The sequence below is a fragment of the Rhizobium sp. WYCCWR10014 genome, from assembly GCF_001657485.1.
Taxonomy (GTDB): domain Bacteria; phylum Pseudomonadota; class Alphaproteobacteria; order Rhizobiales; family Rhizobiaceae; genus Rhizobium.
The window spans coordinates 169753-216865 of record NZ_LXFU01000031.1 but is presented as its reverse complement, the minus strand read 5'-3'; the positions used below and the strand labels follow the sequence as shown (position 1 = coordinate 216865).

Below are 47113 nucleotides of genomic sequence, written 5' to 3'. Positions count from 1 at the left end.
GTCATGACCTTCGGAAGAGTACACATACTGGTAGATCGTTTCGTGGCACAGCCTTGCAGGCCCCTCAGAAATTCTCAGGCGTCCGGCAATCTGTTCGGGCGACCAGCCTTCCTTCAGTTGCTCGATGACGGCCGAGCACAGCAAAGGATCGCGCCGTAACTTGCGATAACTTCGACGACGCGCGGAAGCCATATCGTGCGCCGTCACATGCCAGTAACCCTCAGCTGCTGGAAACTCCCGGTCATGCCAGAAATTCCGGCGCAGCTCACGACAGATCGTTGAGCGGTCACGCCGAAGGCTGCGAGCAATCTCCGCCTGGCTGATCTTCTTCTCATGCATCCGTGCGATGACGCGACGTTCGTCCATACTCAACTGCACAAAAGAGCGGGCCATTCCATCCTCCTGAAACTATGGCCGTTATTCTCCTCGTTGCATTTGAAAATGGAATCTGCCCCCCTTACACAAATTTGCGGCGTAACGGATATTATGGAACTTAAGAGTACTCCTGTCTCGAAGCGAGACTTCGTTGATTGAACCAGCCGACGACGCTGGTCGAACGTCGTAGCAAGCCTGAAATGAAGGATTGGCCTGGCGTGGGTGAATTCGCAGTCTACATAGCCGAATGGCCAGCGTTGTCACATTTTGTTGCATTGCAAGATGCCCTCGGCAGGACTAACTAAAGGCCTCAATGGTTGCGAAGAATCCGCCGTTTTGACTAGCAAGCCTCTGAAATGACTGAGTATACGATTACTCTGAAGCCATCGTGCATTACTGAAACTTAATCTGCCCTGTGCAGCTCGATGGCCTTTTCTGTGTTATTTGTTAGCAGTTGCAGCATTTGAGGAAAAGCGCCCCGTGAGTACTATTCCGACAGAGAAAACCGTGCTGGTGTTTCAGGGCGGTGGTGCTTTGGGTGCCTACCAGGCCGGCGCTTACGAAGCTTTGCATGAGGCTGGCATCCGCCCCGACTGGCTGGCCGGGATATCTATCGGTTCGATCAACTCAGCCATCATTGCTGGAAGCCCCGTCGATGAGCGTGTCGATAACCTAAGGACCTTCTGGCATCGGGTCTCGTCTGGACTGTCCGGCCATTTTCTCGGCAATGGCAATGCGATGCGCAAATGGTTCAACGAATCCTCCGCTTTTCTGGGGTCTTTGACCGGCGTTCCCGGCTTTTTCACGCCGCGCGTCTTTGCGCCATGGAACATCCCGGGCGATCCGATGGCCGCGATCAGCCTTTACGACACCGCGCCGTTGCAGGAGACCCTCGCCGGTCTCGTCGATTTCGACCTGATCAATTCCGGTGCCATCCGTCTCAGCCTCGGCGCTGTCGATGTTGTTAGCGGCAACTTCAATTATTTCGACAACCGCGATTGTGCTTTTTCACCCAAACACGTGGCCGCCTCCGGGGCGTTGCCGCCGGGTTTTGCGCCCGTCGAGATCGACGGCCGCTATTATTGGGATGGAGGTATCGTTTCCAACACGCCGCTGCAGCGCATTCTCGGTGGTAGCGAGTTGGAGACGGATCTCTGCATCTTCCAGGTCGATTTGTTCAGCGCCAAGGGCGTGCTGCCGAAGGATGTCTTTGACGTCGATGCCCGCGAGAAGGAAATCCGTTTTTCCAGCCGCACGCGGCTCAACACCGACCAGTTCCGCAAGCTTCAGTCGGTGCGCATGGCGGCCAAGAGGCTGACTGAAAAGCTGCCGCCTGAGCTGAAGGACGATCCCGATGCGAGGCTCCTTGAAAAGATCGGCAATGATTGCGCCGTGACCATGGTGCACCTGATCTATCGGCATGCCGCCTATGAAACCGGGTCCAAGGACTATGAGTTTTCGCGGCTCTCCGTGGAGGAACACTGGAAGGCCGGCCATGACGATGTGGTCGAGACGCTGAACCATCCAGATTGGCTCGACCGAACGCGTCCGACCAATGGGATACGGATTTTCGACCTTGCCGAGCAACGCCTGCATGGGAAAAAACCATGAAAATTGAAGATGTCGTTCGCAATGCCTTTGCCATGCCGCTGACCAGTCCATCCTACCCGCCAGGGCCTTACCGGTTCGTCAATCGCGAATATATGATCATCACCTATCGCACCGATCCGGAGGCCCTGCGCCGGGTCGTGCCCGAACCGCTGCAGTTCGATGAGCCTCTGGTGAAATACGAATTCATCCGCATGCCGGACTCGACCGGCTTTGGCGACTATACCGAATCCGGCCAGGTCATCCCGGTGACCTATCAGGGGGTACATGGCGGTTACGTGCATTCCATGTATCTCAACGACGACGCGCCGATCGCCGGCGGACGCGAAATCTGGGGCTTTCCGAAGAAACTGGCCGAGCCATCGCTGACATCCGTCAAGGATGCGCTGGTCGGCACGCTCGACTATGGCGGTCAGCGCGTCGCCACCGCAACGATGGGCTTCAAGCATCGGTCACTCGACGAGGCGAAAATCCTCGAAAGCCTGAAGCAGCCGAATTTCATGCTGAAGATTATTCCACATGTCGATTGTACACCGCGCATCTGCGAACTGGTGCGCTACTATCTGGAGGATCTGACGGTGAAGGGCGCGTGGGAAGGACCGGGCGCCCTGGCGCTGTTTCCGCACGCGCTGGCGCCGGTCGCCGACCTGCCGGTGCTTGAGGTCAAATCCGCCGTCCATATTCTCTCGGACCTGACGCTGGGCCTCGGCGAAGTGGTCCATGATTATCTTGCAAAATAAGGAGTCGAACCATGAAGCTCAGGGACAAGGTCTGCATCGTCACCGGCTCGGCCAGCGGTATCGGGCTGGCGATCGCCAAAAAATACGTTTCGGAAGGTGCCAAGGTCGTCATCGCCGACCTGAAGCTCGAGGCGGCGGAAGCGGCGGCCAAGGACCTGACGGCTGCGGGCCCGGGCGAGGCGATCGGTCTTGCGATGGACGTCACCAGCGAGGAAGCCGTGAATGCCGGCGTCGCCGCCGTTGTAACCAAGTGGGGCCGGGTGGACGTGCTCGTCTCCAATGCCGGCATCCAGATCGTCAACAAGATCGAGGACTACGCCTTTTCCGACTGGAAGAAGATGCTCGCCATCCATCTCGATGGGGCGTTCCTCACCACCAAGGCTTGCGTACCACATATGAAGGCGCAGAAGGGCGGCGCGATCATCTATATGGGCTCGGTGCATTCGCATGAGGCTTCGCCGCTGAAATCGGCCTACGTCACCGCCAAGCACGGCTTGCTCGGCCTTGCTCGCGTGGTCGCCAAGGAAGGCGGACCGGATGGCGTGCGCGCCAACGTCATCTGTCCCGGCTTCGTCCGGACGCCGCTCGTCGACAAGCAAATTCCGGAACAGGCAAAAGAACTCGGAATTTCCGAAGACGAGGTCATCAAGAAGGTAATGCTCGGCGGCACTGTGGATGCACAGTTTACCACGGTTGACGATGTCGCCGAAGTGGCGCTGCTGTTTGCCGGTTTCGAGACCAATGCTCTCACCGGCCAGTCACTGGTTGTCAGCCATGGCTGGTACATGCAGTAACGGTCGTGACCGCGGCCTACTCTGCCGCCGGCCCGTAGAGGCCAAGCTGATCGAGAAGCGCCCGCTGCCGGCCGGCATTTTCGGCCAGCAGACCGGTATAGCGATCGATGATCCGGTCGCGGTGGCTCGGATCGGAGACAACGGAGAGCGCGCCGACGATCGCCGCGACCTTTTCCGAGGTCCGCCGCAATTCGTCCAGCAGTTCCGAATTGCCGCTGATCTCGCTAACCACCCGCTTCGTCACACGGCCGATTCCGGCAGGTGTGCGGCCGCCTGCCGAGACATACCCTTCCGGCAGATCACCCTTCAAATTGGTGACCGACTTGAAGCGGATGACATCGAAGATCTGATCGACCGCCTGCTTGGCGCCGGTCACCCGAGAAGGATGGTCGGTATCGGCGGCGGCGTGCGGCAGCAGTTCCAGCTTGCCCTTATGGCGCTCTTCGAGCGGCAGATAGGGAACCATCGGTCCGCTGAGCTTGCCGGTCGCTGCATCCTTGAAGAGATCGGCGTCGATTGCCGCATGGGCAATCTTTCCTGATGACAGCGCCCGGTCGAGCGCCGCCGCATCGACGACCTCGCCCCGGTCGTAATTGACCAGCACCGCACCATCGTTCATCGCGTCGAGGACCTGCGTGTCGACAACACCTGCGTTGGAGTATGCGCCGGTCGCAGCATCCAGCCGGCCGAGACCGATATGGACGGAGAGTACGTCAGCGCCGGTCGCCGCTTCAACCGGACTTGCGGCGTAATCGAAGCCTTCCGACTCGATCCAGTGCTGGTGATGCTGGCGCGCGTAGATCACCACCTTCATGCCGAAAGCCTTGGCGAGCTTGGCGACTTCGCGGCCGATATTGCCGTAGCCTAGAATGGCGATTTTCCGGCCCTCCAGCTTGGCGGTCGGGAAATCCTTGAGCTGGCGCCCGGTATCAAAGTCGCCGTTGGCGACCATTTGGTGCAGCCTGTCGACGGGCAGGTCGGGAACAACCTTGAGGATCGCCTTCATCGCCATCTGGGCGGTCGCCCGGCTGTTGATGCCGGGCGTGTTCATCAAAGGCGCCTCGCCGCCCTCGCCGTTGCCGCCGCCCCAGGAGGCCGAGCCCATATTGCCGGTGCCCGCGCCGATGCGCACGCCGCCGAACGGGAATACGGAAGCCTTTGGGATGAAGGTCGCCGCCGCGATCAGCGCGTCATACTGGCCCTTGTCCGTCTGCGGCAGGATTTCGGCCTCGGTGCTGAGATTTGGCTGGTAGAAGAAATGGATGCGGCCCTTTTCCAGCACCGCCCTGTCACCGATCGGGCCGGCATGGAAGACGCCGCCCTTTTCCTCGACATAGGTCCTGATTTCGCTGTCGTCGGGCTGTCCATTTGCGCCAATGCGCAGGCCGACCAGATCGGCGATCAGCACCGTATAGGCGTGTTCGGGATCGTCCTTGCGGATCATCGCGCCGGCTTTCACAGGCGACGCGAACGTGACGCCCTGCTTTGCCAGTTCCTCCTCGATCACGACGATCTTGGCGCGCAGATAGGCATATTGCAGGTTCTCCAGCAACGCGACGATATCGGCCGGCTCGCGGATGCCCCCGACCCAGGCGCGGTAGTCGCCGGGCGTTCCCGGGAATGCGTTGACGTAGCGCGCCGCATCGAGGCCGGGCTCGAACTCGCCGTTCGGATGGGTAAAGCCCTCATAGCCGAGCAGTTGCTTTGAACGAGCGATAATGCGGGCATGGATCGCAGGATCGGTGATGCCGGCGTCCTCCACCTTTAGCAGCGTCACTGCCGCGCCGCGCCGCTCGGCATCGGTGACGGTGAGCGAAAACAGCGGGTGCGACTCGACCCAGCCGTCGATCACCGCCCGATTGGCCGCAGACCGCTTGTTGAGCTCGACCATCGAGCCGACCCGCGCCTCGGACTGCAGGAGGCCGAAGGTGGTTTCGGCAAAGGCAAGCGCGCTGTAGGTGTTGATGACGCCGCCGAGCATGCGGTCTTCCGCGGCATCGTAAAACGGCCCGGCATCCACGGATCGCTTGGCGGAAAGCGGCTGCCGCGCGTCGATCGGCGGCGCGATCTTGAGCTGGCGCGGGATCGCCCAGGACGGATCCTGCTGGTTTTTCTCCACGAGCGTCAGGGCATGCGGCGTGAAGGAGGCGACGAAATACCCCGATATCCCGCCGATCGCCTTCTGAAACGGCATGAACAAGCAGCATTTCGCCATCACGGCATCGACCAGCTCGGGCTCCCAAGGCATGGCGCCCAGCATCGACGTCGCGTCGAACACCGCATGGCGGTTTGCCGGATCGCCATCGATCCAGGTCAGCAGCTCGTGGATCTCACGGCTGGTATAGGCATTGGCGCCGGTCGTCTCGTGGCCGACGCCGACGAAGATCGACACGCCGAGAGCGGAAAGCTCGGCGGCCGTCGGGATCACACCCTCGGAGGCGGCAAAATGAATGCGGCTCTCGCAGCCCTTTTCGGCAAAGCGCTGCATCTCGATCAGCTGCGTGGCCCAGGACTGACGGAAGAAGCCTGCCGCGCGGGCCGGATCGCTTTCCGGGCGCGGCGTATCGACGTAGACGCGCTGGGACGCGTCGTTGGCGTTCATCAGGTGCTGGACGCAGACGGTATAGCCGCTGTGACCGCCGCCGAGTCCCACAGCCATCCGGTTCGCCTTCGGGAAGTGGAAATAGCGATGGATCGCCCGCATCATGTCGGTCAGAATTTTATCTGCCGGGTAGCCGCGGTGCATGCTGCGGGAAATTTCGGCGGTGGTGAAGCCGCCGATATCGTTGCCCCTGTCGTCGAACTTGCGATAGGTCTTCTCGATCCATGTATCGAAAGCGATGCGCCGCAGGCGGCTATCCACTTCGTCGGTGGTCGCATCGGTGATCGGACCGACGCCGAAAAACGGATTGGACGGCAGCTTCGGTGCTCCCGACTTCGTCAGTCGGAGCGCTTCAAGTCGCTGGTCCTGCATCTGCTCGATATGTGTCATGATCTGCCTATCTGCTTGAAGGGAAGGTGGCCAAGACATCTTAGGAGCGGTCTTGCCCGGAAGAAGAACTCAAAGCGCCCCGTCCGGCGCCAATCGCGACGTTCTGGATAGCGCGACCGACCAGCGCTTTGGCTACGGCAGGTCCAGGCCAGCCCTGAATCACCGATTATGACAAACGCACCCGATACTTGCGTCCAATCAAACTATCTGGAAACCGTGCGCCAGCGGATCGCGGTCATCGACGAATATCGTGTTGTGCCCGATGATTCTTGCCCAGCCGCCGACGCTTGGCTTGATGCCCTTGCACGGGCCAAACGATACTGTAGCACTTTGAATTGCTGCATAATTTTGTCCTTAAATCGATTCCGATTTACGGAATTATACAGTAGTCTGCAACTCTCTCCGCCGGGCAGTTCAGCCGCAGGCTCATGACATTCGAAACGAGCGAGAGCTGTATTTTCATGACCACTCACCGCCTCATCCCGACGAGCTTTCACAATGTCATCGGCTCTCTTTCGCCGGCCCTGCACATCGCCGACGGCGATACGGTCGTCACCGAGACGCTCGACGCCGCCGGGCATGACAAGGACGGCATTAAGCAGGCATCCGGCGGCAATCCGATGAACGGTCCGATCTTCGTGGAAGGTGCCGAGCCCGGGGATGCGCTGAGGGTCGAGATCATCAGCATGATCCCGACCAGGGACACGGGTTTTACCCGCAGCGTCGTCGCGGCCAATGTGGTCGATCCTGAAACGGTTCGTGACCTGCCGCCGCGCGATATCGCCATTTGGACCATCGACCGCGAAGCCCTGACCGTCCGGCTTTCCGAGCCGGTTGCAGGCCTTGAAAATTTCGTTCTGCCTCTCGCTCCGATGATCGGCTGTTTCGGCGTGGCGCCGAGCCTCGGCCAGGCGATATCGACCGCCACCAGCGGCGAATATGGCGGCAACATGGATTATCGGCTGTTCGGCCCCGGGACCACGGTCCGCTTGCCCGTAGCAGCTGCCGGCGCCCTGTTCTTTCTCGGCGACTGCCATGCCGTGCAAGGGGATGGCGAGATCGTCGGAACCGGCGTCGAGACGACGTTCGAGGTCACGGTGCGGCTGACGGTGGAAAAGAAGGCCGGATTGGTCTGGCCGCGCGGAGAAACGGCCGAAGACATCTTCACCATCGGCAATGCCCGGCCCCTCGATCAGGCGCTCCAGCATGCGACCAGCGAAATGTTGAATTGGCTGGCATCGGATTACGGCCTGGACAGGACGGCTGCCAGCCATCTGCTCGGTCAGGTGGTGCGCTATGATGTCGGCAATGTCTTCGATCCGGCCTATACGATGGCTTGCCGTGTTGCCAAGAAATGGCTGGTTCGCCGATAGGGTCCCGGCAGGACTCCTCCCCATGCGGGATTGAGGCTATCGCGACACAGCCTGCCGAACGTCAGGACGAAATGGTTCAAGGGCAGCGGAAAGCCCCGTGCGGCCACGGCGGATTTCACCGACACCGGCTTCCGCGCCGATCAGACCTTTGTTGTGCGCATCGCTGAGCCTGATGATCAGATCGGCGTAACTTTCCGAAAGTCCTGCGCGGATTAGCGTTGCCGGCCACTCGGCACGCGGCAGTTCGTGTGCGACGACGCGCCGGGTCAACAAGCTCCCCAAGGCCGCAGCGATCTCAAGCGCCGTGTATTCGCGCGGCCCCTCGCCATGGACGATCCGCGGCGAAGGGCTATGATCCTCGTCAGCCAGCAGAAGGTCGGCGGCCATATCGCCGATGTCGGCGGCTGAGACGGTCGGGAAAGGTCGCGACATTGGTAGGTGCATGCTCGGCATTATGCCGGTCTCGCCGGCGATCTTCAGGTAGCGTGCCCAGTTTTCCATATGTTCGGCCGAACGCAGGAAGACCATCCGGGTGCTGCACTGCCGGAACCGCTCCTCCATCGCACGGAACAGGCTGGTAATGCCGGTATCGATCGTCAGATGTGCGCCGTAATCCGAGATCGCCAGGACGCGCGGCGGCCGGGCGGCATCGATCGCCTCCACCATCCGCTCGATCGACTGCAGCATCTGGCGGCTAGCATCGGCGGTGCGAGGGTCGATCGGGCAGATGAGCTGTACAGCCGTCGCATCTCTCATCGCGACGGCCATGGCATCGGCATCGCCGACCTCGGCCATGGCGATCTCGCATCCGAGCGCCGCAAGGGATACAGCCTTGGCAGGATCGCGGAGCACCGCCCTGACGGGAGTGCCCTTGGCGCGAAGCCTTGTTATCGTTGCCTTACCGACTTTGCCGGTGGCGCCGAAGACGACAAACATGATCATTCCTTCCTCTGTTCGCAGTCGAAGGAAGATGTACTGCCGCCAGGGGCATTGCCTGCGCATTCAGCCGATCCGTTGCAGGATCGGCCAATTTTTTTAATTGCGCGAGCGGGTGATGGTGCCGGGGCTGATGCCAAGCAGCCGCTTCATGCTGTTTGCCATATGGCTTTGATGCGCAAAGCCGGCCTCAAGCGCGATCTGGCTCAAGGGCAGGTCGGAACTCCGGATCAGCACCTCGGCGCGAGCCACCCGGCGGTGCAGCACATACTGATGCGGCGGCATGCCGAAACTGTTTCGAAACTGCGTCTTCAGATGCGAGAGGCTCAGCCCGCCAAGAGCCGCCAATTCGGCAAGGGAAAGCGGCATATCAAGATTGTCTTCGATGTAGTCGGTGAGCATTCGTTTCTGACGGGGCGAGAGCGCTCTGCTGTTATCCACCGGGTGAGAGGTATCGCCGCCGGCCTCGATCAGGCGGAGCGCGAGGGCCGTCGCCAGCGTATCGGCATAGAGGTTGTCGGACGGTACACCCGCTTCGAGTTCCGCTTTCAAGGCCCAAGCGATTGCCTCGAGCCGCGGATCACGGAGCTGAAATTTCGGGGCGATCGCCGCCGCTGGATCGCGGCCGAGGCCGATGGCAGCCTGATGGAAAAGATCCTTGCTGATCTTCAAGCGCAGGATCATGCATTCGCGGTCGTCCTCCCAAACGCCATCAAGGCCGGCTGGCACCACATCGATATCGCCATGCTTCTGCAGGCGGCGATACTCCCGCCCGTCACAGCGGCATTGCGCCCGCACCGGCCGGCCGACATGGATTCCGAGGCGATGATAGGGCGTGCCTGAGATATGCGTGCGACCAGGCGGAATGCGCAGCAGCTCAGCCTCCAGACCGCGCCAGCCGCGTCCCCTGCTCGTTGCAAGGACTGTGGCGCTTCCTGCCTGCGGATGGTCGTTCATCGGTCCGTTCCACTCGTTCTCGAATGGGACCAAGACTATCCCAAGCGTCACCTCCGCGGCAAGAAACGGTATTGTCGGCGTGGACGAGTTTTATTAATCGTGCCGCGACAGGAAACCGGAAACGGTCGCCAGGCAAAGCTGCTTTTCCTCGACATGCGGCATGTGGCTGGAATTTTCGAAGAGCACCCATTCGCAGCCGGGAACGCGTTCGAGATAGGGCCTTACCACCAGGGGCGTCGCCTCGTCATATTTTCCCGAGATCAGCAGCGTCGGGGCCTCGATGCGGTCCAGCCTGTTCTCGATCGTCCAGTCTTTCATCGTGCCGATGACGTGAAATTCGGTCGGGCCGTTCATGTTGCGGTAGACGGTGTTGTCTTCGTCCATGATCGCAAAGGTCCGCGCCACTTCAGGCGGCCACGGCACCACCCTGCAGACATGGCGGTCATAGAAGACGCGCGAGGCAGCGATATAGTCCGGATCGGTGAGGCTTCCCGCCAGTTCATGCTTCAGCAGCGTGTCCTGCACCTCTTTTGGCAGTTCCTGCCTCAGCCGGTTCGCCTCCGAAACCCAGGTATGCATGTTGGCCGGCGAGTTGGCGATGACAAGCGCCTTCAGGCCTTGCGGTCGGCGCACCGCGTGTTCGGCGCCGAGCATGCCGCCCCAGGATTGGCCGAGGAAGGCATAACGATCCCGAATGCCGAGATGGGAAAGCAGTGCGTCCAGCTCCTCGAGAAACAGGCCGACCGTCCAGAAATCCGGGCCCTTTTCCGGAAGTCGCGTGGAATTGCCATTGCCGAGCTGGTCGTAATGGATGACCGGACGGCCGTCGAGGGCGGCGATATCCTTGAAGGAATCCACATAATCATGGGTGCAGCCAGGCCCGCCATGCGCGACGACCAAGGGCAGCTTGCCGCTCTCCAGCGAGCCGGTGACGCGATACCAGGTGCGATAGTCGCGAAAGGGCAGATAGGCTTCTTTGGTCGTGACTTCGCCCACGGGTGTCTCCATCTTTTAGCATTGATGAAAAACATAACGCGGCGGCGACGGTGAAGGCAGCTATCACAAGTTATAGGGTGGCCAATTATGGGTCGGCCGGTCTTCGAGCAGGCGGTAGTGGGTGGCGCGCACCACGGCCTGGGTGCGGTTGCGGGCGCCGAGTTTCTTTGTTGCGGCGTTCAGATGCATCACGACAGTCGGCACGGAACGATCGATGATGCGGGAAATTTCCTTGGCGGAGTAACCTTCCGCCGAATGGCGCAGGCATTCGCGTTCCCGCTCGGTCAGGCGGATCGTGCCGACGCTCTTCGCCCGCGTGTCGAAAAGCGAATAGGCGGTCTCATGGAAAACATGGGCAAGCAGGTTGAAGTCGGCGATATAGCGCAGTGCGTGCCGTTCGAAATCTTTGTTCCGGCCGAAGCGGATACCGGTGACGGTCGCATAGTCGCCGCGTGGCATATGAACCGGGACTGTGACGCCGGTCGACATATCGCGTTCGCTCAAATAGCGCGTCACCGGCGCGGTGTCATCGTTCATGAAACGATTGATCAGCGTGTCGGCGTCCGGGTCGTAGTTCCAGAAGAAGGGCGCGGAGGTGCGCAGCGCCACCTGCTGCACCGGATCGATACGGAAATAGCCGCGATTGAACCAGTAGTCGTGCATGTCGTCGGAGATATTCCGCAGTTTCAGCAGCGATGGTATCATGATCGCGCCGTCGAGATCGTAGGGCACCGGCGTATAGTCGTAGATCAGCGCCTCGAAGCCGATCTGCTTCATCGCCTCGAAGGCCTGGTCGATCCGGCCGTCCAGCGTTTCGTGCGCGGTGAACTGCCGTCTGATCGTTCCGATGTCGTCAAGAATGGGGTCGTCAAGCATGGGCTGCTCCCGGGGTTCGGCATCGCGGCCCACCCTATCACTTCTTATAGCTGGCACTGAATGCGGTTTAAGGTAAAAATTTAGCCGTGCCCAAATATTGAGCAAGCGAAATCTTCTGCCGGAGCGATCAATGTGGCGTGAAATACGGCCGGACGAGCGATTCGAGATCGATGTCGATGGCTATCGCGTCGTTGCCTATAGTTTCGGGACCGGCAGCGAGACGGTTTTCTGCCTGAACGGCGGCCCGGGTCTGCCCTGCGATTACCTGCGCGAGGCGCATTCCTGCCTGATCGACAAGGGCTATCGTGTCGTCGCCTTCGATCAACTCGGCACCGGCGCTTCCGACCGTCCGGATGATCTCTCGCTTTGGACGATCGGCCGTTATGTCGAGGAGACCGAGACGGTGCGTAAAGCACTGGGGCTCGGCAAGATCCATATGCTCGGCCATTCCTGGGGCGGCTGGCTGGCGATCGATTACGCTCTGACCTATCCCGAGAACCTTAAGACACTGATCCTCGAGGATACCGTCGCCGACATGCCGCATCTGATCTTGGAACTGGAACGGCTGCGCGCAGCGCTCGGCCCGGAAACGGTCTCGATGATGCAGAAGCACGAGGCGCAGGGCACCTACAATCATCCGGAATATCTCGCTGCCGTCACCATCCTCAACTATCGCCATGTCTGTCGTCTGCCCGAATGGCCGGCGCCGGTGCGCCGCTCGCTCGACGATTGGAACATGGCGCCCTATGAGACGATGCAGGGGCCGAACGAGTTTCTCTATATCGGCAACCTCAAGGACTGGAACCGCATCCCCGACCTGCCGCGGCTGACGCTGCCGGTGCTCATCACGACGGGAGAGCATGACGAGCTGACGCCGGCCTGTGCGCTCAGGATGAAGCTTGCCCTGCCAAATGCCGAGCTGAAGGTATTTGCCAATGCCAGCCACATGCCGTTCTATGAGAACCCGCAGGATTATTATCCAGCACTTCTCGATTTTCTCGCCCGGCACGAGGCAGGCTGATGCAACAGGAAGCGGACCGAACCCGACGAAGACAAAGGGGCGATCGCCGTCATGCATCGCTATAAATTCGTTCTGACGCGACCGCTGCAGTTCCTGCCCGTCATCTTCGGCATCAGCGTCATCACTTTCATTCTGGTCCGGCTGATCCCCGGCGATCCGGCGCGCAACATCCTCGGCACGCGCGCGACGCCGGCGGCTCTCGCCAGCATCCGCGCCCAGTACGGTCTCGACCAGCCGATGTGGCTGCAATATGTCTATTTCCTCAAGAACCTCGCCAATGGCGAAATGGGCAAGTCGATCCTCTACAAGATCGACGTGCTGAAGCTGATCGTCACCCGCATCGAGCCAACACTCGCGCTCGTCGTATCCAGCGTGGTGCTTTCGGTCCTGATCGCGGTGCCGATGTCGGCAATCGCCGCACGCAATGCCGGCCGGGCGCCGGATCATGCGGTGCGCATCGTCTCGACCTTCGGCATCGGCTTTCCGCCCTTCTGGCTGGGGCTGATGCTGATTATCCTGTTCAGCGTCGATCTCGGTATCCTGCCGGTCTCGGGCTATGGCGCGACGGTCGGCGAAAAGCTGTCGCATCTGGTGCTGCCGAGCCTGACGGTGGCGCTGTCGCTTTCGACCGTGCTGACGCGCAGCCTGCGGGCGGCGATGATCGAGCAGCTGAAATCGGATGTCGCGACGGCGGCGCGCGCCCGCGGCATGCCCGAAGGCATCGTCTTCTGGCGGCATGTGCTGCCGAATTCGCTGGTGCCGACGATCAACCTGCTCGCCGTCAACATCGGCTGGCTGATCGGCGGCACGGTGGTGGTCGAGAGCGTCTTTGCGCTGCCCGGCATGGGACAGCTGCTGGTCAGGGCGATCTTCTCACGCGACTACATGGTGGTCCAGGGTGTCGCCATGGTCTTTGCTTGCGCCACCGTGCTTATCAATTTCATCGCCGACATCGTCACTGTCGCCGTCGATCCGAGGGTGAAGCTATGAGCGTCGAGGCAATCGCCCCCGCCTCCCGCGGCTGGCGCCGGTTCTTCGGCCGGCGGCCGATGCTTGTGCTCAGTGCCGGCCTGCTGCTGTTCTTCGTCCTGCTGGCGATCGGTGCGCCCATCGTCGCGCCTTACGACCCGATCATGCAGAATGCCGAGGTGCGCCTGCAGGCGCCTTCATTGTTGCATCCCTTCGGCACCGACAATTTCGGCCGCGATATCCTCTCCCGCGTTATTTGGGGCGCGCGCCTCGACCTGCAGATGGCGCTGATCGGCGTCATCTTCCCGTTCCTGATCGGCACGACGGTCGGCACGATCGCCGGCTTCTTCGGCGGCATCGTCGATGCGCTGTTCATGCGTCTTGTCGATATCATCCTCGCCTTCCCCTTCCTCGTGCTGATGCTGTCGATCATCGCGATCCTCGGCCCGGGTCTTGGCAGTTTCTATATCGCCATGGCGCTGGTCGGCTGGGTCTCCTATGCGCGGCTGATCCGGGCGCAGATGCTGGTGCTGAAGGGCAGCGACTATGCCGTTGCCGCTGTCAGCCTCGGCTTCAGCCGCCCAAGGATCATGTTCCGCCACCTGCTGCCGAACGCAATCGCCGGCTCGATCGTCTTTTCGATGTCCGATGCGACACTGGTGCTGCTCAGCGGCGCTGCCGTCAGCTATCTTGGCCTCGGCGTCCAGCCGCCGATCGCCGAATGGGGCGTCATGGTCGCAGAAGGACAGAGCTTCATCACCACGGCATGGTGGATTACGCTGTTTCCCGGCCTCTCCATCGTTTGCCTCGCCTTCGGCTTCAGCATGCTGGGCGATGCCCTCGGCGAACTGCTGGGGGTGCATGAATGAGCGGCTCGGTGCTATCCGTTCGCGATCTCACCGTCAGGGCGCATGTCGATTCCGGTCCGCGCACGCTGCTCGATGCGGTCTCGCTCGACCTCGGCAAGGGCGAGATCCTCGGTCTCGTCGGCGAGAGCGGCTCGGGCAAGAGCCTGTTCTGCCGTTCCCTGGTGCGCCTGCTGCCCTCCTCGCTGCTGAAGATCGAAAGCGGTAGCGTGCTGCTCGAAGGGCGCGACCTCATGCGGATCGACGATGGGGAGATGCTGAAAGTGCGCGGCGGCGAGATCGGCATGATCTTCCAGAACCCGACCAGCCATCTCGACCCGGTGATGCGGATCGGCGATCAGATCGCCGAGGGCATCCGTTATCACCAGGGCCTCGGTGCCCGCGAGGCCCGCACCGCGGCGACGGAAATCCTGGCGCAGGTCGGTTTTCCCGATCCCGTGCGCCAATACGATAGCTACCCGTACGAATTTTCCGGCGGCATGCGGCAGCGGGCGATGATCGGTGTGGCGCTGTCCTGCAATCCGAAGATCCTGATCGCCGACGAGCCGACCACGGCGCTCGACGTGACCATCCAGGCGCAGATCCTGCGGCTGTTGATTGACATTCGCGATCAGCGCGGCCTGTCGATCATTCTGATCACCCACGATCTCGGTATCGTCGCCCAGACTTGCGACCGCATCGCCGTGCTGCGCGGCGGCAAGCTCATCGAAGAGGGGCCGAAGCGGACGATCCTGGCGCGGCCGCAGCATCCCTATACGATCAACCTGATCAACAGCCACCCTTCCCTGCCGGGCGCGATATCAGCGCCGTTGCCCGAGCTTGCCCAAGCCAGCAACCCAGCAAGACCGTTGCTCGAAATCGATGATCTCCACGTGCGCTTCAGAGCCGGCGGCGCCCTGCTCAGGGGCGGCGCCAAAACGGTCAGTGCCGTTGCCGGCGTCAGCCTGCAGATCATGCCGGGCGAGACGGTCGGCATCGTCGGCGAATCCGGCAGCGGCAAGAGCACGCTTGCCCGCGCCGTGCTCGGCCTCACACCGCTTTCCTCGGGTCACGTCACCTTCGACGGCGTCGATCTGGCGCAGCAGAAAAGCGCTGGCCTGGCAAAGCTCAGGCGCGAGACGGCGATGGTGTTCCAGGACCCATACAATGCGCTCAATCCGAGGCTGACGATCGGGCAGATGCTGGCCGAAGTGCTGAAGGTGCAGGGCAAGGTCGCCAGGAGCGATATCCCTGTTCGAATCGGCGAACTGCTCGATCTCGTCGGTCTCGAACGCGAATTCGCCGGCCGCAAACCGCGCAGCATGAGCGGCGGCCAGTGCCAGCGTGCCGGCATTGCCCGAGCCCTCGCCGTCGATCCGAAGCTGATCATCGCCGACGAATGCGTGGCGGCCCTCGACGTCACCATCCAGGCGCAGATCATCGAGCTCTTCCGCGAGCTCACGGCGAAGATGAACCTCACGCTTATCTTCATTGCCCATGATCTCGCAATCGTCCGTAATCTCTGCGAACGCGTCGTCGTGATGTATCGCGGCGAGATCGTCGAGGAAGGTCGCTCAGAAGAAGTCTTCGCTCGGCCGAAACATCCCTATACGGCGGCGCTGATCGCCGCCATTCCCGACATCGATCCTGACAAGCGGCTGCTTCAAGACGCCGACGGCAAGGACGATCCGCATTCGATGCCGATTCAATCAATTAAACGCATGCCATAACAACGAAGGGAACGAACTCATGACAAACAGGTGGAAATCAATCGGGCTTGCAGCCTTGCTCGCCGGTCTGACGCTCAGCGCAAGCTATGCCGAGGCCGCCGGTGTACTCACCATCGGCCGCCGCGAGGATTCGACGACATTCGATCCGATCAAGACCGCGCAGAACATCGACAACTGGGTGTTCTCCAACGTCTACGACGTGCTGATCCGCGTCGACAAGACAGGCACGAAACTGGAGCCGGGTCTTGCCGAAAGCTGGACCACCTCGGATGACGGGCTGACCTACACGTTCAAGATCCGCGACGCAAAATTCTCAGACGGTTCGCCGCTGACGGCGGAAGACGCGGCCTATAGCCTGCTGCGCATCCGCGATGACGCCGCCTCGCTCTGGAGCGATTCCTACAAGGTGATCGATACGGCGGTGGCGACCGACGCGCACACGCTGACGATCAAGCTCAAGAACCCGTCCGCGCCGTTCCTTTCGACGCTGGCGCTGCCGAATGCCTCCGTCATCTCCAAGAAGGGCATGGAATCGCTTGGTCCCGATGCCTATGGCGAAAAGCCGATCGCATCCGGCGCCTTCGTGGTCGAGGAATGGCGGCGCGGCGACCGCGTCATTCTCAAGAAGAACCCGAATTTCTGGCAGGCGGACCGGGTGAAGCTCGACGGCGTCGAGTGGATCTCGGTGCCTGACGACAATACCCGCATGCTGAACGTCCAGGCTGGTGAGCTGGATACGGCGATCTTCGTGCCCTTCTCCCGCGTCGAGGAGTTGAAGAAGGACCCGAACCTCAACGTCGATATCGACGCTTCGACCCGCGAAGATCATCTGCTGATCAACCATGCGCATGGCGCGCTCGGCAAAAAGGAAGTCCGCCAGGCGCTGGATCTTGCGATCGACAAGAAGGCGATCGTCGACACCGTAACCTTCGGCCAGGGCACGGTTGCCAACTCCTACATTCCGAAGGGCGCCCTCTATTATTATGCCGACAATCTGCAGCGGCCTTATGATCCCGCAAAGGCAAAGGAGCTGCTGGCGGCTGCCGGCGCCTCGGACCTGACGCTGAATTATCTGGTCCGCGCCGGCGACGAAGTCGACGAACAGACGGCTGTGCTCGTCCAGCAGCAGTTGCAGAAGGCCGGTATCACCGCCAATCTGCAGAAGGTCGACCCAAGCCAGGAATGGGACATGATCGTTGCCGGCGACTACGACGTCTCGGTCAACTACTGGACCAACGACATTCTCGATCCGGACCAGAAGACCACCTTCGTCCTCGGCCACGATTCTAACAACAACTACTCGACCAATTACAAGAGCGAGGCGGTGAAGGAACTGGTTGCCAAGGCGCGTCTCGAGCTCGATCCGAAGAAGCGCGAACAGATGTATGTCGATCTGCAGAAGATGGCCAAGGACGACGTCAACTGGATCGACCTGTATTACAGCCCCTATATCAACGTCTCACGCAAGAATATCGAGAACTTCTACCAGAACCCGCTCGGCCGGTTCTTCCTGGAAGATACGGTCAAGAACTGAGTTCTGACAGCATGCAGATGCTCCGCCGCCTCCAGGCGGCGGAGCATCATTTGTTGCTGCGACACGTGGCTGGGGCCGCTTGCTTACTCGGCGGCCGCGAGCTTGTCCTGTGTCCTGGTGTCGAAGTCGCTGGCGTCGTGGCGCTCGTGCAGCTGGCTCGAGGGCTCGCCGGAGAGGCGGTTGACCATCCGGCCGCGTTGCACGGCCGGCCGGCTGTAGATGCTGTCGGCCCAGCGCAGCACGTTCTTATAGTCCTCGACCTGCAGAAACTCGGCTGCACCATAGGTCCAGCCCTTCACCAACCCGCCATACCAGGGCCAGACGGCAATATCGGCGATCGTATAATCGCTGCCTGCCAGATACTCACTTTCAGCAAGGCGACGATCGAGCACGTCGAGCTGACGCTTCACTTCCATGGCGAAACGGTCGATCGCATATTCGATCTTCGTCGGCGCATAGGCGTAGAAATGGCCGAAGCCGCCGCCGAGATAGGGCGCGCTTCCCATCTGCCAGAACAGCCATGACAGGCATTCGGCGCGCTCGCTCGGTTCCGTCGGCAGGAAGGCGCCGAACTTCTCGGCGAGATAGGTGAGAATCGCACCGGATTCGAAGACGCGGATCGGCTTTGGTCCGCTGCGGTCCATCAGCGCCGGTATCTTGGAATTGGGATTGACCGCGACGAAGCCGCTTCCGAACTGATCGCCATCGCCGATCTTGATCAGCCAGGCGTCATACTCCGCACCTTCATGGCCAAGGGCCAGCAGCTCCTCGAGCATGATGGTGACCTTCTGGCCGTTCGGGGTGCCGAGCGAATAGAGCTGCAGCGGATGACGGCCGACCGGAAGCTCCTTGTCATGCGTCGGCCCCGCGATCGGGCGATTGATGCTGGCGAATTGGCCGCCATTCGCCTTGTTCCAGGTCCAGACTTTCGGGGGTGTATATTCGGGAGAACCGCTCATCTTTCAAACTCCTGGCATTGGTCGGACAGCGCGCGACGCCGGTGTGGGCCGCCGCATTTTTCCTGACATAGCAGAGGCGATGAGGTTTTGTCACAGGTGTTGGCGCGGTTTCACACAATCGTCAGAGTTGGCCAAAGATCAGATTCACGCTGTGAAGACTGGGTTTTGTTATGTACCAAAAATTGGTATATTGGCTTAAAGGAGATTCAGCATGGCCAGAAATACGTCCATATCGCTCGGCGAGCATTTCACCAGCTTCATCGATACGCAAGTTCAGACTGGCCGCTATGGTTCAGCCACAGACGTTGTTCGGGCCGGCCTTCGCCTACTTGAAGAACACGAAGCCAAAGTGAAGGCGTTGCAGGACGCCTTGATTGAAGGCGAGGAATCCGGCCCTGCCACGCCCTTTGATTTCGATGCCTTCAACGCTCGCAAACGGGCGGCGTTCGAGGCGAAATGACAGGCATCATATTTTCTCCTGCTGCGCAAACCGATATTGACAAGATTTGGGATTACACGGCGACGAGTTGGAATGTTGATCAGGCAGAGCGTTACATCCAGGACATAAGAGACGCCTGCCACGAACTGGCGGAGGGAATACGGATGAGCCGCCCCTCGGATATTCGGAAAGGGTACAGAAAAGTCTCTGTTGGCTCTCATTTTCTGTATTTCAAAAGCAATGATGCGGGCCAGATCATCGTCGTGCGCATCCTTCATCAAAGAATGGACGTAGCCAAGCACCTGTAAGGCTGTTGCGGTCAGCGATCGATGTCGGGGCGCGCGAGGATTTCGTCCAGCTGCCCGACGAGCACGCGGCTGCCCTCCACGTCATCAGCCATCCTGGCAAAGACGTCCGCCATGCCGCGGAAGATTGTCGCGGCCGGATCATCCTCTCCAAGGAAATCGGCGATCTCCTGCATTTCGGCAACCCATCGATAGGCTTTCGGATACATGTCGGGAATGGATCTCGACAGCTTGCGGTCGACGTCGGGAAGGCTTTCGGAGAGCTCGGTTTTCAGGCTTTCGGCAGCACCGGAACGCGATGCCGCAAGCAGCATGGCGGTGCCAAGGCCGATAAATCCCTTGTTGATGCCGGCATAACACATCTTCAGGGCCGAGGCGGCGCCGAGTGGTCCGTCGAGCCGGCGGATCCGCAGGCCGTAATCCTCCAGCAGCCGGCTTCGCCCCGCAATATCGCCGCTGATATAGATGGTCGGACCGGGTTTGCCGGGAACCGGCGGCCCGCCGATGATCGCACCGTCAAGCACCTCGATGCCGCTGCCTTCGAAGCGTGCCGCCAAAGCCTGCATCGTTTTCGGCGCAATCGCGTTGAGGTCGATGAAGGGAGGCGGCGCTTGCATCTCCGACGATATGTCCGCGACGAGTCCGGCGACCTTGATCGCCTCCGCCGGCGGGACGATCGACAGGATCAGCTCGGCCTTCGTCAGCTCCTGGCGGCCGACCGGCACCATGCCGGCTGCCTTTGCCCGCGCAATCGTCTGCTCGCTCCTGCCCTCGAGATAGGTCCGCACCGTAGCGCCGTGGTCGATCAGCCGTTTGGCGACGGCACTTCCCATCGCACCCGATCCGATAATCGCAAAATTCGGCATGTGAACCTCAATCAGTGACGACACCGGGTTAGAAATGTTGCTGGAGACCATGCCGTCAACTGCGACGATTCAGCCGGAGGTCTGTTCCGAAGCAGCTGGCCGTTTCATGCGCGCTGCCGTTGCGGCACTTTTTCTTGATATTCGTCAATGCCGGGATGGTCGACACCGGTATGATCGGTGTTATCATTCGCATTCAAGGATATGGATTTCAATGTATCGGACGATCATCTGCGGCATCGGCATGGGTCCCCGCGCAACGGCCAGCCGCCTTCTGCGCCGGGCTGCTGCGCTCGTGGACGAAGGCGGAAGTATCGTCGTCATGCACGTCATCGAGAATATTCCCCGCCGTCACCTGACGGAGCTTCCCGAGGAATTCGAAACGACCGCCATCGTCGACGCCGAAAAGAAACTTGCATCGCTTTGCAAAGAGATGGGAATTCCGGCGACGATCGAGGTTCGCATCGGCATTGCCGCCTCCCTGCTCGTCTCCGTCGCAAGGGAGAAGTCGGCCGATCTCATCCTGGTTTCATCGCATGTGACCGATATCACCGACTACGTCTTCTCCTCGATCGTCGACAAGGTCGTGCGCCATGCCGGGTGCTCGGTTCTCATCGATCGGCGTTTAGATCACGCGCAGGAAGGCTTGGCATCCCCCGCGGAAGACGCGGCATTGTTCTAAGCTCCACTGAGCTTGGGTGACAGCGGGCGCTTTATTCGGATTGACGTCGATCAGGGCGGGCGGCCTCCCCTCCCCGGCGGCGGCCCGACAACCTATATCATTGCCAAGCCAACCAGCAGGATTCGCTGCCCGACCGGAGACATGTATGAGCCAGGATCCCTACGAGCTTCTGGGCGTGAAACGCGATGCGACGCAAAAGGATATTCAAAGCGCGTTCCGCAAGCTCGCCAAGAAACTTCACCCCGACCTTAACCCCGGCGACAAAAAGGCTGAGGAACGGTTCAAGCAAATTTCAACGGCCTACGAGATCTTGAGTGACGAGCAAAAACGCGGACGCTTCGACCGCGGCGAGATCGATATAACGGGCGCCGAGCGTGCGCAGCGCAATTATTACCGCGACTACGCGTCGAAGAGCGGGCCGGGCGATCCCTACCACAACAGCGCCGGCTTTGCCGATTTCAGCGATGCCGACGATATTTTCTCCAGCTTCTTTTCACGTCGTGCCGGCGGCGGCCAGCCCCGTGGTCGTGGCCGTGACCGGCAATTTTCCATGGAGGTCGACTTTCTCGAGGCCGTCAACGGCACCAGGACGGAGGTCAAGATGCCGAATGGTCCGGCGCTCGAGGTACAAATCCCGCCGGGGACGCGCGACGGCCAGACCTTGCGGCTGCGCGGCAAGGGCGAGCCGGGCATTGGAGGCGGGCCGACAGGTGATGCCCTGATCGAAATCCGTGTGACCCCACACCGCTTCTTCACGCGAGACGGCGACGATATCCGCCTGGAACTACCGATCTCCCTCAGTGAGGCCGTGCTCGGCGGCAAGGTCCGTGTGCCGACGCCTTCCGGACCAGTCAATTTGACGCTCCCGCCTTATTCGAACAGCGGCAAGGTCCTGCGTCTCAAGGGCAAAGGTGTTGCAAAACGCGGCGGCGAACACGGCGACGTCTACATTTCGCTGAAGATTGTGCTTCCCGACGCCCCGGATGAACGGCTGACGGCCTTGATGAAGGAATGGGCGACGGCAAACTCCTACGATCCGAGAAAGAACATGGAGGCTTGATCATGGATGATCTCGAATTCCGTCTTTACTTGAAAATCGACGTCGTCCAGCTCGACCTCTGGATCGAACAGGGTTGGCTGATCCCGGAGACGTCAGGCGGCCAGAGGCAATTTCGCGACGCAGACGTCGCACGCGCCCGGCTGATCCTGGACCTCATGGGAAACATGGGTGTCAACGAAGCCGGCGTCGATATCGTCATGGAACTGGTCGACGAGTTGCACGGCCTGCGGGGAACGATGGGCAAGCTGATGACGGCCATCGGCAAGCAGGAGCGGGATGTTCAGCGCCGGCTGCTCGAGAGCCTCGAGGACATGGATCGGTTTTAGCCAAAACCAGCTTCTATGTGGTGAACCAATAGCGGACGATGTGGAAGAATAGAGGTGCGGCGAAGGTGATGGAGTCCAGGCGGTCGAGCACGCCGCCATGGCCCTCGATCACATAGCCCCAGTCCTTGGCATTGAGATCGCGCTTGATGGCCGAGAGCACGAAGCCGCCGAAGAAGCCGGCGACGACGATGACCGTGCTGATCGCTGCGGCCTGTAGCGGGGAGAAGGGCGTCAGGCGATATAGCAGTGTTCCCACGAGGATGGCCGAGGCGCCGCCTCCGACCAGCCCTTCGATCGTCTTCGACGGGCTGATATTCGGCGAGAAACGGTGCTTTCCGAGGAGCTTGCCCCAGACATACTGGAAGACGTCGCTGAGCTGCACGACCACGACCAGATAGACGAGAAGAAGTGCGGACGGTGTGCCGGTCTCCAGCATGAGAAGCGCGGGAGCGTGGCTGATCGAATAGACCGTCAGCATCAATCCCCATTGCACCCTGGCGCTGCGGGCGAGGAATTCGTTGACGTCACCCGTCAAGGTCGCCACCGCCGGCAGGATCAGGAAGGCATAAACCGGGATGAAGATCGCAAAGAGGCCGTACCACTCCGTTCCGAGCAGCACGTAATGCAGCGGCAGCACAACGAAGAAAGACAGGAAAAGCGCCAGGTGATCGCCGCGCCGCGATGGTGTCAGGGTCCAGAATTCGCGAAGCGCCATAAAGGATAGGAATGCGAACAGGATGACGGTCGCCGTGTCACCGAGCAGGATTGCCCCGCCGAACACTGCGACCATGATCCACCAGGAGCGGATACGGGCGTTGAGATTTTGGACGGTGGCGACGGAGCCGGGCTGGGTCGCACGCCGCTGAAGGATGAAACCGATGGCCGAGGCGACGGCAAGCAGGCCGAGGATCGCGGCCAGCACGATGGAGAACAGACTGGTCATGCGGTATGCCCCCCATCTGCGAGTTCAATGACCGCGGCGCGCGCGCGAGCCAGGAAGCTGTCCTTTTCCTCGCCCGGTTCGACGCGGAGCGGTTTGCCGAAGCGCGCCGTGCAGGTGATCGGGACGATCAGCATGCTTCCCTTCGGCAGGATGCGCTGAAGGTTGTCGAGATGGATCGGTACGAGATCGACATCCGGAAAACGGCAGGCGAGGCGATAGATGCCGCTGCGGAACGGCGCGATCTCATCGGTGGCGCTTCTCGTTCCCTCAGGAAAAATCAGGATCGAACGGCCTTCCTCGAGCAGGCGCTCGAGAGGCTCCAGCGGGTTGCTGTCCGGCGCAGGCTTGCGGTCTATCAGGACGGCGCGCAGGCATTTCTCCGCGATGAAGCGGCGAAGTGCGCTCGTTCCCCAATAGTCTCGTGCGGCGACCGGATGGGTCAGCCGGCGCACCGGCCACGGCAGGGCGGCCATGACGGCGACGGTATCGACATGGCTGTTGTGATTGGCGAAATAGATGCGGCGGCGGGGATCGGGCGCGCAGCCCCGCCACTCGCTTCGGGCGCCGACCAGGATACGGACGAACAGCACGAGTAGGCGACGAATGAGCGCGATCATAGTCTCTCCAGCGAACGGGCAAGCGTTATCGTGCGTGTGATGCAGGTGACAAGGCTGCCGGCCGCGATGACCGCCGATGCCAGGATCAGCGACCAGTGGCTGCCTGATATCAGCGTCTCCAAGCTCTGGGCGAGGAGGCCCGCCGTCAGCACCGCCATGCGGCGCTGCTTGGCCATGACGCCGCTGAAGTCCTGGGGAAGACCGACCGCTCCTCCGAAGACCCTGATATAGGCAGTGAGTGCGGCGAGCAGCGCAGCCAGCCAGCCGAGCCAGCCAAAGCCGCAGGCATAGCCAGCCGCGACGAGAAACAGGCTGTCGGCCACCCGGTCGGGGAATTCATTGTAGAGCGGCCCGCTCTTGGTTTTCTTGCCGCCTTCGATCGCGACCATTCCGTCCAGCAGATTGCAGACGAGCCGCAGCTGCACCGAGATCGCGGCGCAAACCATGGCAATCGGATGTGTTGTGAAAACGATGAGTGCTGCGCCTATACCCGCGAACACGACCGATAAAAGCGAAATGCCGTTCGGTGTCGCGCCGCTCCGCGCCAGCCACGCGCTGAGGCCGATGGCCCAGGACGACGACCGGCTCGCGATCGGTCGCCGCGAGGCGCCCTCTTCTTCCCCCATTTCATGTCCCCCAACCCCGATGATCCTTGCATATCCTGCCAATTGCGTCGCGCCAAGCCGCGGCGCCATACAGTTCGGAAAAAATGGCTGCAGAACGCAAGGCCCAACAGATTGAACAGCCTGATTTTTAAGCCTGTTTGCTGCTTGACACATTTTTGGGCGCTACTATGATTTTTGAACCAAATGGTAAAAAAGGGGAACAATCAATGACCAAAGATATCCTGATTTCACGCCGGGCAGTGATCGCGTCCGGCATTGCGCTTGGGGTCAGCGGCTTTGCCCCGCTGGCAAGGGCGGCCGCGCCGCTGAAGGTTGCCGGCATTCATGCGTCGCCGGTCGAAAATGCCTGGAACTCCTGTCTGCACAAGGCCCTGCAGGACGCGGCCAAGGAAGGCGTCATCGAATATGTCTTCTCCGAAGGTGTCTCCGGCACCGATTATCCCCGCGCCATGCGTGAATATGCCGAACAGGGCAACAAGCTGATTATCGGCGAGGCCTATGCGGTGGAGAAAGAGGCCCGGCAGGTCGCGGCCGATTATCCCGATACCGCTTTCGTGCTGGGTTCTAGCGGCGAGCAGGCCGGCGACAATTTCGGCGTCTTCGGCACCTGGAACCATGACGGCGCCTATCTTGCCGGCATGCTGGCGGGCAAGATGACCAAGTCGAATGTCGTCGGTTCGGTCGGCGCCATTCCGATCCCGGAGGTCAACATGCTGATCAACGCCTTCGCGGCCGGCGTCAAGGCGGTCAACCCGGACGCAAAGCACCTCGTGTCGTTCATCGGCACCTTCTTCGATCCGCCGAAGGCTCGCGAAGCCGGTCTTGCCCAGATCGACGCCGGCGCCGACATCCTGTTCGGCGAGCGCATCGGCACCGCCGATGCCGCCAAGGAGCGCGGCATCAAGTCGGTCGGCTCGCTGATCGACTATACGCCACGTTATCCGGATACGGTGTTTGCCAACGCCATGTGGTATTTCCGCCCGATCCTGGACGCTGCGATCGCCGATGTCGCTGCCGGAAAGCCGGTCGGCAGGAACTACACGTCCTACGGCCTGATGAAGGAAGGCGGCAGCGATATCGTCTTCGTCAAGGGCGTCGCGCCCGCCGACGCAGAGGCTGCGATGGAGGCCAAACGGGCGGAGATCAAGGCCGGCACCTTCGAAGTTCCGAAGATGATGGACGAGCCGAAGTAAACAGGCTGATGCAAGGCGATGCGACCGATCTGGCGGCAGCGATCAGGCAAGGCAACCTGAGCGCTGCGGAGGCGATGCAGGCTTCTCTTGCCGCAGCCGAGCGGCAGGAGCCGCTCGGCGCGATCGCCTATCTCCATGCCGCCATGGGTCTCGCCTCGGCAGACGCCCGCGACCGGGAACGGCAGAGCGAGCCCGATCGCTTTGCCGCAAGGCCGTTTGCCGGCGTGCCGACCTTGGCGAAGGATCTCGGCGGCCCCTTCGCCGGGCTGCCGGTAACGGCCGGCTCCCGTCTCTTCGAAAGAAAAGGAGGCGAAGCCGATTCCGATCTCGCTGCCCGTTTCCGAGACGTCGGCTTTTGTCTGTTCGGCCTGACGACCAGCCCGGAATTTGGTCTGTCGCTCGCCAGCGAACCGGCGATCGGGCCTGTCTGTCGCAACCCACTCGATCCGGCCCGGACCGCGGGTGGCTCCTCCGGCGGGGCGGCGGCAGCGGTTGCCGCCGGCATCGTCGCGATTGCGCATGCCACCGATGCCGGCGGTTCGATCCGTGTGCCGGCTGCCTGCTGCGGCCTTGTTGGAATGAAGCCGACGCGCGGCGCCATCCCCGGCGGGCCATCCTTTGGCAATCACCTCGCCGGTATCGCGAGCGAACTCTCCGTCTGCCGCTCGGTGCGGGATACGGCGCTGATTTTCGACGGACTGAGCGGCAATTCACGAGGTCCCTTTGCGGATACCTCCCCTGTCGATATCGACAACGAGCGTTTGCGGATCGGCCTCTTGTCCGATACCGGCGCGGCCTATCCGACCGAGGGTGATCGGCTCGCAGCCGTCGAGGATGCGGCTCGTGCCCTCGAGAACGACGGACACGTTATCGTCCCGCTAAGCTGGGTCGAGTTCGAATCGAGCGTCGCCGCCAGCGGCCGCGCCTTCGCCGATATTGTCTCCGTCAACCTTGCGGCGCTCATCGAGGCTGCGGCTCTTGATGAAAGCAGGGCTGAGCCTCTGACGCAGGCTTTCGCGGCGCGCGGACGGGCGCTGCCGGCGACATCGCTCTGGAACACGCTGAGCGATGCCGTCCTGGTGAGCCATAAGCTCTGGGCGCTATTCGACAGGGTCGATTGCATCCTCATGCCGATGCTTTCGTTTGCGCCTCTTGCGATCGGCTCCTTTCCGTCCGATCATGCCGACACGGATCTGCATCTCGAGCGGATGACGGCATTTGCGCCGCTTGCCTGCCTCGCCAATATTTCGGGTTTTCCTGCTTTGACGCTGGCTTTCGGACAGGATGAGCATGCCATGCCGCTGCCGGTGCAGATCATGGCGCCGATGGGTCACGAGCCGCGGCTGCTGTCGTTTGCCGCGCGCCTGGAGGCCGAGGGACGATGGCAGCACCGTTTTCCTGTGGCGGGATTGCCGTCATGACCGGGCCTATGCTGGAAATTATCGGCGTCAGCAAGCGCTTCGGCGACAATCTCGCCAATGACGATATCTCCATGACGCTTGCCAGGGGCGAGGTCGTGGCCCTGCTCGGCGAAAATGGTGCGGGCAAGACCACGCTGATGAGCATCCTTTTCGGCCACTACATGCCGGATGCCGGCCGCATTCTGATCGAGGGCACGGAGGTGCCGCAGGGCAAGCCGCGTGCGGCGATCCGTGCCGGCGTCGGCATGGTGCATCAGCATTTCTCGCTTGCGCCCAATCTGACCGTTCTCGAAAATGTCATGACCGGCACCGAAAGATTGTGGTCCTGGCGCTCGGGAACATCGGCGGCGCGGAACAAGCTTTTGGCAATTTCTGGGCGCTTCGGCCTTAAGGTCGATCCGGATGCCCGCCTTGGTGACCTGTCGGTCGGCGAAGAGCAGCGCGTCGAGATCCTCAAGGCGCTCTATAATGATGCCCGCATCCTGATCCTCGATGAGCCGACGGCAGTGTTGACCAATATCGAGGCCGAACGGCTGTTCACGACACTGAAGGAAATGGCCCGCCAGGGCCTGTCGCTGATCTTCATCTCCCACAAGCTCGACGAGGTCATGGCGGCCGCCGATCGTATCGTCGTCCTGCGCGGCGGCAAGATGGTCGCCGAACGCAAGGCGTCGGAAACCAGCAAGGCGGAACTCGCCGAGCTGATGGTCGGCCGCCGCGTCACAAGGCCCGTACGCGAGCCGTCGACACCGGGTGCCGTTGCCCTCGAAGCGGCCGATGTGACGGTGCGTATCGGCGGCGTCGATCGGCTGAAATCGATCAGTTTCCGCCTGCACCAGGGCGAGATCCTCGGCATCATCGGCGTTTCCGGCAATGGCCAGGCGGCATTGGCGCATCTTCTCTCCGGCACGCTCTCGCGGAGTGCCGGCGACCTTCTGCTGTTCGGGGAAGCCATCGGCAATCTCGGCGTTGCCGATGTCGTCGAAGCCGGCATCGGCCGCATTCCCGAGGATCGCAACGAGGAGGGCGTGATCGGCGAAATGGCGATCTGGGAAAACGTCGTGCTGGAGCGCATCACCTCACCGGCCTTTTCGCGGCATGGCCTCGTCAACCGCAAGGCGGGCATGGCCTTCGCGAGCGAAATTATCGACGGATTCGATGTACGCGGCGGCGGCCCCGCCATCCGCACCCGGCTGCTTTCCGGCGGCAATATGCAGAAGCTCATTCTCGGCCGAAACCTGCATCGGCGGCCGCGCATCCTGATCGCCGCGCAGCCCGCGCGTGGCCTCGATGAAGGGGCCGTGGCAGCCGTGCACGCACGCCTGCTCGAAGCCCGCCGGCAGGGCACCGCCGTGCTGTTGATCTCGGAGGATCTCGACGAGGTGATCGCGCTTGCCGATCGCATACAGGCAATCGTCGGCGGCCGCCTGTCACCGCCCGTCGAAGCCGACGGTGCGGATGCCCGCAGGCTGGGACTGATGATGGCTGGCGAATGGCAGGAAAGCCCAGAGGCCGATCATGCGATTTGAGCGCCGCGAACACCGCCCGCTTTACCTGCTGATCGTCACGCCTGTCATCGCGGTCATCGCAGCGCTGGCGCTGGCGGGTATCCTGATATCAATCGCCGGCGCGCCGGTTCTCGATGCCTATTGGCGCATCCTGATCGGTGCCTTCGGCTCGCGGCTTTCGGCCACCGAAACGCTGACGCGGGCAACGCCGCTGATGCTGACGGGGCTTGCCGCCGCCGTCGCCTTCCGGGCGCGGCTCTGGAATATCGGCGCCGAAGGCCAGTTTTATCTCGGCGCCATCGCCGTTGCGGCGGCGAGTTCGAGACTGCTGGGTAATCTTCCCGGCCCCATTCTCATTCCGCTGCTGCTGCTGGTCGGCGCCATTGCCGGCATGGTGCTGATCCTGATTCCGCTCTGGCTCCGGCTGCGCTTCTCGGTCGATGAGGTCGTCACCAGCCTGCTCCTGAATTTCATCGCCGTGCTCTTCGTCTCGATGCTGATCGACGGCGTTCTCAAGGACCCGCTCGCCTTCGGCTGGCCGCAGTCGCAATCCGTTAGCGATCACGCCATGCTGCCGAAGCTGATCGCCCGCTCGCGCCTGCATATCGGCTTTGCGATCGCGATAGCGCTGGCCATCATCGTCCATTTCGTCCAGTCGCGCACCGTGTTCGGCATGCAGTCTCGCGCCGCGGGCCTCAATCCCGGCGGCGCGGTCTTCGCCGGCGTCCCGCTCGGCAGAACGCTGGTGAAGGTCGCCTGCCTTTCGGGCGGGCTTGCAGGGTTGGCGGGGGCGATCGAGGTCATGGGCGTCAAGGGTTATGTGACGACCGATCTGTCGCCCGGCTTCGGCTATGCCGGCATTGTCGTTGCCATGCTCGCCAACCTCAATCCGCTCGGCGTCGTTTTCGCCGCCATCTTCACCGCCACCATGTTCGTGGGCGCGGATGGCATGAGCCGTGGTCTCGGCATCCCCACCTATATCGCCGACGTCACGGTGGCGCTGTCACTGCTGACGATGCTGATTGCCTTGTTCTTCACCCAATACAGGATCCGGCGATGATGCAACTGTTCGACATCATTGCTTCCGCCGGGCTCTGGGCGGCAATCCTGCGGATCGCCACGCCGCTGATTTTCGGCACGCTCGGCGCACTGCTCTGCGAACGGGCCGGCGTGCTCAATCTCGGCATCGAGGGCATCATGACCTTCGGCGCAATGATCGGCTGGCTTTCCGTCTATCACGGCGCCGATCTCTGGACCGGCCTGCTGATTGCGGCGCTAGCCGGCGGCGTCTTCGGCTTGTTACATGCGGGCCTGACGGTGACGCTCGGCCTCTCCCAGCATGTCTCCGGTCTCGGCGTCACGCTGTTTGCCTCGAGCTTCAGCTATTATGTCTTCCGGCTGATCGTGCCGCTTGCCAATACTCCGCCCACCATCGTGCCGTTCCAGCCGATCGCGATATCTGGTCTTTCGACGCTGCCTTTCATCGGGCCGGCTTTCTTCACGCAGACGGCGCCGACCTATCTTGCGATCGCCATCGCCCTGCTGATGGCCTACATCATCTTCCGCACGCCGGTGGGGCTTGCAATTCGCATGACCGGCGAGAACCCGCATGCGGCGGAAGCCCAGGGCGTCAATCCGATGAAGGTGCGCTACGGCGCGGTGATTGCTGGAAGCGCGCTGATGGGTATGGGCGGCGCTTTCCTGACATTGTCGGCGTTCAACAGCTTCTTTCCGACCATGGTGCAGGGGCGCGGCTGGATCTGCATCGCGCTCGTCGTCTTCGCCTCCTGGCGGCCCGGCCGCGCGCTTTTCGGCGCCCTGCTCTTTGCCTTCTTTGACGCCTTTCAGCTTCGGCTGCAAACCGCGCTGAGCGGGCTCGTTCCCTATCAGCTCTTTCTGATGACGCCCTATATCCTTTCCATTGCCGCCCTTGCCGTCATGGCCCGCCGCGCCCGCGTTCCGCAGGCGCTGATGCAGCCCTATCGGCGCGGCGAACGCTGAACCACTTCTGTCCAATGAGGCTCCGATGTTCGATCTGATCGTCAGAAATGCAAATCTCCCCGATGGCCGAAAGGGGATCGATATTGGTATCCAGGGCGGCAAGATCCTCGCTGTCGAGCCTAATCTCCAGGCGCAGGCAGGAGAAGAGATCGACGCGACCGGTAGGCTGGTCAGCCCGCCCTTCGTCGATCCGCATTTCCATATGGACGCCACGCTGTCGCTCGGCCTGCCGCGCATGAACGTGTCCGGTACCCTGCTCGAGGGCATCGCGCTCTGGGGAGAGCTGCGCCCGATCGTGACGAAGGAGGAACTGGTCGATCGCGCGCTGCGTTATTGCGATCTCGCGGTCACTCAGGGCCTGCTCTTCATCCGCAGCCATGTCGACACCAGCGATCCGAGGCTGGTGACCGTTGAGGCAATGATCGAGGTTCGCGAAAAGATCGCGCCCTATATCGATCTGCAGCTGGTCGCCTTCCCGCAGGATGGTTATTACCGCTCGCCGGGCGCGATCGACGCGCTCAACCGCGCTCTCGACATGGGCGTCGATATCGTCGGCGGCATTCCCCACTTCGAACGGACGATGGGCGAAGGCACGGCGTCGGTCGAGGCGCTCTGCCGGATCGCCGCCGATCGCGGCCTGCCGGTCGATATACATTGCGACGAAACCGACGATCCGCTCTCGCGCCATATCGAGACGCTGGCTGCGGAAACCATCCGCTTCGGTTTGCAGGGGCGCGTCGCCGGCTCGCATCTGACCTCGATGCATTCGATGGACAATTATTATGTTTCCAAGCTCATTCCGCTGATGGCGGAGGCCGAGATCAACGTCATCCCCAATCCGCTGATCAACATCATGCTGCAGGGCCGGCATGACACCTATCCGAAACGCCGCGGCATGACCCGCGTGCGTGAGCTGATGGATGCCGGGCTCAATGTCTCCTTCGGGCACGATTGCGTCATGGATCCCTGGTATTCGATGGGATCGGGCGACATGCTGGAGGTCGGCCATATGGCAATCCATGTCGCGCAGATGGCCGGCATCGACGACAAGAAGAAGATCTTCGACGCGCTGACCGTCAATTCGGCAAAGACGATGGGCCTTGCAGGTTACGGCCTGGAAAAAGGATGCAACGCCGACCTCCTCATCCTCCAGGCCAGCGACACGCTGGAAGCACTGCGGCTGAAACCCAACCGCCTGGCGGTGATCCGCCGCGGCAAGGTCATCGCCCGCTCGGCGCCGCGCATCGGCGAGCTTTTCCTGAACGGTCGCCCGGCACGGATCGACGGCGGCCTGGATTACGTGCCTCGTTATTGAGATGCGGCGGGGTTTTCCGGCTTACCGGAGCAGCTTTCATCTGCGCCAAAACAAAAAGGCCGCGAAGTCGATATCTCCGTGAAGCATTCGCTTCACCTGACCGTCGCATAGCATCGGGTTTCGCGACATCGCAAGGATCAGTCGCAAAGCGTCGCTTTGATCGGGATTGTCGCAACAGCTTGACGAATCAGCACCTACTCGACAATTTTATTTCGGCGTGGCCTGCGCCTAACCTCCCAGACCTTCCCCGGCATGGTCTTGAACGGAGGCAAAGGGACTTTCGTCTCAGGCCGCTGTCTTGGTCCGATCGTTTCGGGCGGGTTGCTGGGGAACTGCGTCCGAGACGTGAAAGGCCTGACAATGACGCAAAACGGAAATCTCAAACGCCTTGTACGTGCTCGCGCAGCCAAAACCGGCGAATCTTACACCGCAGCTCTTCAACATATCCGCCAACTACCGGATGAGCCCGTGATCCGTTCAATACGGATCGCTGTCGCCCAAACATCGTTGTTCAACGATCCTCGTGATATTTCGGCGCTCCGTGCCAGCGGAGCGGAAATGCGCCGACTTATGGAGGAAGCCCATGAGACAGGCGCTCGCCTCATACACTTCCCCGAGGGAGCGACCTGTTCGCCTAACAAGCGCATCATGTCTGAGAATGGACCTCGGGAAATTGGCCCGTCCGATTGGACGCGCTACGAATGGAGTGTTTTGCGGGAGGAACTGGAGGCAACCAGAAAATGTGCGAGCGAACTTAAGCTATGGACGATATTTGGTTCCGTCCATCAGCTCACTTCGCCACATCGACCGCATAACAGTCTCTACGTGATATCCGATCGTGGAGAGCTGGTGACACGCTACGACGAGCGTCTGCTATCGAATACGAAAATCTCTTTTATGTACTCGCCGGGAAAAAATCCGGTGACCTTTGAGGTGGATGGTCTCCGTTTTGGCTGCTCGATGGGCATGGAACTGCATTATCCGGAAATTTTCACAGAATATGAACGGCATGATGTCGATTGCGTACTGTTCTCCACCACAGGCGAGACGCCTTCAACGCCTTCACTGGCTTTCGCTGCAGAGGCATTAGGACACGCTGCTAGTAATTCCTACTGGATCAGTTTCTCGGCCCATGCGCCGCAGAGCTTCACGGTCCCTTCCGGAATAGCTGCGCCTGACGGGCAATGGACGGTACGATGCCCCACAAGTGGGGAAGCTGCGATCGCAGTTACGACCATCAGAAACGATCCAGAGTCTCCTGCAAGACCTTGGCGGCGAAACGCTCGCGCCGACCTTTACACGCCTCACCAGATAAATGGTGATCCGAGGAGTGACGGTCGCAACCTATTCTGACGAATGGGCGTTGGTCAGCGGGGTGGGTTTACCCGCTGACCTCCCGTGCACGGCAAGGACGAATTTCCTGCCTTGTCGCGGAGATCCTGACTTCCGAACGCGGCAAAAGTCGGGATTTTTGCAACACACGGGTAGCGACACAGATGGGGTGGAAAGCAGACGAGCAGCTCTGCGACGCGCGGGCAGCAAAACCGGACCTCAGTCTAATGCCACGTCGGCCAAATGCATCACATCTAGAGAACGGCACTGCCACTTGGACCGCGCAAGCTATTGAGAGTGCGCGGTGGTGACGTGGCGCAGAATTCTTGAATTATTCACCGCGTATTTTTGCCGCGAAGGCGTTGATCTCTTCAACGCTTGCCAACCGTGTTACCGACTTTCCCCGCTCTTCCGCCTCGCTGCATAAGGCGCGAATTTTAGGCATCCACGATTGCTCAACCTCCCAGATAGCTTGGAACAGAGCTTCCGTAGGCGGCATTGCTGATAGTCCACCCGGTGTGTGTTCAAGGGCACCTCTCACCCATGAAATTTGTCGTTCGGCCGCCAACCAAAAATGCATCCATAGCGGCATGTCGATCAGGATAATTTCGGTCGCGCGGCCTAGCCGTTGGGGGATTAGGTCGAGCCTCCCTAGACCGTCGATCACCCACCTGTTTTCAGCAATTACAGTGGCATGTTGACGCTCGTAGACTTCGGGCGGATTTTCTACCCAGCCCTCCTGCCAGAGCAACTTGTCAATCTCGGTATGAGGTGTCCCAAATGCGCTCGCGATCTCACGCGCAAGTGTCGACTTTCCCCCTCCAGCATTTCCAACAATAGCAGTGCGCGTCATGACCGATGCTCCTTCTACAAAAGGTAGCAGATCAACCCATTCAGAGACAATTTTTGGCTACTGGTATTCGTTGCAAAATCGCCGTTATGCACCGCGCCCAGCAATCCCAAAAGTAATTCACATTTTGGGTTACGGGCTGAGCGAAGGCGCACCCCTTCAATCCGTCTTAGCCCGGAGCCTACTTCTTCGAAGCCTCATAAAGCGCCTTGGTTTCCGCGTTCATCGGGTACAGGCCGGGCAGCGATACGCCTTCATCGATCCTGGTCATGATCCAGGCTTCCATGCGCTCCTGTTCCGGGGCTTCCGCCAGCACCGCCTCGAGCAGATCCGCTGGAATCAGCACCGCGCCGTCCTGGTCGACGACGATGATGTCATCGGGGAAAACAGCCACGCCGCCGCAGCCGATCGGTTGCTGCCAGGCGACGAAGGTGAGGCCGGCGACCGAAGGGGGTGCTGCGACGCCGCTGCACCAGACCGGCAGGTTGGCATCGAGCACGCCGGCAAGGTCGCGCACGACGCCGTCGGTGATGAGTGCGGCAACGCCTCTCTTCTGCATGCGGGCGCAGAGAATATCGCCGAAGATGCCGGCATCGGTGACGCCCATCGCATCGACGACGGCGACACAGCCCTCCGGCATCGCCTCGATCGCGGCGCGGGTCGAGATCGGCGAAGCCCAGGATGCCGGCGTCGCCAGATCTTCGCGAGCCGGCACGAAGCGCAGGGTGAAGGCCGGGCCGACGATGCGCGGCTGGCCGGGCTTCAGGGGAACGGCGCCGCGGATCCAGACGTTCCGCAGGCCCTTCTTCAGAAGAACGGTCGTTAGGGTCGCCGTCGAGACGGTCTTGAGGGTTTCTATCGCTTCAGCGCTGAGGGCCATCGGGTATCGGTTCCAATTCGGTTTCTGTCAGATGCTCTGGATCATGCCACCATCGACGCGGATCACCGATCCGGTGAGGTAGGAGGCAGGCTCGCTCGCAAGGAAGGTGACGACATTGCCATATTCTTCCGGCCGGCCATAGCGGCCAAGCGGAATGCTGCCGGTGCTTTCTGCGACGACGTCATCGACGGAGCGGTTTTCGCGTTTGGCCTTCTGCTCGTCGAGGAAGGTGATGCGGCCGGTGGCGATCCGGCCCGGCAGGACGATGTTGACGGTGATGCCGTCGCGCCCGACCTCACGCGCCAGCGTTTTCGACCAGCCGACCAATGACAGGCGCAGCGCATTCGAGATTCCGAGATTGGGGATCGGCGCGACCACGCCCGACGAGGTCGAGGTGACGATGCGCCCCCATTTGCGCGCCCGCATCTGAGGCAGCACGCGATCGGTAATAGCGATGACGGAGAGCACCATGCTCTGGAAATACTGGTTCCAGAGCGTCGGATCCTGGCCGGAGACGGTGGTCGGCGGTGGGCCGCCGGTATTGTTGACGAGGATATCGACCGGTCCGAACTGCTGTTCGATTGCAGCGACATGCGCATCGATCGAACCGAGATCGGAAAGGTCCCATTGCAGAGCCAGTGCCTTGCCGCCTTCGGATTCGATCGCAGCCGTGGTCTTCTCAGCGGCGGCGAGATCGATATCCGCCGCGGCAATTCTGGCGCCTTCGCGCGCAAGCTTGACGGCAATCGCGCTGCCCAATCCGCCGCCGGCGCCGAGCACCAGGGCCGTCTTGTCCTTCAGGCCGAAATCCATTCCATCCGTCTCCTCAATGATCGGCCATCTTTCGGAGCAACGGACTATAAATAAAATATGGCTTCTGCTTCGTTCAAGAGATAGAAAAACTATCGATGGATACGCGTTTTCTCGAAACCTTCATTGTCGTTGCCGAGCGGCACTCGCTGGCGGAGGCGGCCCAGCGGCTGAATCTTACGCCTGCGGCCGTTGCCCAGCGCATCCGCGCATTGGAGGCCGAGCTCGGCGTGCGGCTGCTGGTGCGTTCCGGCCGCGTCATGCGGCCGACGGAGGCGGGTTTTGCCATTCTCGACCGCTGCAGGGATCTGGTGCGCGATACACGCGACTTGAAGGCGATGGCCGGCACCGCGACGATTTCGGGCGAGATGCGGATCGGGGCGATCAATACGGCGCTGACCGGTCTCGTGCCCGACATTCTCCACCGTCTCGCCCAAGACTATCCGCTGATCGAGATCTTCCTCAAGCCGGGCGCTTCGATGGACCTCTATGCCGAGGTTTTGAACGGCGCGCTGGATGCGGCCTTCATCATCGAACCTCGATTTCCGATGCAGAAGACGTTGACCTTCAACAAGCTGCGCCAGGAACCCCTGGTGCTGATCGCTCCGCGGGACTGTGAGGGAGCGGATCCGCTCGAACTGTTGAAGACCCTGCCCTTCATCCGCTACGACCGCAACCAGTGGGGTGGTCACATCGCCGACGAATATCTGCGCGAGATCGGCATCCATCCAGTCGAGCGTTACGAGCTCGACGCGCTGGAGGCAATCGCGGTGATGGTAGACCGCGGTCTCGGAATCTCGATCGTGCCCGATTGGGCGCCGCCCTGGCCGGCTGGCCTTGATATCCTCAAGCTGCCCCTGCCCCGCTCGTCCGCCGTTCGCACGGTCGGCATCGTGGTGACGCGATCCTCGCCGAGGACAAATCTCGTCGCCGCGCTTCTGGAAACCAGCCGCGCGGCGATGGGAGCCTGATCAATTTCAGGCGATCTTCTGGCGGACCGGCAGTTTCCAGCCGGGCCGGACAAAGTGGCAGGTATAGCCGTTCGGAATGCGCTCCAGATAATCCTGGTGCTCGGGTTCTGCCTCCCAGAAATCGCTAACCGGCACGACTTCGGTGACGACCTTGCCGGGCCACAGGCCTGATGCGTCGACATCGGCGATCGTGTCTTTGGCGACGCGCTCCTGCTCAGGGCTGACGTAGAAGATCGCCGAGCGGTAGCTCAAGCCAACATCGTTGCCCTGGCGGTTGCGCGTGCTCGGGTCGTGGATCTGGAAGAAGAATTCGAGGATTTCCCGATAGCTGATCCTTGAGGGGTCGAAGATGATCTCGATCGCCTCGGCATGGGTTCCGTGGTTGCGGTAGGTGGCATTCGGCACATCGCCGCCGGTATAGCCGACGCGGGTCGAAATCACGCCCTTGTATCGGCGGATCAGGTCCTGCATGCCCCAGAAGCAACCGCCGGCGAGGACTGCACGTTCTTCGGTCATTGGATATCTCCTTTTCCGCAAGAGATAGTATCTCCTGCCGCCGATTTCCACACGGTGCAAAGAGCACAGCTGTGCAATTTCCCCCAGATACGCCCGATCTGTCATGTCGATGTTACGAGCCGGCGCTAGCAAGGCCTCAGACAATCCTGCGGAGGCTGAGCCTCGACACCTGATGGAGACGGGTTATGAATAGACGCGAATTTCTGATCACATCATCAGCTGCAGCCGGTCTGCTGGCTCTTCCGCGTGTCGCATCGGCCGCCGCCGACACGATCGATCTCTACAGTGGTTCGGATGCCAATATCGTCGACCTCTGGAACAATGTCATCCGTCCGGCCTTCGAAAAGGCGCATCCTGGCGTCGCGTTGAAGGTGACCGACGCCGGCGACAATAACGGCTTGCGCGCCATCGCCGACCGTGCGCTCGCCGCGCTGAAGACGAAGACCGATCCGCAGGCCGACCTTTTCGAGCAATTCGATCCGCGTCTGCCATCGGGCGGCATGGATGCCGGCCTCTGGGTGAAGTTCTCCGCCGAGAACATCGAGGGTTACGACCATATCAACCCGCTTGCCTTCGATACGCCCTACTCCCTTCCCTATCGCGGTTCGCAGGTCCTTCTCGCCTACGACACGACCAAGCTCGATCCGAAGGATGCGCCGAAGAGCTGGGATCAGCTCACCGCCTGGATCAAGGCCAATCCGGGCCAGTTCATTTACAACCGTCCTGACAAGGGCGGTTCGGGCGGAAATTTCGTCCGCCGCGCGATCCATGAGGCCAATGGCCGCGACCCGAAGAAGTTCAAGGTCGACAATTTTACCGCCGACTTCGCCACCGAAACGCTGACGCCGGCCTGGAAGATCCTCAACGACCTTGCCCCGGCGCTCTACGACAAGGGCGCCTACACGGCCGGCAACACCCAGTCGATCCAGCTGCTCGCCCAAGGCGTGGTCACCATGGTGCCGGTCTGGTCGGACCAAGTGCTGCAGGCGATCTCCCAGGGCGTTCTGCCTGATACGACCGGTCTCGTGCAGCTTACCGATCTCGCCCTTTGCGGCGGCTTCTCCAGCATCACCGTCTTCTCGAACGGGGCCAACAAGGATGCGGCCCTGAAGCTCGCCGCATTCATGCTGACGAAGGAAATGCAGGAAGCGATCATAACCGAGATCGGCGGTTTCCCCGCCATCTCGTGGGATCACATCTCCGACGATCTTCGCAAGAAGTATGCCGACGTCATTCCCTCAACAATCCCGACTTTCCCGAGTGGCGATTGGGAAAAGGCGATCGCCGACGGCTGGTACCGCAACGTCGCTCCGGGCATCAGCCGCACCTGATGTCCACCGATACTGCGCCGGCGGTTCTGCGCCGTCCCCGATCCATCGGAAGGGGGAGCTCTATCGGGCTCCTCCTCGTTGCTCTGCCGGTCTTCCTGGTTGCATGGCTGGTCGTCTTTCCGATCCTTTCGGCGGTCGTTGGCACAATCTTTGTTCGAGGCCCTGACGGAGCGACGGAATTCTCGCTTGCCTCCTACCGCTTCTTCTTCACCGACGGCTACAGCCTCGGCAATCTATGGCTGACGCTCTGGACCACCGCCGTCTGCGGTATCCTGCTTCTGGCGATCGGCCTTCCGATCGCGCTTTACCTTCGGTTCTCGCAGGGGCGATTTGCTGCCTATGTGCAGGGCCTGGCGATCTTTCCGATGTTCGTGCCATCGATCATTCTCGCTTATGCGCTGATCAGGACGATCGGCCCGAACGGCACCGTCGACCTGTTGCTGAATTCCGTCGGCCTTCCCAAGCTGCGCACGCCCTATCTGACGCCGTGGGGACCGGTCATCGGTCTCGTCTGGGACAACCTTCCGCTCACGGTGCTGATGCTGACATCAGGGCTTTCCTCCATTTCGAACAGTGCGATCGAAGCCGCCCGCGATGTCGGCGCAAGGCCGCTTCGGGTCTTCCTCTCGATCATCCTGCCGCGCATGGGGAACTCGCTCCTGGTGACCGCTTCCTTTGCGGTGCTTGGCATCTTCTCCGCCTTCACCCTACCCTATGTGCTCGGCTCGGCATCGCCGGAGATGATGGGGCCGTTCATGCAGCGCACCTTCGCCGATGTGAACGACCCGCTGAACGCCATGACCCAGGCCGTCATCACGTTCGGCTTCTGCCTGATCTTCGGCATCCTCTACATCAGGTCGATCGCCCGCAACCGCGAGGCCCAGCCATGAATGCCGGCAGATCGAACTTCGGCCTGCGCTTCGACTGGATCGGCCTGCTCTTCGCGTGCCTGCTGACGCTGTTCATCGCGTTGCCGCTGATCGTCGTCGGCACATGGGCCTTCACCGAGGTCTGGCGTTACCCCTCGGTGATCCCGCAGCAGTTCGGCCTGCGCTTCTGGGGCCAGACGCTGGCGCGCGGGGATGTCTGGGACGCACTCTTCCTCAGCCTGCGACTGACGACGACGGTCACCATTCTTTCCGCCGTCATCTGCCTTCCCGCCGCCTATGCTTTCGCGCGCATGCGCTTTCCCGGCAGGAACATCCTGTTCCTGTCGTTCCTCGCATCACATGCCTTTCCGAAATTCGGCCTGCTCGTCGCCATTGCCGGCATCTTCCTGCAGCTCGGCCTGATCAGCACCTTCTGGGGCGTCGTACTGATCCAGCTCGTCGGCACGCTGATGCTGATGATCTGGATTCCGGTCGCAGCCTTTCAGAATGTCGACCGGCGCATGGAAGAGGCAGCACGCGATGCCGGTGCAACGCCGCTGCGCGTCTTCTGGTCGATCACGCTGCCGCAGGCCGCACCGACGATATCAGCCGCGCTGCTCTTGACCTTCGTCGGCACCTTCTACGAGACCGAAGGCGCCTGGCTGATCGGCGCGCCGGAGATTCGCACCATGCCGGTGCTGATGATCAGCTTCATCAACAACCAGATCGTCGTGCAATACGGCGCCGTACTGTCAGTCATGCTGTGGGTGCCGTCCTTCATCGCGCTGATGTTTGCCCGCCGGGTGATCGGCACCGGCGCGTTTGCGAGAGGCTTCGGCGCATGAAGCCTTGCGCGTCAGTTCAGGAAAGGGTTTGAGAATGGCACATCTGGCGATCGAGGGTGTTTCGAAGCTGTTCGGGACCACCTTTGCCGTTCGCGACTTCTCGCTCGAAGTGGGCGACGGCGAGCTCGTTTGCCTGCTCGGCCCATCCGGTTCCGGCAAATCGACGCTTCTCAGAATGATCGGCGGCTTCGAGCGCCCGAGCGGCGGAACCATCCGCATCGACGCGAAGGATGTGACGACGCTGCCGCCCGAGCGGCGCCCGACCGGCATGGTGTTCCAGAGCCATGCGCTCTGGACGCACATGGACGTCTTCAACAATATCGCTTTTGGCCTGAAGCTTCGCCGGCTGCCGAAAGCGGAAATCCGTGAGCGTGTCGAGGCTGGACTGGCGCTTGTCGGTCTTGCCGATTACGGCCGCCGGATGACGACGCAACTGTCAGGCGGCCAGCAGCAGCGTGTCGCCCTTGCCCGCTCGCTCGTGCTCGAACCGAAGATCCTTCTGCTCGACGAGCCCTTCGCCAGCCTCGACCAGCATCTGCGCGAGAGGCTACGGGAGGAGGTGCGCGATATCCAACAGCGCCTCGGCATCACCACGCTCTTCGTCACACACGGTCAGGACGAGGCCTTAGCGCTCGCCGACCGCATCGTCGTCATGCGCGACGGACGTACCGAACAGATCGCGCCGCCAAGCACCATCTACCGACAGCCGCAGACGGCCTTCGTCGCCGGTTTCATCGGCTCGATGAATTTTGTCCAGAGCCGCGTTAGAAACGGTGTCTGCGAGCATCCGCTCTTTCCGCTTGCCGTTCCCGTCGAGGACGGGCCAGTGACGCTGGCCACCCGCCCGGAAGCGCTGACGATCCGTCCCTCCGACCGGCCGGACGCGGCAACCGTCCACCGCGCCGTCGATTTCGGCACCCACAAGATGGTCGATATCGATCTTGCCGACGGCACCCGCCTGAAGGCGATGGTGGCGCCGGACGATCGCATCCGGGCCGGGATGAGGGTCGAGCCGAGCTTCGCCGGCTTTTTCGTCTTTCGCGACAACGCGCTGGTCCATCAGTCGATGCCGGCAAAGGGCGATGTGGAGATCGAAGAGCTCCTGCGGGTTTAGACGGTAGGAATGTGCCGGTTCACGCCTTGCTCTGGAAACCTTCCAGCAGCCAGGGATGCAGCGCCTTGCTGGCGGCAAGGATATCGCCCCGCCCGTCGACTTCGGCCCCGGAAAACCGGGTGACGATGCCGCCCGCCTCTTCGACCAGCAGCGCCGAGGCGCCGAAATCATGGATCGCGAGCCCGTCCTCGAAGAAACCGTCCAGCCGGCCGCAGGCGACATAGGCGATCGACAGTGCCGCCGAACCGAGGCGGCGCACGCCTGCCGTATTGGCCATCAGGCGCTTGATTGCATCGAAATAGACCTCTTCCGTAACCGCCTTGACCTGGCCCGGAATCGGCAGGCCGGCGCCGACGAGCACGTTCTCGATATCGCCGACATCGGCGCAGCGGATGCGTTCGCCGTTGAGATAAGCGCCGCCGTCGATCTCGGCGCTGAACAGCTCATCCTGCATGGCGTCATAGACGACGCCCATGACAAGCCTGCCGCTTTCGACGATCGAGATCGTCATGCCGAAATGCGGAATGCCCCAGGCGTAATTGGTCGTACCATCGATCGGGTCGATGTAGATAACAGGCGTTTCCGGCGCGGCCGTGCGGTTGCCGACGGCCTCCTCGCCTTGGATGGCATAGTCCGGGAAGGCCTTCGTCATCTCGTCGACGATGATCCGCTCGACGGCGACATCGATTTCGGTCTGATAATCGCGCGGCGCCTTGGCGAGCATTTCTGCCGACGTTCGTCGCCGCAGCGAGCCACGGGCGGTTTCGCCCGCCTTCAATACCGTTTCGGCAAGCACGATAAGGCGGGACGATGCGGTCGGAGAAAGACGCGCGGTAATCGAGGGTGATGTCATGAGGAAAGTCCGGATGTAACGGAAGGAATCGCGAGAAGCCCATCCCTTCGCAGAGGCTGATGATGGTTTTATGAAGCGCCCGTCACACCGTGCCGGTTATCTCAGGATCGCTTCAAGCTCGGAAATGGTCGGAAACGCCTTTCTGGTTCCATGCCTTGAGACGGTGATGGCCGCGGCCGCGACTGCGTGTTCGATGGCTAGCCGGTCCAGCCGCTGCCCGCGCAGCGCGCAGGATGACAGTGCTGCGGCCATGAAGGTATCGCCTGCGCCCGTTGTATCCACAACATCGCAGACCTGGGCGGGCACTTCGATGCTGGCGTGCCGGGTCACGAGCATCGCGCCGTCGCCGCCCAGCGTCAGGACGATTTCGCGCAGCCCGCGGCTCAGCAGATATTCGGCGGCCTCCCTGCCTGTCGTTCCCGTCAGGGTCTGCGCCTCGCCCTTGTTGAGGAAGGCGATGTCGATCAACCCCCAAAGATCAGAGAAATAGGAGCGCACCGGTGAGGGATTGAAGGCGGTGACCATGCCGATCGCTCTTGCATGCTCCAGGATCTCGCGGGTCGTCTGGTCGGACAGATTGCCCTGCAGCATCATGAGATCGCCATGACCGGCCGTCGAGAGGATCCGCCTGACATCGGACAGGGACAGGCTCTGCGCCGCTTCCGTCGTCGTGACGATGGCATTCTCGCCGCCCGGCAGCCGGAAGATGATCGAGACATCGCTCGATGCATTTTCCATTTCGATCAGTTCGCTCCGAAGCGGCTCGTCCGCGAGGTAATGGCGAATGGTATCGGCCCTCGCATCCCTGCCGACAGGCGCGACCAGCGTTGTCGGAACGCCGCAGCGGGCCATGACGACCGCCTGGTTCGTGCCCTTGCCACCGAGATCGCTGCCACCGGCATTGCCGAGGATTGAGGCGCCGATAACGGGAAGTTCGGAGACGGCGATGGTTTCGTCGATGGCGACGTTACCGACTATGTAGGCGCGCATGCATCTGCTTTCGCAAGGTGAAGCTAAAGATAAGGCGCATCGTGAAAATCGATCTCGAGTTGCATTGCCCGGCCGAAGATCGCGCTGAGCCGCGCTTTTTCATCCTCTTCCAGCGTTTCTCCGGCAATGTCGAGTTCATTCTTCAGCCATTGTGCCTGGCCCGCGAAATTCGGATCGACATGCAGGTCGACCCATTCCTTCAGCAGCGGATCGCTGATCGGGCGGTCAGCTGCTTCCTTCGACCAGGTCCAGTACATCCACTCGGCCGCAAACATCGCCGCGACCGTGTCGAGGAATCCGCCCTGGCGGGCGATCTCCAGCATGCCGGCGCGAAAGGCCTCGACCTCGGCGATGCCGGTGTCGAAGGACGAGGGATCGATGCCGCGGCTGGCGAAGGTGCGCTCGAAATAGGCGATCTGCTCGTTGGCGAGCGCATCGAGGACCGCGATCAGCCAGCGCTTCTGCGTCATCGTCTTGGCGGTCGCCGCCGCATAGGCGAAGATCGAGATGGCGCTGTCGACGAAGGCGCCTTCATAGACGAGATAACGCTCGAAAGCCTCCTTGCTCAATCTGTCGTTTTTCACGTCCGCGACGAAGCGGTGGTTCAGCATCGCGCCAAGGACAGCATCGTTCTCGCGCAGGATACGGTCCGAGAGGCTTTCCGCCGCCATGCTCAGCCCTCCAGCCCCGGTTCGGCAGCCGCGCGGAAGGCGCGCACCCGCTCGACGTCGACCGGGTTCCACCAGACGCCGCCGTGCTTCAGCGAGGAAGCGACGATGACGCCATTGGTGCGGCTCAGAATATCGACGATATTGTCCTTGTTGACGCCGGAGCCGACGAGCAGCGGCAGGTGCGTCGCCGCGCCGATTTCCTCGATCTCCTCCATCGTTGCCGAATTGCCGGTCCGCTGGCCGGTGGCGATGACGCCATCGGCATCGAAGAAGGCGAGATCGCGCGTCAGCTCCTGGATCGAGCGGTCGGCGACAATGGCGTGGCTGCCATGTTTGACGTGGCTGTCGGCAAACACCTTGATGTGCTCGGCCCTGAGCAGCGAGCGGTAGCGCATGGCTTCGGCGGCCCTGCCCTCCATGAAACCTTCATTGGCGACATAGGCATTGGCCCATTGATTGACACGGATGAATTTGGCGCCGCCGGCCATGGCGATGGCAAAAGCCGGGATCGGCGCGTTGGCCAGCACGTTGACGCCAAGCGGAATGCCGGCCGCGCGCGCGATCCGGTCGGTGACGACGGACATGAAGCCTGTCGTCTCAGGGCCGATATCCTCGGGCTTCGAGAACGGTAGATCGCCATGATTTTCGATGATAAGCCCATGCAGGCCGCCTTCCACGCAGGCTTCGGCGTCGCGCATGCACGCGTCGTAAATCGCATCCATCGCGCCCCCCCGGTAGCGCGGCGCGCCCGGAAAGGCCGGGCAATGGATCATGCCGATCAGAACCTTGTCCCTGCCGAAGATATCCCTGATGGCGTTGGATGGCCTGTCCGAAATTTCCTGCATGTCACTCCCTTTCCAATTCCTGGCGCGTGCCGAAATCACGCCTGCTTTTCGGTGAGCCAGCCGAGGATGTTCTTCCAGAGCCGGCCGTAACCTTCCCATTCGCAGAAAGCGGGCGAGAGCCAGTGCGGGCCGATATCCGACGTCCAGGCCGCCGTCCGCCCAGCGCCATGCGTGCCAACGACGAGCAGCGGATGGCCGCCCTGATCCTGCGGCAGGCGGGCGACGACCTCGACATCGGCACGGTCGCGCACTTCGACCTCGTTGACGCCGAGAAGCACCGGCCAGGCGCCTTCGAGGCCCTGCATTGTCGGATGCCCCGGCTTCACCACCTCGGCAACCGTGCCCTCGGGGATCTCGACGCGGTCGTCATAAGGCAGGCACGTGACGGGCAGCGTGTCTTCGACGGGGGTGCGCCGCCAGCGCGCCTTGCCGTCAATGCCCTGGAAGGAGAAATAGCCGCCGACCATCAGCAGGCCGCCGCCCTTCTCCACCCACGCCTTCAAAAGCTTCAGCCGGTTCGGCACAGTGCGCGAATGCAGCCACACATCTGGGGGCAACAGCAGCGAATTGGCGCCGATATCCGAGAGGATGATGGCGTCATAGGCGTCGAGCCCCGCCATATCGAAGGGGAATTTCTCCACTGCCTCGTGCGCCGGCATATAGGTGAGCTCGAACGCGCTGCCGGCAAGCGCTTTCACCAGCGGTTCGGCACCGAGATGGAAGGTGACGCTGCCGAACTGGTCGAAGCCTTTGTAATGTGTGGCGGAGCTGACCCAGCTCTCGCCGACAAGGAGGATTTTCTTGGTCATGGTCTGCGTTTACCTGTGATCGATTGAATGGAGGGAGCTAAGCTCCGGCGTGAAAGACGCGGCGTGGATTGCTGCGCATCATTTCGTCGAGAACCGTCTTGTCGAGGCCGTGCCGCTGAAGACGGGGCAGGAAGTGGCGAAGGATGTAGGCGTAGCCATTGCCGCCGTAGTGCGTCAGCATCATCTTCAGAAAGACGTCGTGCGACAGAAGAATCCGGTCGAGATAACCGGCCTCGACGAGACGCACGATGGCGCGCGCCGCTTCCTCGTCGCTTGGGCACTGCACCTGCTGGTCGGCATAGAAGAAATCCATGCCGATCATGTCATATTCGATGAAGGCGCCGCGCGCGGCCAGCTCGCTCTGATAGGTGATGTCGTCATGCGACGGGTTCATGTGGCAAAGCACGGTGTGGCGGAGATCCGCTCCTTCTTCCGCCACCACGTCGAGCACGCGGTGGCCGAGGCGGAACCAGCCCGGCAGATGCACCATCAGCGGAAGTCCGGTCAGCACCTGCGCGCGTGCGGCACCGCGCAGCGATTTCTCCTCCTCGGCGGTGAAATCCGAGGAGACGCCGATCTCGCCGATCAGGCCGATCCGGACGCCGGTGCCGTCGACGCCTTCCCTCGCCTCGCGGAGGATTTCGCCCGCGATGTCATCGACGCTCATCGCGGCGACGCCTTCCGGATGCGAGGAGCCGAGATAATAGCCCGCTCCCATCACGATGTTGAGGCCTGACGCTTCGGAGATACGTTTCAGTGCCAGCGGATCGCGGCCGATGCCCTTGCAGGTCGGCTCCACCACGGTGCGCCCGCCCGCCGTTGCGAAATCCTTGAGTTCGGCCACCGCCAGATGTTCGTCATCCAGCGTGATATTGTGCTTGTTGACGAAGGGGTCCTGCCGGAGTTCGCCGAGGATCTCCATGCAGACGAAGCTTTCGGCGAGATATTGCCGCTCCGGCGTCTTCGGCGCATGCCACCAGCAGCGGCAGTCGTTGAGGATGTGCTCGTGCATCAGCGTCACGCCAAGCGCATCCGCCGAAATCGGACCGGTGACGGTCATCGCCTTGCCGGAGCGAACATGGGCTTCTGACAGGCTCTCTATTTTCTGTTCGCTCATCGCCTCATCCTTTCCTGCCCATTCCGAAACGGAAATTGGCGGTGAAGATGCGCGTGTTCAGCCATATGGCGACGAGAATGATGGCGCCGGTGACGATCTGGGTGAAGAACGGCGATATGTGCATCAGGATCAGGCCGTTGCCGATGACGGCGATGGTCAGCGTGCCCAATACCGTGCCGAGAATGGTGCCGCGCCCGCCCATCAGCGATGTTCCGCCGAGAACGACGGCGGCGATCACCTGCAGCTCGAAACCGACGGCTGCATTGGACGAGCCGGAGCCGAGCCTGGCAGCGATCAGCAGGCCGG

49 protein-coding genes (1 of these 49 cut by a window edge) are annotated in these 47113 nt (G+C 61.6%); 26 read left to right on the top strand and 23 right to left on the bottom strand.

Translation table 11 applies throughout. From position 1 onward, the window contains the following. A partial coding sequence (locus A6U98_RS13335) for a helix-turn-helix domain-containing protein (protein WP_156667848.1) occupies positions 1–393 on the bottom strand: 393 nt, incomplete at its 3' end. 462 nt (positions 394–855) lie between these two features. Here A6U98_RS13335 and A6U98_RS13330 point away from each other — a divergent pair. Genes A6U98_RS13330 through A6U98_RS13320 form a run of 3 tightly spaced genes read left to right on the top strand, consistent with a single transcriptional unit; the run spans position 856 to position 3517 of the window. Next, on the top strand, positions 856–1986 hold the full coding sequence (locus A6U98_RS13330; protein ID WP_064650432.1) for a patatin-like phospholipase family protein: 1131 nt from the start codon (positions 856–858) through the stop codon (positions 1984–1986). Further along, positions 1983–2723, top strand: a complete 741-nt coding sequence (locus tag A6U98_RS13325) for an acetoacetate decarboxylase (RefSeq protein WP_011649696.1) — start codon at positions 1983–1985, stop codon at positions 2721–2723. Before A6U98_RS13330 ends, A6U98_RS13325 begins: the two co-directional genes overlap by 4 nt. An 11-nt stretch (positions 2724–2734) precedes the next feature. After that, positions 2735–3517 (top strand): 3-hydroxybutyrate dehydrogenase, encoded by a 783-nt coding sequence (locus A6U98_RS13320; protein ID WP_029875400.1) that lies wholly within the window; start codon positions 2735–2737, stop codon positions 3515–3517. A 16-nt stretch (positions 3518–3533) separates the two neighbouring features. Here A6U98_RS13320 and A6U98_RS13315 read toward each other — a convergent pair whose 3' ends face one another. Next, positions 3534–6509 carry an NAD(P)-dependent oxidoreductase gene (locus A6U98_RS13315; RefSeq protein ID WP_064650430.1) on the bottom strand — a complete coding sequence of 992 codons (2976 nt, stop codon included), beginning with the start codon at positions 6507–6509 and terminating at the stop codon, positions 3534–3536. A gap of 198 nt (positions 6510–6707) precedes the next feature. Then, a complete protein-coding gene (locus A6U98_RS35850; protein ID WP_312887442.1) occupies positions 6708–6845 on the bottom strand; it encodes a proline racemase family protein in 138 nt (45 codons plus the stop codon). A gap of 125 nt (positions 6846–6970) precedes the next feature. Between A6U98_RS35850 and A6U98_RS13310 the strand changes: the two genes are divergently transcribed. Beyond that, positions 6971–7882, top strand: coding sequence for an acetamidase/formamidase family protein (locus A6U98_RS13310; RefSeq protein ID WP_064650444.1), 912 nt, complete (start codon positions 6971–6973; stop codon positions 7880–7882). A gap of 36 nt (positions 7883–7918) precedes the next feature. On the opposite strand, the gene A6U98_RS13305 is transcribed toward A6U98_RS13310, so the two are convergent. The 4 genes from A6U98_RS13305 to A6U98_RS13290 all read right to left on the bottom strand — a co-directional run bounded on the left by A6U98_RS13305 (position 7919) and on the right by A6U98_RS13290 (position 11647). Next, the gene (locus A6U98_RS13305) at positions 7919–8824 is read right to left on the bottom strand and encodes an NAD(P)H-binding protein (RefSeq protein WP_082933906.1); all 906 of its coding nucleotides are present in this window, start codon (positions 8822–8824) and stop codon (positions 7919–7921) included. A gap of 93 nt (positions 8825–8917) precedes the next feature. Further along, positions 8918–9775, bottom strand: a complete 858-nt coding sequence (locus A6U98_RS13300) for an AraC family transcriptional regulator (protein WP_064650428.1) — start codon at positions 9773–9775, stop codon at positions 8918–8920. A gap of 93 nt (positions 9776–9868) precedes the next feature. Beyond that, complete coding sequence (locus A6U98_RS13295) at positions 9869–10771, bottom strand: proline iminopeptidase-family hydrolase (protein ID WP_064650427.1); 903 nt, start codon at positions 10769–10771, stop codon at positions 9869–9871. Between the two features lie 63 nt (positions 10772–10834). Then, positions 10835–11647, bottom strand: a complete 813-nt coding sequence (locus tag A6U98_RS13290; protein WP_018246939.1) for a LuxR family transcriptional regulator — start codon at positions 11645–11647, stop codon at positions 10835–10837. Positions 11648–11777: 130 nt separating this feature from the next. Here A6U98_RS13290 and A6U98_RS13285 point away from each other — a divergent pair, with 130 nt between their 5' ends. From A6U98_RS13285 to A6U98_RS13265, 5 genes are read left to right on the top strand one after another with little or no spacing between them, the layout of a single operon-like run. Next, the gene (locus A6U98_RS13285; protein WP_064650425.1) at positions 11778–12668 is read left to right on the top strand and encodes a proline iminopeptidase-family hydrolase; all 891 of its coding nucleotides are present in this window, start codon (positions 11778–11780) and stop codon (positions 12666–12668) included. 51 nt (positions 12669–12719) lie between these two features. Next, positions 12720–13658: an ABC transporter permease gene (locus A6U98_RS13280; RefSeq protein WP_064650424.1), complete on the top strand. Its 939-nt coding sequence runs from the start codon at positions 12720–12722 to the stop codon at positions 13656–13658. Then, positions 13655–14506 carry an ABC transporter permease gene (locus A6U98_RS13275; protein ID WP_064650422.1) on the top strand — a complete coding sequence of 284 codons (852 nt, stop codon included), beginning with the start codon at positions 13655–13657 and terminating at the stop codon, positions 14504–14506. The genes A6U98_RS13280 and A6U98_RS13275 overlap by 4 nt, the downstream gene beginning before the upstream one ends. Further along, positions 14503–16212 (top strand): ABC transporter ATP-binding protein, encoded by a 1710-nt coding sequence (locus A6U98_RS13270; RefSeq protein WP_064650420.1) that lies wholly within the window; start codon positions 14503–14505, stop codon positions 16210–16212. The genes A6U98_RS13275 and A6U98_RS13270 overlap by 4 nt, the downstream gene beginning before the upstream one ends. 19 nt (positions 16213–16231) lie before the next feature. Then, a complete protein-coding gene (locus A6U98_RS13265) occupies positions 16232–17746 on the top strand; it encodes an ABC transporter substrate-binding protein (protein WP_064650418.1) in 1515 nt (504 codons plus the stop codon). Between the two features lie 83 nt (positions 17747–17829). On the opposite strand, the gene yghU is transcribed toward A6U98_RS13265, so the two are convergent. Beyond that, positions 17830–18705, bottom strand: a complete 876-nt coding sequence (gene yghU / locus A6U98_RS13260; RefSeq protein WP_064650416.1) for a glutathione-dependent disulfide-bond oxidoreductase — start codon at positions 18703–18705, stop codon at positions 17830–17832. 211 nt (positions 18706–18916) lie between these two features. Here yghU and A6U98_RS13255 point away from each other — a divergent pair, with 211 nt between their 5' ends. Together A6U98_RS13255 and A6U98_RS13250 are read left to right on the top strand one after the other, a co-directional pair. Beyond that, entirely contained in the window at positions 18917–19165 is a 249-nt protein-coding gene (locus tag A6U98_RS13255) for a type II toxin-antitoxin system ParD family antitoxin (RefSeq protein ID WP_064650414.1), read from the top strand. Continuing rightward, entirely contained in the window at positions 19162–19452 is a 291-nt protein-coding gene (locus tag A6U98_RS13250) for a type II toxin-antitoxin system RelE/ParE family toxin (RefSeq protein ID WP_064650412.1), read from the top strand. The genes A6U98_RS13255 and A6U98_RS13250 overlap by 4 nt, the downstream gene beginning before the upstream one ends. Before the next feature lie 11 nt (positions 19453–19463). On the opposite strand, the gene A6U98_RS13245 is transcribed toward A6U98_RS13250, so the two are convergent. Then, complete coding sequence (locus A6U98_RS13245; RefSeq protein WP_064650410.1) at positions 19464–20366, bottom strand: NAD(P)-dependent oxidoreductase; 903 nt, start codon at positions 20364–20366, stop codon at positions 19464–19466. Between the two features lie 160 nt (positions 20367–20526). On the opposite strand from A6U98_RS13245, the gene A6U98_RS13240 reads away from it, so the two are divergent. From A6U98_RS13240 to A6U98_RS13230, 3 genes are all read left to right on the top strand, one after another. Beyond that, positions 20527–20994: a universal stress protein gene (locus A6U98_RS13240; RefSeq protein WP_064650408.1), complete on the top strand. Its 468-nt coding sequence runs from the start codon at positions 20527–20529 to the stop codon at positions 20992–20994. Positions 20995–21139: 145 nt separating this feature from the next. Beyond that, complete coding sequence (locus A6U98_RS13235; protein ID WP_064650406.1) at positions 21140–22054, top strand: J domain-containing protein; 915 nt, start codon at positions 21140–21142, stop codon at positions 22052–22054. Between the two features lie 2 nt (positions 22055–22056). Continuing rightward, positions 22057–22380, top strand: a complete 324-nt coding sequence (locus A6U98_RS13230; RefSeq protein WP_064650404.1) for a chaperone modulator CbpM — start codon at positions 22057–22059, stop codon at positions 22378–22380. Positions 22381–22393: 13 nt separating this feature from the next. Here A6U98_RS13230 and A6U98_RS13225 read toward each other — a convergent pair whose 3' ends face one another. Genes A6U98_RS13225 through A6U98_RS13215 form a run of 3 tightly spaced genes read right to left on the bottom strand, consistent with a single transcriptional unit; the run spans position 22394 to position 24566 of the window. After that, positions 22394–23323, bottom strand: a complete 930-nt coding sequence (locus A6U98_RS13225; RefSeq protein WP_064650402.1) for a phosphatidate cytidylyltransferase — start codon at positions 23321–23323, stop codon at positions 22394–22396. Continuing rightward, complete coding sequence (locus A6U98_RS13220) at positions 23320–23940, bottom strand: lysophospholipid acyltransferase family protein (protein ID WP_064650400.1); 621 nt, start codon at positions 23938–23940, stop codon at positions 23320–23322. Before A6U98_RS13220 ends, A6U98_RS13225 begins: the two co-directional genes overlap by 4 nt. Beyond that, positions 23937–24566, bottom strand: coding sequence for a CDP-alcohol phosphatidyltransferase family protein (locus A6U98_RS13215; RefSeq protein ID WP_064650399.1), 630 nt, complete (start codon positions 24564–24566; stop codon positions 23937–23939). The genes A6U98_RS13220 and A6U98_RS13215 overlap by 4 nt, the downstream gene beginning before the upstream one ends. Before the next feature lie 206 nt (positions 24567–24772). Here A6U98_RS13215 and A6U98_RS13210 point away from each other — a divergent pair, with 206 nt between their 5' ends. The 7 genes from A6U98_RS13210 to A6U98_RS35845 all read left to right on the top strand — a co-directional run bounded on the left by A6U98_RS13210 (position 24773) and on the right by A6U98_RS35845 (position 33357). Next, positions 24773–25759: a BMP family protein gene (locus A6U98_RS13210; protein ID WP_018448994.1), complete on the top strand. Its 987-nt coding sequence runs from the start codon at positions 24773–24775 to the stop codon at positions 25757–25759. Positions 25760–25767: 8 nt separating this feature from the next. Beyond that, entirely contained in the window at positions 25768–27180 is a 1413-nt protein-coding gene (locus A6U98_RS13205) for an amidase (RefSeq protein WP_064650397.1), read from the top strand. Further along, positions 27177–28709 carry an ABC transporter ATP-binding protein gene (locus tag A6U98_RS13200; protein WP_064650395.1) on the top strand — a complete coding sequence of 511 codons (1533 nt, stop codon included), beginning with the start codon at positions 27177–27179 and terminating at the stop codon, positions 28707–28709. Before A6U98_RS13205 ends, A6U98_RS13200 begins: the two co-directional genes overlap by 4 nt. After that, positions 28699–29748: an ABC transporter permease gene (locus tag A6U98_RS13195; protein ID WP_064650392.1), complete on the top strand. Its 1050-nt coding sequence runs from the start codon at positions 28699–28701 to the stop codon at positions 29746–29748. Before A6U98_RS13200 ends, A6U98_RS13195 begins: the two co-directional genes overlap by 11 nt. Beyond that, positions 29745–30689 (top strand): ABC transporter permease, encoded by a 945-nt coding sequence (locus A6U98_RS13190; RefSeq protein ID WP_064650390.1) that lies wholly within the window; start codon positions 29745–29747, stop codon positions 30687–30689. Before A6U98_RS13195 ends, A6U98_RS13190 begins: the two co-directional genes overlap by 4 nt. Before the next feature lie 25 nt (positions 30690–30714). Next, positions 30715–32004, top strand: coding sequence for an amidohydrolase family protein (locus tag A6U98_RS13185; protein ID WP_064650389.1), 1290 nt, complete (start codon positions 30715–30717; stop codon positions 32002–32004). Positions 32005–32364: 360 nt separating this feature from the next. Beyond that, on the top strand, positions 32365–33357 hold the full coding sequence (locus tag A6U98_RS35845) for a carbon-nitrogen hydrolase family protein (protein ID WP_156667847.1): 993 nt from the start codon (positions 32365–32367) through the stop codon (positions 33355–33357). A 310-nt stretch (positions 33358–33667) separates the two neighbouring features. Here the strand turns inward: A6U98_RS35845 and A6U98_RS13180 are convergent, their stop codons facing one another. From A6U98_RS13180 to A6U98_RS13170, 3 genes are all read right to left on the bottom strand, one after another. Further along, complete coding sequence (locus A6U98_RS13180; protein ID WP_064650387.1) at positions 33668–34189, bottom strand: hypothetical protein; 522 nt, start codon at positions 34187–34189, stop codon at positions 33668–33670. 178 nt (positions 34190–34367) lie between these two features. Next, entirely contained in the window at positions 34368–35066 is a 699-nt protein-coding gene (locus A6U98_RS13175; RefSeq protein WP_064650385.1) for a ribonuclease activity regulator RraA, read from the bottom strand. A 27-nt stretch (positions 35067–35093) separates the two neighbouring features. After that, on the bottom strand, positions 35094–35879 hold the full coding sequence (locus tag A6U98_RS13170) for an SDR family oxidoreductase (protein ID WP_064650383.1): 786 nt from the start codon (positions 35877–35879) through the stop codon (positions 35094–35096). Positions 35880–35974: 95 nt separating this feature from the next. Here A6U98_RS13170 and A6U98_RS13165 point away from each other — a divergent pair, with 95 nt between their 5' ends. Further along, positions 35975–36847: a LysR family transcriptional regulator gene (locus A6U98_RS13165; RefSeq protein WP_064650382.1), complete on the top strand. Its 873-nt coding sequence runs from the start codon at positions 35975–35977 to the stop codon at positions 36845–36847. A gap of 6 nt (positions 36848–36853) precedes the next feature. Here A6U98_RS13165 and msrA read toward each other — a convergent pair whose 3' ends face one another. Beyond that, positions 36854–37363, bottom strand: coding sequence for a peptide-methionine (S)-S-oxide reductase MsrA (gene msrA, locus A6U98_RS13160; protein ID WP_027687260.1), 510 nt, complete (start codon positions 37361–37363; stop codon positions 36854–36856). 185 nt (positions 37364–37548) lie between these two features. Here msrA and A6U98_RS13155 point away from each other — a divergent pair, with 185 nt between their 5' ends. The 4 genes from A6U98_RS13155 to A6U98_RS13140 are packed head-to-tail and all read left to right on the top strand — an operon-like array spanning position 37549 to position 41522. Beyond that, on the top strand, positions 37549–38694 hold the full coding sequence (locus A6U98_RS13155) for an extracellular solute-binding protein (protein WP_064650379.1): 1146 nt from the start codon (positions 37549–37551) through the stop codon (positions 38692–38694). Further along, on the top strand, positions 38694–39584 hold the full coding sequence (locus tag A6U98_RS13150) for an ABC transporter permease subunit (RefSeq protein ID WP_064650377.1): 891 nt from the start codon (positions 38694–38696) through the stop codon (positions 39582–39584). The genes A6U98_RS13155 and A6U98_RS13150 overlap by 1 nt, the downstream gene beginning before the upstream one ends. Then, on the top strand, positions 39581–40408 hold the full coding sequence (locus tag A6U98_RS13145; RefSeq protein WP_064650375.1) for an ABC transporter permease subunit: 828 nt from the start codon (positions 39581–39583) through the stop codon (positions 40406–40408). Before A6U98_RS13150 ends, A6U98_RS13145 begins: the two co-directional genes overlap by 4 nt. A gap of 34 nt (positions 40409–40442) precedes the next feature. Continuing rightward, positions 40443–41522 (top strand): ABC transporter ATP-binding protein, encoded by a 1080-nt coding sequence (locus A6U98_RS13140; protein ID WP_064650373.1) that lies wholly within the window; start codon positions 40443–40445, stop codon positions 41520–41522. A gap of 19 nt (positions 41523–41541) precedes the next feature. Here the strand turns inward: A6U98_RS13140 and A6U98_RS13135 are convergent, their stop codons facing one another. The 7 genes from A6U98_RS13135 to A6U98_RS13105 all read right to left on the bottom strand — a co-directional run. Further along, on the bottom strand, positions 41542–42375 hold the full coding sequence (locus A6U98_RS13135; protein ID WP_064650371.1) for an inositol monophosphatase family protein: 834 nt from the start codon (positions 42373–42375) through the stop codon (positions 41542–41544). A 96-nt stretch (positions 42376–42471) separates the two neighbouring features. Then, the gene (locus A6U98_RS13130) at positions 42472–43365 is read right to left on the bottom strand and encodes a ribokinase (RefSeq protein ID WP_064650369.1); all 894 of its coding nucleotides are present in this window, start codon (positions 43363–43365) and stop codon (positions 42472–42474) included. A gap of 23 nt (positions 43366–43388) precedes the next feature. Next, the gene (locus A6U98_RS13125; RefSeq protein WP_064650367.1) at positions 43389–44036 is read right to left on the bottom strand and encodes a TenA family protein; all 648 of its coding nucleotides are present in this window, start codon (positions 44034–44036) and stop codon (positions 43389–43391) included. A gap of 2 nt (positions 44037–44038) precedes the next feature. Then, positions 44039–44881: a BtpA/SgcQ family protein gene (locus tag A6U98_RS13120; RefSeq protein WP_064650365.1), complete on the bottom strand. Its 843-nt coding sequence runs from the start codon at positions 44879–44881 to the stop codon at positions 44039–44041. A gap of 35 nt (positions 44882–44916) precedes the next feature. After that, complete coding sequence (locus A6U98_RS13115) at positions 44917–45690, bottom strand: glutamine amidotransferase (protein ID WP_064650363.1); 774 nt, start codon at positions 45688–45690, stop codon at positions 44917–44919. Positions 45691–45727: 37 nt separating this feature from the next. After that, positions 45728–46807, bottom strand: a complete 1080-nt coding sequence (locus A6U98_RS13110) for a phosphotriesterase (protein ID WP_064650361.1) — start codon at positions 46805–46807, stop codon at positions 45728–45730. 4 nt (positions 46808–46811) lie between these two features. Beyond that, a protein-coding gene (locus A6U98_RS13105) for an ABC transporter permease (RefSeq protein WP_064650359.1) crosses the window boundary here: on the bottom strand, positions 46812–47113 show its end. 703 nt of this gene lie beyond the right edge of the window; 302 of the gene's 1005 nt are visible here — the last part of the coding sequence; its start codon lies off the right edge, out of view — the gene reads right to left on this strand; its stop codon occupies positions 46812–46814.

What these genes read in the sequence shown, in the direction of transcription:
- A6U98_RS13325 (WP_011649696.1), top strand. Translation starts at nt 1,983, where the DNA reads ATGAAAATTGAAGATGTCGTTCGCAATGCCTTTGCCATGCCGCTGACC.
- A6U98_RS13320 (WP_029875400.1), top strand. Translation starts at nt 2,735, where the DNA reads ATGAAGCTCAGGGACAAGGTCTGCATCGTCACCGGCTCGGCCAGCGGT.
- A6U98_RS13315 (WP_064650430.1), bottom strand. Translation starts at nt 6,509, where the DNA reads ATGACACATATCGAGCAGATGCAGGACCAGCGACTTGAAGCGCTCCGA.
- A6U98_RS13310 (WP_064650444.1), top strand. Translation starts at nt 6,971, where the DNA reads ATGACCACTCACCGCCTCATCCCGACGAGCTTTCACAATGTCATCGGC.
- A6U98_RS13305 (WP_082933906.1), bottom strand. Translation starts at nt 8,824, where the DNA reads ATGATCATGTTTGTCGTCTTCGGCGCCACCGGCAAAGTCGGTAAGGCA.
- A6U98_RS13300 (WP_064650428.1), bottom strand. Translation starts at nt 9,775, where the DNA reads ATGAACGACCATCCGCAGGCAGGAAGCGCCACAGTCCTTGCAACGAGC.
- A6U98_RS13290 (WP_018246939.1), bottom strand. Translation starts at nt 11,647, where the DNA reads ATGCTTGACGACCCCATTCTTGACGACATCGGAACGATCAGACGGCAG.
- A6U98_RS13285 (WP_064650425.1), top strand. Translation starts at nt 11,778, where the DNA reads ATGTGGCGTGAAATACGGCCGGACGAGCGATTCGAGATCGATGTCGAT.
- A6U98_RS13280 (WP_064650424.1), top strand. Translation starts at nt 12,720, where the DNA reads ATGCATCGCTATAAATTCGTTCTGACGCGACCGCTGCAGTTCCTGCCC.
- A6U98_RS13275 (WP_064650422.1), top strand. Translation starts at nt 13,655, where the DNA reads ATGAGCGTCGAGGCAATCGCCCCCGCCTCCCGCGGCTGGCGCCGGTTC.
- A6U98_RS13270 (WP_064650420.1), top strand. Translation starts at nt 14,503, where the DNA reads ATGAGCGGCTCGGTGCTATCCGTTCGCGATCTCACCGTCAGGGCGCAT.
- A6U98_RS13265 (WP_064650418.1), top strand. Translation starts at nt 16,232, where the DNA reads ATGACAAACAGGTGGAAATCAATCGGGCTTGCAGCCTTGCTCGCCGGT.
- yghU (WP_064650416.1), bottom strand. Translation starts at nt 18,705, where the DNA reads ATGAGCGGTTCTCCCGAATATACACCCCCGAAAGTCTGGACCTGGAAC.
- A6U98_RS13255 (WP_064650414.1), top strand. Translation starts at nt 18,917, where the DNA reads ATGGCCAGAAATACGTCCATATCGCTCGGCGAGCATTTCACCAGCTTC.
- A6U98_RS13250 (WP_064650412.1), top strand. Translation starts at nt 19,162, where the DNA reads ATGACAGGCATCATATTTTCTCCTGCTGCGCAAACCGATATTGACAAG.
- A6U98_RS13245 (WP_064650410.1), bottom strand. Translation starts at nt 20,366, where the DNA reads ATGGTCTCCAGCAACATTTCTAACCCGGTGTCGTCACTGATTGAGGTT.
- A6U98_RS13240 (WP_064650408.1), top strand. Translation starts at nt 20,527, where the DNA reads ATGTATCGGACGATCATCTGCGGCATCGGCATGGGTCCCCGCGCAACG.
- A6U98_RS13235 (WP_064650406.1), top strand. Translation starts at nt 21,140, where the DNA reads ATGAGCCAGGATCCCTACGAGCTTCTGGGCGTGAAACGCGATGCGACG.
- A6U98_RS13230 (WP_064650404.1), top strand. Translation starts at nt 22,057, where the DNA reads ATGGATGATCTCGAATTCCGTCTTTACTTGAAAATCGACGTCGTCCAG.
- A6U98_RS13225 (WP_064650402.1), bottom strand. Translation starts at nt 23,323, where the DNA reads ATGACCAGTCTGTTCTCCATCGTGCTGGCCGCGATCCTCGGCCTGCTT.
- A6U98_RS13220 (WP_064650400.1), bottom strand. Translation starts at nt 23,940, where the DNA reads ATGATCGCGCTCATTCGTCGCCTACTCGTGCTGTTCGTCCGTATCCTG.
- A6U98_RS13215 (WP_064650399.1), bottom strand. Translation starts at nt 24,566, where the DNA reads ATGGGGGAAGAAGAGGGCGCCTCGCGGCGACCGATCGCGAGCCGGTCG.
- A6U98_RS13210 (WP_018448994.1), top strand. Translation starts at nt 24,773, where the DNA reads ATGACCAAAGATATCCTGATTTCACGCCGGGCAGTGATCGCGTCCGGC.
- A6U98_RS13205 (WP_064650397.1), top strand. Translation starts at nt 25,768, where the DNA reads ATGCAAGGCGATGCGACCGATCTGGCGGCAGCGATCAGGCAAGGCAAC.
- A6U98_RS13200 (WP_064650395.1), top strand. Translation starts at nt 27,177, where the DNA reads ATGACCGGGCCTATGCTGGAAATTATCGGCGTCAGCAAGCGCTTCGGC.
- A6U98_RS13195 (WP_064650392.1), top strand. Translation starts at nt 28,699, where the DNA reads ATGCGATTTGAGCGCCGCGAACACCGCCCGCTTTACCTGCTGATCGTC.
- A6U98_RS13190 (WP_064650390.1), top strand. Translation starts at nt 29,745, where the DNA reads ATGATGCAACTGTTCGACATCATTGCTTCCGCCGGGCTCTGGGCGGCA.
- A6U98_RS13185 (WP_064650389.1), top strand. Translation starts at nt 30,715, where the DNA reads ATGTTCGATCTGATCGTCAGAAATGCAAATCTCCCCGATGGCCGAAAG.
- A6U98_RS35845 (WP_156667847.1), top strand. Translation starts at nt 32,365, where the DNA reads ATGACGCAAAACGGAAATCTCAAACGCCTTGTACGTGCTCGCGCAGCC.
- A6U98_RS13180 (WP_064650387.1), bottom strand. Translation starts at nt 34,189, where the DNA reads ATGACGCGCACTGCTATTGTTGGAAATGCTGGAGGGGGAAAGTCGACA.
- A6U98_RS13175 (WP_064650385.1), bottom strand. Translation starts at nt 35,066, where the DNA reads ATGGCCCTCAGCGCTGAAGCGATAGAAACCCTCAAGACCGTCTCGACG.
- A6U98_RS13170 (WP_064650383.1), bottom strand. Translation starts at nt 35,879, where the DNA reads ATGGATTTCGGCCTGAAGGACAAGACGGCCCTGGTGCTCGGCGCCGGC.
- A6U98_RS13165 (WP_064650382.1), top strand. Translation starts at nt 35,975, where the DNA reads ATGGATACGCGTTTTCTCGAAACCTTCATTGTCGTTGCCGAGCGGCAC.
- msrA (WP_027687260.1), bottom strand. Translation starts at nt 37,363, where the DNA reads ATGACCGAAGAACGTGCAGTCCTCGCCGGCGGTTGCTTCTGGGGCATG.
- A6U98_RS13155 (WP_064650379.1), top strand. Translation starts at nt 37,549, where the DNA reads ATGAATAGACGCGAATTTCTGATCACATCATCAGCTGCAGCCGGTCTG.
- A6U98_RS13150 (WP_064650377.1), top strand. Translation starts at nt 38,694, where the DNA reads ATGTCCACCGATACTGCGCCGGCGGTTCTGCGCCGTCCCCGATCCATC.
- A6U98_RS13145 (WP_064650375.1), top strand. Translation starts at nt 39,581, where the DNA reads ATGAATGCCGGCAGATCGAACTTCGGCCTGCGCTTCGACTGGATCGGC.
- A6U98_RS13140 (WP_064650373.1), top strand. Translation starts at nt 40,443, where the DNA reads ATGGCACATCTGGCGATCGAGGGTGTTTCGAAGCTGTTCGGGACCACC.
- A6U98_RS13135 (WP_064650371.1), bottom strand. Translation starts at nt 42,375, where the DNA reads ATGACATCACCCTCGATTACCGCGCGTCTTTCTCCGACCGCATCGTCC.
- A6U98_RS13130 (WP_064650369.1), bottom strand. Translation starts at nt 43,365, where the DNA reads ATGCGCGCCTACATAGTCGGTAACGTCGCCATCGACGAAACCATCGCC.
- A6U98_RS13125 (WP_064650367.1), bottom strand. Translation starts at nt 44,036, where the DNA reads ATGGCGGCGGAAAGCCTCTCGGACCGTATCCTGCGCGAGAACGATGCT.
- A6U98_RS13120 (WP_064650365.1), bottom strand. Translation starts at nt 44,881, where the DNA reads ATGCAGGAAATTTCGGACAGGCCATCCAACGCCATCAGGGATATCTTC.
- A6U98_RS13115 (WP_064650363.1), bottom strand. Translation starts at nt 45,690, where the DNA reads ATGACCAAGAAAATCCTCCTTGTCGGCGAGAGCTGGGTCAGCTCCGCC.
- A6U98_RS13110 (WP_064650361.1), bottom strand. Translation starts at nt 46,807, where the DNA reads ATGAGCGAACAGAAAATAGAGAGCCTGTCAGAAGCCCATGTTCGCTCC.